The 56548-nt window shown below is 74.0% G+C and carries 51 protein-coding genes and 1 pseudogene (2 of these 52 running past the window's edge); 34 read left to right on the top strand and 18 right to left on the bottom strand.

Translation table 11 applies throughout. From position 1 onward, the window contains the following. From ABZW17_RS18530 to ABZW17_RS18510, 5 genes are all read left to right on the top strand, one after another. A protein-coding gene (locus ABZW17_RS18530) for an alpha/beta hydrolase (RefSeq protein ID WP_354814967.1) crosses the window boundary here: on the top strand, window positions 1-623 show its 3' portion. It extends 268 nt beyond the left edge of the window; only the last 623 of its 891 coding nucleotides appear in the window; its start codon lies off the left edge, out of view; its stop codon occupies window positions 621-623. Next, window positions 607-1452: an SDR family oxidoreductase gene (locus tag ABZW17_RS18525; protein ID WP_354814964.1), complete on the top strand. Its 846-nt coding sequence runs from the start codon at window positions 607-609 to the stop codon at window positions 1450-1452. The genes ABZW17_RS18530 and ABZW17_RS18525 overlap by 17 nt, the downstream gene beginning before the upstream one ends. Then, window positions 1449-2927 (top strand): NAD(P)/FAD-dependent oxidoreductase, encoded by a 1479-nt coding sequence (locus ABZW17_RS18520; protein ID WP_354814961.1) that lies wholly within the window; start codon window positions 1449-1451, stop codon window positions 2925-2927. Before ABZW17_RS18525 ends, ABZW17_RS18520 begins: the two co-directional genes overlap by 4 nt. 30 nt (window positions 2928-2957) lie before the next feature. Continuing rightward, a complete protein-coding gene (locus ABZW17_RS18515; protein ID WP_354814958.1) occupies window positions 2958-3824 on the top strand; it encodes an NAD(+)/NADH kinase in 867 nt (288 codons plus the stop codon). 98 nt (window positions 3825-3922) lie between these two features. After that, a complete protein-coding gene (locus tag ABZW17_RS18510) occupies window positions 3923-4633 on the top strand; it encodes a DUF998 domain-containing protein (RefSeq protein WP_354814955.1) in 711 nt (236 codons plus the stop codon). On the opposite strand, the gene ABZW17_RS18505 is transcribed toward ABZW17_RS18510, so the two are convergent. Continuing rightward, window positions 4606-5364, bottom strand: coding sequence for a hypothetical protein (locus ABZW17_RS18505; RefSeq protein WP_354814952.1), 759 nt, complete (start codon window positions 5362-5364; stop codon window positions 4606-4608). The two genes, ABZW17_RS18510 and ABZW17_RS18505, sit on opposite strands and share 28 nt — an antisense overlap. A gap of 130 nt (window positions 5365-5494) precedes the next feature. Then, window positions 5495-5851 carry a DNA polymerase ligase N-terminal domain-containing protein gene (locus ABZW17_RS18500; RefSeq protein ID WP_354814949.1) on the bottom strand — a complete coding sequence of 119 codons (357 nt, stop codon included), beginning with the start codon at window positions 5849-5851 and terminating at the stop codon, window positions 5495-5497. Between the two features lie 57 nt (window positions 5852-5908). On the opposite strand from ABZW17_RS18500, the gene ABZW17_RS18495 reads away from it, so the two are divergent. Continuing rightward, window positions 5909-6898, top strand: a complete 990-nt coding sequence (locus tag ABZW17_RS18495; protein WP_354814946.1) for a YdcF family protein — start codon at window positions 5909-5911, stop codon at window positions 6896-6898. Here the strand turns inward: ABZW17_RS18495 and ABZW17_RS18490 are convergent. From ABZW17_RS18490 to ABZW17_RS18480, 3 genes are read right to left on the bottom strand one after another with little or no spacing between them, the layout of a single operon-like run. Continuing rightward, entirely contained in the window at window positions 6895-8100 is a 1206-nt protein-coding gene (locus ABZW17_RS18490; RefSeq protein WP_354814943.1) for a glycosyltransferase, read from the bottom strand. The genes ABZW17_RS18495 and ABZW17_RS18490 overlap by 4 nt on opposite strands. A gap of 14 nt (window positions 8101-8114) precedes the next feature. Beyond that, on the bottom strand, window positions 8115-8945 hold the full coding sequence (locus ABZW17_RS18485; protein ID WP_354814940.1) for an SDR family NAD(P)-dependent oxidoreductase: 831 nt from the start codon (window positions 8943-8945) through the stop codon (window positions 8115-8117). Then, window positions 8942-9946 (bottom strand): alpha/beta hydrolase family protein, encoded by a 1005-nt coding sequence (locus tag ABZW17_RS18480; RefSeq protein ID WP_354814937.1) that lies wholly within the window; start codon window positions 9944-9946, stop codon window positions 8942-8944. Before ABZW17_RS18480 ends, ABZW17_RS18485 begins: the two co-directional genes overlap by 4 nt. Window positions 9947-10330: 384 nt before the next feature. Between ABZW17_RS18480 and ABZW17_RS18475 the strand changes: the two genes are divergently transcribed. The 4 genes from ABZW17_RS18475 to ABZW17_RS18460 are packed head-to-tail and all read left to right on the top strand — an operon-like array spanning window position 10331 to window position 18459. Then, entirely contained in the window at window positions 10331-10999 is a 669-nt protein-coding gene (locus tag ABZW17_RS18475; protein ID WP_354814934.1) for a hypothetical protein, read from the top strand. A gap of 13 nt (window positions 11000-11012) precedes the next feature. Beyond that, a complete protein-coding gene (locus tag ABZW17_RS18470) occupies window positions 11013-12701 on the top strand; it encodes a fatty acyl-AMP ligase (protein ID WP_354814931.1) in 1689 nt (562 codons plus the stop codon). After that, the gene (locus ABZW17_RS18465; RefSeq protein WP_354814928.1) at window positions 12698-16852 is read left to right on the top strand and encodes a beta-ketoacyl synthase N-terminal-like domain-containing protein; all 4155 of its coding nucleotides are present in this window, start codon (window positions 12698-12700) and stop codon (window positions 16850-16852) included. The genes ABZW17_RS18470 and ABZW17_RS18465 overlap by 4 nt, the downstream gene beginning before the upstream one ends. Then, window positions 16843-18459, top strand: coding sequence for an MFS transporter (locus ABZW17_RS18460; RefSeq protein ID WP_354814925.1), 1617 nt, complete (start codon window positions 16843-16845; stop codon window positions 18457-18459). The genes ABZW17_RS18465 and ABZW17_RS18460 overlap by 10 nt, the downstream gene beginning before the upstream one ends. Before the next feature lie 757 nt (window positions 18460-19216). Here ABZW17_RS18460 and ABZW17_RS18455 read toward each other — a convergent pair. Next, window positions 19217-19810 (bottom strand): annotated as a pseudogene (locus tag ABZW17_RS18455) (cryptochrome/photolyase family protein); the annotation flags it as partial. 10 nt (window positions 19811-19820) lie between these two features. After that, window positions 19821-20279 (bottom strand): MarR family winged helix-turn-helix transcriptional regulator, encoded by a 459-nt coding sequence (locus ABZW17_RS18450; protein WP_354814922.1) that lies wholly within the window; start codon window positions 20277-20279, stop codon window positions 19821-19823. 54 nt (window positions 20280-20333) lie between these two features. On the opposite strand from ABZW17_RS18450, the gene ABZW17_RS18445 reads away from it, so the two are divergent. Continuing rightward, a complete protein-coding gene (locus ABZW17_RS18445; RefSeq protein ID WP_354814919.1) occupies window positions 20334-20774 on the top strand; it encodes a nitroreductase family deazaflavin-dependent oxidoreductase in 441 nt (146 codons plus the stop codon). Then, a complete protein-coding gene (locus ABZW17_RS18440; RefSeq protein ID WP_354814916.1) occupies window positions 20771-21970 on the top strand; it encodes an FAD-dependent oxidoreductase in 1200 nt (399 codons plus the stop codon). Before ABZW17_RS18445 ends, ABZW17_RS18440 begins: the two co-directional genes overlap by 4 nt. On the opposite strand, the gene ABZW17_RS18435 is transcribed toward ABZW17_RS18440, so the two are convergent. Further along, the gene (locus ABZW17_RS18435) at window positions 21940-22401 is read right to left on the bottom strand and encodes an SRPBCC family protein (RefSeq protein ID WP_354814913.1); all 462 of its coding nucleotides are present in this window, start codon (window positions 22399-22401) and stop codon (window positions 21940-21942) included. The genes ABZW17_RS18440 and ABZW17_RS18435 overlap by 31 nt on opposite strands. An 89-nt stretch (window positions 22402-22490) precedes the next feature. Between ABZW17_RS18435 and ABZW17_RS18430 the strand changes: the two genes are divergently transcribed. After that, window positions 22491-22925, top strand: coding sequence for a DUF4383 domain-containing protein (locus ABZW17_RS18430; protein WP_354814910.1), 435 nt, complete (start codon window positions 22491-22493; stop codon window positions 22923-22925). Here ABZW17_RS18430 and ABZW17_RS18425 read toward each other — a convergent pair. Then, window positions 22876-24126: a glycosyltransferase 87 family protein gene (locus ABZW17_RS18425; RefSeq protein ID WP_354814907.1), complete on the bottom strand. Its 1251-nt coding sequence runs from the start codon at window positions 24124-24126 to the stop codon at window positions 22876-22878. The two genes, ABZW17_RS18430 and ABZW17_RS18425, sit on opposite strands and share 50 nt — an antisense overlap. A 96-nt stretch (window positions 24127-24222) precedes the next feature. Here ABZW17_RS18425 and ABZW17_RS18420 point away from each other — a divergent pair, with 96 nt between their 5' ends. From ABZW17_RS18420 to ABZW17_RS18410, 3 genes are read left to right on the top strand one after another with little or no spacing between them, the layout of a single operon-like run. Beyond that, a complete protein-coding gene (locus ABZW17_RS18420; RefSeq protein ID WP_354814904.1) occupies window positions 24223-24447 on the top strand; it encodes a hypothetical protein in 225 nt (74 codons plus the stop codon). 55 nt (window positions 24448-24502) lie between these two features. Beyond that, complete coding sequence (locus tag ABZW17_RS18415) at window positions 24503-25636, top strand: acyltransferase (RefSeq protein ID WP_354814901.1); 1134 nt, start codon at window positions 24503-24505, stop codon at window positions 25634-25636. Window positions 25637-25650: 14 nt separating this feature from the next. Then, window positions 25651-26832, top strand: coding sequence for a cysteine desulfurase-like protein (locus ABZW17_RS18410; protein WP_354814898.1), 1182 nt, complete (start codon window positions 25651-25653; stop codon window positions 26830-26832). 62 nt (window positions 26833-26894) lie between these two features. On the opposite strand, the gene fusA is transcribed toward ABZW17_RS18410, so the two are convergent. The 3 genes from fusA to ABZW17_RS18395 all read right to left on the bottom strand — a co-directional run bounded on the left by fusA (window position 26895) and on the right by ABZW17_RS18395 (window position 34487). Next, window positions 26895-28838 (bottom strand): elongation factor G, encoded by a 1944-nt coding sequence (gene fusA, locus ABZW17_RS18405; RefSeq protein WP_354814895.1) that lies wholly within the window; start codon window positions 28836-28838, stop codon window positions 26895-26897. Between the two features lie 302 nt (window positions 28839-29140). Then, the gene (locus tag ABZW17_RS18400; RefSeq protein ID WP_354814892.1) at window positions 29141-30781 is read right to left on the bottom strand and encodes a helix-turn-helix domain-containing protein; all 1641 of its coding nucleotides are present in this window, start codon (window positions 30779-30781) and stop codon (window positions 29141-29143) included. A gap of 121 nt (window positions 30782-30902) precedes the next feature. Beyond that, the gene (locus ABZW17_RS18395; protein ID WP_354814887.1) at window positions 30903-34487 is read right to left on the bottom strand and encodes a discoidin domain-containing protein; all 3585 of its coding nucleotides are present in this window, start codon (window positions 34485-34487) and stop codon (window positions 30903-30905) included. 241 nt (window positions 34488-34728) lie between these two features. Between ABZW17_RS18395 and ABZW17_RS18390 the strand changes: the two genes are divergently transcribed. Then, entirely contained in the window at window positions 34729-35163 is a 435-nt protein-coding gene (locus tag ABZW17_RS18390; RefSeq protein WP_354814884.1) for an SRPBCC family protein, read from the top strand. Between the two features lie 130 nt (window positions 35164-35293). Here the strand turns inward: ABZW17_RS18390 and ABZW17_RS18385 are convergent, their stop codons facing one another. Beyond that, entirely contained in the window at window positions 35294-36175 is an 882-nt protein-coding gene (locus ABZW17_RS18385) for a MerR family transcriptional regulator (protein ID WP_354814881.1), read from the bottom strand. 644 nt (window positions 36176-36819) lie between these two features. On the opposite strand from ABZW17_RS18385, the gene ABZW17_RS18380 reads away from it, so the two are divergent. From ABZW17_RS18380 to glgC, 4 genes are all read left to right on the top strand, one after another. Further along, window positions 36820-37212: an STAS domain-containing protein gene (locus ABZW17_RS18380; protein ID WP_354814878.1), complete on the top strand. Its 393-nt coding sequence runs from the start codon at window positions 36820-36822 to the stop codon at window positions 37210-37212. Window positions 37213-37398: 186 nt separating this feature from the next. Beyond that, window positions 37399-38826 (top strand): hypothetical protein, encoded by a 1428-nt coding sequence (locus ABZW17_RS18375; RefSeq protein ID WP_354814875.1) that lies wholly within the window; start codon window positions 37399-37401, stop codon window positions 38824-38826. Window positions 38827-38895: 69 nt separating this feature from the next. Continuing rightward, window positions 38896-40050: a glycogen synthase gene (gene glgA / locus ABZW17_RS18370; protein ID WP_354814872.1), complete on the top strand. Its 1155-nt coding sequence runs from the start codon at window positions 38896-38898 to the stop codon at window positions 40048-40050. Next, window positions 40047-41264, top strand: coding sequence for a glucose-1-phosphate adenylyltransferase (glgC, locus tag ABZW17_RS18365; RefSeq protein ID WP_354814869.1), 1218 nt, complete (start codon window positions 40047-40049; stop codon window positions 41262-41264). Before glgA ends, glgC begins: the two co-directional genes overlap by 4 nt. Before the next feature lie 9 nt (window positions 41265-41273). Here glgC and ABZW17_RS18360 read toward each other — a convergent pair whose 3' ends face one another. Further along, window positions 41274-41405: a hypothetical protein gene (locus ABZW17_RS18360; RefSeq protein ID WP_020647431.1), complete on the bottom strand. Its 132-nt coding sequence runs from the start codon at window positions 41403-41405 to the stop codon at window positions 41274-41276. A 99-nt stretch (window positions 41406-41504) separates the two neighbouring features. Further along, window positions 41505-41654 (bottom strand): hypothetical protein, encoded by a 150-nt coding sequence (locus ABZW17_RS18355; protein WP_354814866.1) that lies wholly within the window; start codon window positions 41652-41654, stop codon window positions 41505-41507. Between the two features lie 180 nt (window positions 41655-41834). Between ABZW17_RS18355 and ABZW17_RS18350 the strand changes: the two genes are divergently transcribed. Further along, window positions 41835-42872, top strand: coding sequence for an NADPH:quinone reductase (locus ABZW17_RS18350; RefSeq protein ID WP_354814863.1), 1038 nt, complete (start codon window positions 41835-41837; stop codon window positions 42870-42872). Between the two features lie 57 nt (window positions 42873-42929). Here ABZW17_RS18350 and ABZW17_RS18345 read toward each other — a convergent pair whose 3' ends face one another. Then, window positions 42930-43889 carry an alpha/beta hydrolase gene (locus tag ABZW17_RS18345; RefSeq protein WP_354814860.1) on the bottom strand — a complete coding sequence of 320 codons (960 nt, stop codon included), beginning with the start codon at window positions 43887-43889 and terminating at the stop codon, window positions 42930-42932. A 104-nt stretch (window positions 43890-43993) separates the two neighbouring features. On the opposite strand from ABZW17_RS18345, the gene ABZW17_RS18340 reads away from it, so the two are divergent. Beyond that, entirely contained in the window at window positions 43994-45016 is a 1023-nt protein-coding gene (locus ABZW17_RS18340; protein ID WP_354814857.1) for a helix-turn-helix domain-containing protein, read from the top strand. Window positions 45017-45321: 305 nt separating this feature from the next. Here the strand turns inward: ABZW17_RS18340 and ABZW17_RS18335 are convergent, their stop codons facing one another. Further along, the gene (locus tag ABZW17_RS18335; RefSeq protein ID WP_354814854.1) at window positions 45322-46290 is read right to left on the bottom strand and encodes a TIGR01777 family oxidoreductase; all 969 of its coding nucleotides are present in this window, start codon (window positions 46288-46290) and stop codon (window positions 45322-45324) included. 438 nt (window positions 46291-46728) lie between these two features. Between ABZW17_RS18335 and ABZW17_RS18330 the strand changes: the two genes are divergently transcribed. Genes ABZW17_RS18330 through ABZW17_RS18280 form a run of 11 tightly spaced genes read left to right on the top strand, consistent with a single transcriptional unit; the run spans window position 46729 to window position 55871 of the window. Then, on the top strand, window positions 46729-47175 hold the full coding sequence (locus tag ABZW17_RS18330) for a hypothetical protein (protein WP_354814851.1): 447 nt from the start codon (window positions 46729-46731) through the stop codon (window positions 47173-47175). Between the two features lie 21 nt (window positions 47176-47196). Beyond that, entirely contained in the window at window positions 47197-47646 is a 450-nt protein-coding gene (locus ABZW17_RS18325) for a hypothetical protein (protein ID WP_354814848.1), read from the top strand. Then, window positions 47643-48125 (top strand): hypothetical protein, encoded by a 483-nt coding sequence (locus ABZW17_RS18320; RefSeq protein WP_354814845.1) that lies wholly within the window; start codon window positions 47643-47645, stop codon window positions 48123-48125. The genes ABZW17_RS18325 and ABZW17_RS18320 overlap by 4 nt, the downstream gene beginning before the upstream one ends. Next, window positions 48122-48550, top strand: a complete 429-nt coding sequence (locus ABZW17_RS18315; RefSeq protein WP_354814842.1) for a hypothetical protein — start codon at window positions 48122-48124, stop codon at window positions 48548-48550. The genes ABZW17_RS18320 and ABZW17_RS18315 overlap by 4 nt, the downstream gene beginning before the upstream one ends. Before the next feature lie 44 nt (window positions 48551-48594). Beyond that, entirely contained in the window at window positions 48595-48930 is a 336-nt protein-coding gene (locus tag ABZW17_RS18310) for a prepilin-type N-terminal cleavage/methylation domain-containing protein (protein ID WP_003097675.1), read from the top strand. 58 nt (window positions 48931-48988) lie between these two features. After that, window positions 48989-50077 (top strand): type IV pilus twitching motility protein PilT, encoded by a 1089-nt coding sequence (locus ABZW17_RS18305; RefSeq protein WP_354814839.1) that lies wholly within the window; start codon window positions 48989-48991, stop codon window positions 50075-50077. After that, window positions 50074-51603 carry a GspE/PulE family protein gene (locus ABZW17_RS18300; RefSeq protein WP_354814836.1) on the top strand — a complete coding sequence of 510 codons (1530 nt, stop codon included), beginning with the start codon at window positions 50074-50076 and terminating at the stop codon, window positions 51601-51603. The genes ABZW17_RS18305 and ABZW17_RS18300 overlap by 4 nt, the downstream gene beginning before the upstream one ends. Further along, window positions 51600-52805, top strand: coding sequence for a type II secretion system F family protein (locus tag ABZW17_RS18295; protein WP_354814833.1), 1206 nt, complete (start codon window positions 51600-51602; stop codon window positions 52803-52805). The genes ABZW17_RS18300 and ABZW17_RS18295 overlap by 4 nt, the downstream gene beginning before the upstream one ends. After that, complete coding sequence (locus ABZW17_RS18290) at window positions 52805-53245, top strand: prepilin-type N-terminal cleavage/methylation domain-containing protein (protein WP_354814830.1); 441 nt, start codon at window positions 52805-52807, stop codon at window positions 53243-53245. Before ABZW17_RS18295 ends, ABZW17_RS18290 begins: the two co-directional genes overlap by 1 nt. Then, a complete protein-coding gene (locus tag ABZW17_RS18285) occupies window positions 53239-53862 on the top strand; it encodes a prepilin-type N-terminal cleavage/methylation domain-containing protein (protein WP_354814827.1) in 624 nt (207 codons plus the stop codon). The genes ABZW17_RS18290 and ABZW17_RS18285 overlap by 7 nt, the downstream gene beginning before the upstream one ends. After that, complete coding sequence (locus ABZW17_RS18280; RefSeq protein ID WP_354814824.1) at window positions 53859-55871, top strand: hypothetical protein; 2013 nt, start codon at window positions 53859-53861, stop codon at window positions 55869-55871. The genes ABZW17_RS18285 and ABZW17_RS18280 overlap by 4 nt, the downstream gene beginning before the upstream one ends. Window positions 55872-55875: 4 nt before the next feature. Here the strand turns inward: ABZW17_RS18280 and ABZW17_RS18275 are convergent, their stop codons facing one another. After that, window positions 55876-56548, bottom strand: partial view of a prepilin peptidase gene (locus ABZW17_RS18275; RefSeq protein WP_354814821.1) — the 3' portion only. It continues 107 nt past the right edge of the window; the window shows 673 of its 780 coding nt (coding positions 108-780); its start codon lies off the right edge, out of view; its stop codon occupies window positions 55876-55878.

Raw genomic sequence — 56548 nt, 5'->3', positions numbered from 1 at the left:
ACCTGCGGGACATGGCCGCCGACACCATCGGTCTGTTCGACGCCCTCGACCTGGAGACCGCGCACATCGCGGGCGTGTCGATGGGCGGCATGATCTCCCAGACCGTCGCCGCGCTGTACCCGGACCGGATCCGCACGCTGACGTCGATCATGTCGACGACCGGCTCGCGCCTGCTCGGCCGCCCCGCGCTCTCGACGTTGCGGATGATGGGCGCGAAGCCGCCGAAGTCCCGCGAAGAGGCGGTCGAAAGTGCGGTCCGGATGTTCCGGCACATCGGCTCGCACGGTTTCCCGTTCGACGAGGCCTTCGTGCGCGAGCTGGCCGGCACGGGCTGGGACCGCGACCCGACGTCCGGCGGTGTCGGGCGCCAGCTGGCCGCGATCATGAAGTCCGGCAACCGGACGCCGCTGCTGCGCAGGATCACCGCGCCGACGCTGGTGATCCACGGCGACCGCGACCGGATGGTCCACCCGACCGGCGGGGCCGCGACCGCGCGCGCCATCCGCGGCGCCCGGCTGGAGACCGTCCGCGGCATGGGGCACGACCTGCCCGAAGGCGCCTGGCCCACGGTGCTCGAACTGATCGACAAGCACGCGAGGAGCAGCGATGTCACGGCCCCGTAGCATGATCGGCCGCCCGGTCGTGATCACCGGCGCGGCGTCGGGCATCGGCCGCGCGCTGGCCACCCGGCTGTCGCGGCTCGGTTCGCCGGTCGCCCTCGCCGACGTCGACGAAGACGGCCTCAAGGCGACGGCGGCCGCGCTGCACGGGCGCGTGCTGACCCGCGTGCTCGACGTCCGCGACGCCGAGGACCAGCTGCGGTTCGCCGCCGAGGTCCGCGACTGGCTCCCGGCCCCGCTGGCCGCGGTGTTCAACAACGCCGGGGTCGCGGTGACGTCGTCCGTGCTCGACGCCGTGCCCGAGGACGACGACTGGCTGCACGACATCAACTTCCGCGGAGTGGTGCACGGGACGCGGGCGTTCCTGCCGATCCTCGTCGAGCAGGGCGAAGGCGCGATCGTCAACACCTCCAGCGTGTACGGCCTGCTCGGCGTGCCGTACCAGAGCGCGTACTGCGCGGCGAAGTTCGCCGTCCGCGGATTCACCGAGGCGCTGCGGCAGGAGCTGCGCGGCACCGACGTCCGGGCGGTCACCGTCCACCCGGGCGGCATCACGACGAACATCGCCCGCAACGCCCGGGTGCGCCGCGACCCGGAGGGCCGGGGCCGCACCCACGAGCAGATGGCCGCCCAGTTCGAGGCCATGACGATGACGTCGCCGGACAAGGCGGCGGCGATCATCCACACCGGCGTCGACCGCGGGAAGGCCCGCATCCTGGTCGGCCCGGACGCCTACCTGTTCGACGCGCTCGCCCGCATCACCCCCACCCACTACAACGCCGTGCTCACGCGCGTGATGCAGCGCGCCCGGCGGACGGAGGCCGTCCGATGACCGACCACGTCGACGTGCTGATCGTCGGCGCCGGGCTGTCCGGCGTCGGCGCCGCCCACCACCTGCGGGCCGCGTTCCCGCGCCGGACCTTCGCGATCCTGGAGGCCCGGGACGCGATCGGCGGCACCTGGGACCTGTTCCGCTACCCCGGTGTCCGGTCCGACTCGGACATGCAGACCCTCGGCTACCGGTTCCGGCCGTGGACCGACGCGAAGGCCATCGCCGACGGCCCGTCGATCCTGCGGTACGTCCGCGACACCGCGGCCGACGCGGGGATCGACCGCCACATCCGGTTCGGGCACAAGGTGGTCCGCGCGGAATGGTCCACAGAGGACGCACAGTGGACGGTCACGGCCGAGCACGACGGGAACCCGGTCGAGCTCACCGCGAAGTTCCTGTACCTCTGCAGCGGCTACTACGACTACGCGGCCGGGCACACCCCGGAGTTCCCCGGTCTCGAGGACTTCGGCGGGACGGTCGTGCACCCGCAGCACTGGCCCGAGGACCTGGACTACACCGGCAAGAAGGTCGTCGTCATCGGCAGCGGCGCGACGGCGGTGACGCTCGTCCCGGCGATGACCGACCGCGCCGCGCACGTGACGATGCTGCAGCGCTCCCCCACCTACATCCTTTCGCTGCCCTCGGAGGACGCGCTGGCCAACCGCCTGCGCGGGCTGCTCGGGCCGCGGCTGGCGTACCCGATCGCGCGCTGGAAGAACGTCGCCGTGAGCACGCTGATCTACCAGCTCAGCCGGCGCCGCCCCGGCGTGGTCAAGGCGATGATCCGCAAGGCCGCGATGAAGCAGCTGCCGCCCGGGTACGCCGTCGACACCCACTTCAAGCCGCGCTACCAGCCCTGGGACCAGCGCCTGTGCCTGGTCCCGGACGGCGACCTGTTCCGGTCGATCAAGCGCGGCGACGCCTCGATCGTCACCGACCGGATCGCGTCCTTCACGAAGACCGGCATCCGGCTGGAATCGGGTGACGAGCTCGAAGCGGACGTCGTCGTCACCGCGACCGGGCTGCGGCTGCTCGCCTTCGGCGGGATCGACCTGGTCGTCGACGGCCACCCGGTCAAGCTGCCGGAAACCATGGCGTACAAGGGGATGATGCTCAGCGGCGTCCCGAACTTCGCCTTCACCATCGGCTACACGAACGCGTCCTGGACGCTCAAGGCCGACCTCGTCGCCGAGTACGTCGTCCGGCTGCTGCGCCACCTGGACCGGACCGGCCACGACCAGTGCGTGCCGGTCAACGACGACCCGGCGGTCACCGAGCGGCCGCTGCTGGACTTCGACGCCGGGTACGTGCTGCGGTCCATCGAGGAGTTCCCGAAGGCCGGGTCGCGAGCCCCGTGGCAGCTGGGCATGAGCTACGCGCACGACGTCGTCAAGCTGCGGCACGGCAGGATCGACGACGGGGCCCTGCGGTTCTCGCGGCGCGGACGGGCGGGAGCGGGCAGACTGAGCGCATGACGCCCTTCTCCCCGGCGCGGGACCGCTGACATGCACTCCGCCGGACTCGTGCTGCACCCCCGCCGCGACTCCGCGGCCGCCGTCGAAGCCGTGCTCGGCTGGGCCGGGAACCGGGGCATCGAGGTGCTCGGTATCGCGGACGAGATCGTCCGGCTGAACTGCGCCGCGGTGGGGGTGACGCCCGAGGAGCTCGGGCGCCGCTCCGACCTGGTGGTCAGCCTCGGCGGCGACGGCACGATGCTGCGGGCGATGCGGCTGGCCGACGGGCAGCGCGCGCCGGTGCTCGGGGTGAACCTCGGCAAGCTCGGCTTCCTGGCCGAGGTCGACGTCCCCGACCTGCCCGGCGCGCTGTCGGCGATCGACGACCACGAGTTCACCGTGGAGCCGCGGCTGGCCGTGGACGCGGTGCTGCAGGGTCGCAAGATCACCGCGTTCAACGACATCGCCGTGGTGCGCGTACCCGGCGACGGCAGCGCGGTGGTCGCCGTCCGGGTCGGCGGCCAGCCGTTCGTGAGCTACTCGGCCGACGCGGTGGTGGTGGCGACCCCGACCGGCTCGACGGCCTACAGCTTCTCGGCGGGCGGCCCGATCACCAGCCCGGCGGTGGAGGCGCTGCTGGTGACGCCGGCGGCGCCGCATTCGGCGTACAGCCGGGGCGTGGTGCTCTCGGTGCACGACGAGGTGACGCTGGAGCTGCTGCCGACCAGCGGCCGGCTGGCGGTGGAGGTCGACGGCCAGGTCGAGGGGTACGTCTCCCCCGGCGAACGGCTCGACCTGCGCGGCCGGCCGAGCGCGGCGCGGGTGGTCCGGCTCGGCATGACGACGTTCTACCAGCGGGCGCGGCGCAAGCTGCGGCTCACGGATTCGGCCGAGATCCCCCAGGACGGCGACCACTGACGGTGTCCTGCGTCACAGCGCGGGCGCGTCAGCCATGGTCACGGAATGGTCACGGGTAGCGTGCGCGGCTGCGCCTGAACCAGCCGAACCGTCCCGGAGTGTCTCCCTACATGCTGTGTCCCGCACCCGTCCGTCCCCGCCTGCGTGCCCGCCTCCTCGTGCCCGGGGCGCTCGCCGCCTTCGCCGGCGCCGTCGTCCTGCTCGCCGTGCTGCACGTCGACCGGCGCCTGGCCCCGCTCGACCCGGTGAGCACGATGCTCAGCGACTACGCGCTCAGCCCCGGCCGCGTGCTGTGGGAGGGCGCGCTGCTGCTGACCAGTTCGGGATCGGCGTTGCTGCTGGTGGCGCTGTACCGCCGCGGTCTGCTGGCGAACCCGGTGCTGGTGGCGGCGAAGGTGCTGTGGTGCGTGAGCCTGCTGGCGGTCGCGGTGTTCGCGAAGGACCCGCAGGGCGGCGCGATCACGGCGACCGGCAAGATCCACCTCTACGCCTCGGCGGTGACGTGCCTGAGCCTGCCGGTGGTCGGCTGGGCGCTCGGCCGCCGCCACCGCGACGACCCGCGCTGGCGCCGGTTCGCGACCTGGTCCCGGCGCCTGGCGCTGGCGGCGATCCCGTTCTACCTGCCGTTCATCGTCCCGTTCGCGGTGAACGTCGTGCTGGGCGGCCACCTGCCGACGGTGGCGACCGGCCTGGTGGAGCGGCTGATGATGGTGCTGGAGATCGCGCTGCTGGGCGTCCTTGGTCACTGGGCACACCGGGCGATGCACCCGGCACGGCGGGCCTACGCGGGCGTCTCCCCGGCGGTCTGATCGAGGTTCCCCAGGAACCGGGACGGCACGACCTCCGCGACGACCGCCTGCACGATGATGTCCCGCGACCGGATCGCGCACCGGACGCCCTGCCGGAAGAACAGCACTCCGGCGCCCCCGGCCGCGGCGGTGCCGCCGGCGACGAGCCAGGGGCCGGCCCCGGATCCCCAGGCCAGCACCACGGCGAGCACGACCAGCGGCGGCGTCACGTTGATGCGGAAGGTGGCCTCGGCGAGCGCGCGGTCGTAGCGGTTGTAGAGCTCGACGTTGGCTGCCTGCAACTTGGTCGCCAGCTGCCGCTCCTCCCGCATGATGCCGGAGGCGAGGAACATCAGCGGGTGGTCGGCCGCGTACCCCTCGGCGGTGAAGTCGTGCAGGTCGCGCTGGGTCTGGCCGGACAGCGGGAAGATCCCGGCGCGGTGGAACCGGCCCCGCCGCGCGATGTCCCGCAGGTGGTTGATCCACGCCGGCCGGCCCCCGTGCTCCCACAGGTGCAGGGGGTCGACCTCCAGGAAGGCACCGAGCAGGTAGGCGGCGAAGGACACCGCGACCAGCAGCCCGCCCTTCCCGACGTACGAGCCGAGGTCCCACAGGGTGGCGAAGACGTGCTGCGCGGGCCGGCCCCGCGGCAGGTGGTCGGCCAGCACGAGCCACCCGACGAGCAGCCAGGCGAACCCGCTGGCCACCGGGGTGCGCACCTCGCGGACGCCGGGCAGGAGTGAAGTCAGCACGCGGGGAAGTCGCGCGGGCCGGGCCGTTCGCTACGCCGGCGGTGCTGTGCCTCGGTCCCTTCGCCCGGCTGTCGCGGGTGCGGTGGCCGGTCGCGCGACCGGCCGGTTGCCGGAGCGGGACGAGACCCGATCACTCGCCCGGCTGGTCGCGGGTGCGGCGCAGGAGCCAGTCGCTCGCCGTGCGGATCAGCGCGTACCGGACCGAGCCCGCTCGCCCGTGCAGGGTGAACAGGATCCGCTTGGCCGTCCGGTCGTGTTCCTCCCACCAGCCCGTGTCGGCGACCTTCTTCGTCTCGTCCTCGTAGGCGAGGTGGTCGAGGGTATGGTCGGGCACCGCGACCGCGAGCCGGTTGGTGGTGGGGTCCGGGGGGAGGCCGCGCGGGACCGCCCAGGACCGGAGGACGCCGTCCTCCTCCAGGCGCAGGTCGAAGTGGTGCCGCGGGCGCCAGTGCTCGTGCAGCACGAACGCCGGTCGCCGTTCGGTCACGTTCGTCACCCTGCCAGACTGCCGGGTGCACGCGAACGGGAAACGAGGGAGGCCGGGGTGAACGTCGCCGGTGGGGTGCTGCCGGCCGCCGCCGGGGTGGCGCTCGTCGTGTTCGCCGTGCGGCTGGCGCGCGAACCGCGGCGGCTGGGCAACGCCGTCTGGCTCGGGGTGGCGCTGCTGCTGACCGCGCTGTGGCTGCTGCGCGCGGCGCTGCACCTGCAGTGGCTGACCCCGGTGCTGGTGGGCCTGCTCGGCGGGGCCGCGGTGCTCGTCGCCTTGGTGCTGCCGGCCGCGCTGATCGCGAACGGCGTGCGGATGTGGCGGCGGGAAGGGCGCAGCGCCGGGAACCTGCTCTCGCTCGGCCTCGGCGCCGGGCTCGTCGCGCTCGAGGCGTTGTTCTTCGTCCCGCTGGGCCGGTGGGGGTCGGCCCTGGTGGCCATCGCGGCCGTGCTGGCCTGCTACTTCGGATTCCTGTTCCTGTCGCTGCTGATCTACTCCGTGGTGTACGGCCGGCTCGGCCGCCGCAGCGGGTTCGACGCGATCATCGTGCTCGGCTGCGGCCTCGACGGCGAGCGCGTGCCACCGCTGCTCGCCGGCCGCCTCGACCGCGCGATCCGGCTCGCCGCACGGGAGCAGACGCCGCCGCTGCTGGTCGTTTCCGGCGGCCGCGGACCCGGCGAGGCGGTGAGCGAAGCCGAAGCGATGGACGCCTACCTGCGGGACCGCGGCGTACCGGCGGACCGGATCCGCCGTGAGGACCAGGCCGCGACGACCGAGGAGAACCTCCGCTTCTCGGCCGGCCTGCTGCCCGCCGAGGCGCGCCGGGTGGTGGCGGTGACCAGCAACTACCACGTGTTCCGCACGGCGGTGGAGTGCCGGCGGCTGGGCCTGCCGTTCCACGCGACGGGAGCACCGACGGCCCGGTACTTCCTGCCGAGCGCGCTGCTGCGCGAGTTCGCGGCGCTGATCCTGTACTACCGCCGGACGACGATCGCCGCCTGCGTGGTGATCATCGGGGCCGGTGTGGCGCTGACGATCTTCGCCTAGCGCAGCACCGAGCACGCGCGGGCCACGCCGTCCTCGGCGCGCAACCGCGCGCCGACATACTGCGCGCCCCGCCGGAACAGCGGGTTTCCGGTCAGGTCCCGCAGCCGGGCCGTCAGCACGTCTACGTCGAGTTCCTTCAGCGGCACCGGTTTCGGGCCGGCGCTCAGCCGTGACACCCGTTCGCCCCAGTAGGGCTGGTCGGCGAAGACCGGGCAGACGAGCGTGGGCACGCCAGCCCGCAGGCCGGCCGCGGTGGTTCCGGCGCCGCCGTGGTGGACGACCGCGGCGGTGCGCGGGAACAGCCAGTCGTGCGGGACGTCCCCGGCGACCAGGAGGTCGTCGGCGTCGAGCCCGGCGCTGACGACACCGCGCAAACCGACCCGGCGCAACGCGGTCCGGACGATGCCGAAGGTGCGTTCGGCGTCCGCGGGCTGCATGCTGCCGAAGCCGACGTACACCGGTGGCGGCCCGGCGGCGAGGAAGTCGCGCAGCCGCGGGTCCGGCCGCGGGCGGGTATCGAGGAACCAGTAGCCGGTGACGTGCACGCGGTCCGGCCAGTCGGGCGGCCGCGGTACGACGGCGTCGGAAAACGCGCACAGCACGGTCGATTGCCGTTGCGGCCCCCGTGCGCCGGCCTTCGGGAGGCCGAGGGTGCCGACGCGCCAGCGGTCGATCTCGGGGCGGAGGACCTGCCAGGTGAGGGCGTCGACGGCGGGAAAGCTGAGGTGCCGGGCCCAGGGCCCGAGCCGGCCGGCCTGCGGGAGGAGCGGGTGGGGGAAGGCGCGGGTCGGAACGCTCGGCTGGTGGTGCAGTTCGGCGTGGGGGACGCCGAGGTGGGCGCTCAGGTGCGCGCCGAGGAAGCCGAGGGTGGGGGCGAGCACGAGATCGGCCCCGGCGGCCCCGGCGTGGACGTCGGCGAGGAGCCGGTCGAGCAGGGGGCGCAGGACCTCGCGAAGCCGGGAGAGGAAGGTCAGGCGGTTCCCGGCGGTCCACGCGCGCCCGGCGGCGGAGCCGAGCACGGCGGCGGGATCGGCGGACAGCGGCGCGAAACCGAGGTGCTGCGCTTCGACGAGGCCCCGGAAGGAGGCCGCGGCGAGGATGCGGACCCGATCGCCGGCGGCGGCGAGGCCACGGCCGAGGGCGACGCAGGGTTGCACGTCGCCGCGCGAGCCGGGCGCGACGATGACCACGAGACGGCTCACGGGTTCGCCCCCGGTCATCGCTTCGCCGCCGTCAACCGGTAGCGCAGCCGGAACGGGAGGTTCGCCACCACCGCGGCCAGCCGCGCGTCCGTGCCCACCAGGTACCGCGGGGCCGGGCGCCGGGACACCAGCGCGCGGACCACCACCTCGGCCGCCCTCCGGGGCGGCACTCCCGTTCGCTCCGAACGCGCCGCGCTTCGCTCCGCCGCCGCCAGCTGGGCTCCGTACCGCTCCAACGCCGCCGGGGACAGTGCTCCCCGGACCTCCTCCGCCGCCGCTCGGGCGCGGGGCCAGATCGCCGTGGTCACCGCTCCCGGCTCGACCAGCACCACGTGGATGCCCTCCGGGGCCAGCTCCGCGCGCAGGCTGTCGGTCAAGCCGACCAGGGCGAACTTCGCCGTGTGGTACGGGCCGACCATCGGGCCCGCGATGCGGCCGCCGATCGACCCCAGCGTCACCACGCGGGCCGACTCCGCGCGCCGCAGGGCCGGGAGCATGGCGCGCGTCACCGCCAGCTGGCCCGTCACGTTCACCTCCAGCTGCTCCCGGAACGCCGACAGCGGCACGTGCTCCAGGGGGCCCGGCCGGGCCAGGCCCGCGTTGTTCACCAAGCCCCGCAACGGTCCCGCCGCCGCCACCCGCTCGCCGCACTCCCCGATCGACTCCGCGTCGCGCAGGTCCATGCGCAGCACGGTGACCGCTTCGCCGTACGCGCGACCGAGTTCCGCTTCGTCGGCGTCGGTGCGCACGGTCGCCCACACGTGCGCGCCCCGCCGGACCAGCTCCGCCACGCACGCGCGGCCGATCCCGCCGGCCGCTCCCGTGACCACGTAGGACGGGTTCACGACGCCAGCACCGCCAGCATCCGCGGCCACGTCTTGTGCAACTGGTCCTGCCAGTACGCCCACTGGTGGGTGCCCGGTCCGTAGAGATCCACCGTCGCCGGGACGCCGAGGTCGCGCAGCCGCGCGGCCAGCGCCGTGGTCTGGGCGCCGCACAGGAACTCCAGGAGCATCGCGCCCGGCAGCACGTCGATCGGCAGCTTCGCGTCGAGCGGGCCCGGCAGCCCGTTGCCCGCCGAGAGGTACAGCTCGGTGCCGCGCAGGCGCTCCGCGTTCACCAGCGGGTCGTGGGCCGCCCAGCGCGCGGCCTCGCGCCGCCGGTCGCCCCACAGCGCCTCGGGGTCGAGGTGGGCCGAGGTGATGATCGCGCTGGTCAGCAGCTCGCCGGTGGGCCCGGTCGGGTTGACGTTGCCGCTGAAGGACGCGGCGTAGCGGAACACGCCCGGCCGCCGCGCGGCGAGCTCGATCGCGCCGTACCCGCCGAGGGACAGCCCGGCCGCGGCGCGGCGCCCGTCGCCGCGGTAGCCGCGGTCGATCAGCTGCGGCAGCTCGACGGCGGTGAACGTCTCCCAGTGGTTGAGCGCGATGTCCTTGCCGTAGTTCCACCAGTCGCCGAAGAAGCCGGCCGGCCCCGACCCCGGCATGACGACCAGGACGCCGGCGTCGTCGGCGAGCCGCCGGATGTCGGTGTTCGCGCTCCAGCCGCGGTAGTCCTGCAGGCGCGTCTCGCCGGCGAGCAGGTAGACCGCCGGCCACCGCCGGTCCGGCTCGGCCGCCCAGGTTCGCGGCAGGATCAGCCGGACCATCGCGTACGCCCCGACGCCCGTCGAGCGCACGGTCAGGTCGAGCACCCGGCCGTCACCGTCCACAGTGGTCTGGGCGACGACGTGCGAGCCGTCGTCGGCCCGCGCGTCCGGCACCGCCGTCGCGGCCACGGCGGGCACCCCGGGCAGGATGCCCGCCACGGCCGCCAGCACCGTGCACCACCTCGCAACCAGGCGCATGCGTTTCCTTTCCCGTTCACGAAATTCCGAAGAAGTGCGGTCAAGCTAGCCGAACACCGTTTGCCGGCGCAATTGTCCGGTCCACGATGCGGGCGGACAATGTGAATGGCAGGAAAACAAACTCCCCCACTCGGGTGAGCCATCGGTCGCGGACCGTAGTCAATCTCGGACGCCCGTGCCACACCAGCCGGTCGAACTCGTCAGTAACCTGCGATTCGGCAGCTCACCGCCCGTACACGGAGATGTTTACGCCGTCTTGAGGTGGTTCCGGTAACCGATTACCTGCCGTAGCCTGGCTCGTGCCGCCGGGCTGGCACGTCCCCGGCGAAGGGTTCCAGCGCCGGGACCGCACCTCCCCCGAGAATGCTCCCGGAAGGGTTCCCCATGCCTGCCCGAATTCGTTTGTCCCCGGTCCGGGCGGCCGCGCTGCTGATCGCCGTGGCCGCCGTGACGACCATTTCACCCGCCCACCCGGCCACCGGCGCGGCACCGGCCCCCGGGCCACCCGCGGTGCCGCCCACCGCCCTCCTGCCCCCCGACGCGATCCCCGGCCGACCCGCGGCCCGTGACGTGTTCGACGCCGGCACCGCATTCTCCGCACTGTCCACTTCGGACCGGGAAGACGGGTGCGCCGACGTCGTCCACGGACGGCTCCTGAGCGCCGGCGCCGGCCAGGGCTTCCAGACGGCGGTGCCCGGCGGCCAGCTGTCCGAGCTGGTCGCCCGCACCCCGCACCCGCCCGACCTGGCCGCCTGGACCGCGCAGGCGCGCCGCTGCGGCCGCGTCACCGTAGACGACCAGGACCTGCCGACGGTCTCGACGACCACCGTCGCGGCCGCGCCCGTCGTCCCCGGTGCACAAACCCTGTCCTACCAGCAGGTCCTGACCCTGCCCGGCCAGCCGGCCGAGGTGCCGGGCCTGCGCCTGCGCACCGTCGCCGTCGCCGCCGGCGACGTGCTAGTCCTGCTCCGCGACGCCGGGACGACCGGCCTCGACCTCGACACCCTGGCCGTCGCCGCGTGGCAGCACGCGGGCCCGCGGCTCGGCCGCTAGCAAGGAGAACCCCATGTCCTTCCCCCGCACCCTGATCGCGTGCCTGCGCCACTGGGCGGCGGCCACCCCCGACGCCCCGGCCCTGACCTTCGCCGACTTCGCCACCGACCCCGCCGGGCGGCGGCGCACCCTCACCTGGCGGCAGCTGGCCGAGCGCGTCGACGCCACCGCGGCCGCGTTGCCGGTTTCGCCGGGCGACCGCGTCGCCGTGCTTTCCCCGCAGGGCCCGGACTACGTCGTCGGCTTCCTGGCCGCGATCGCGGCGGGCGCCGTCGCGGTGCCGCTGTTCGACCCGGGCCTGCCCGGCCACGCGGGACGCCTCGCCGCGGTCCTCGCCGACTGCGAGCCCGCCGCCGTCGTCACGGACACCGCCGCGCAGCCGTCGGTCCAGCGGTTCCTCGGCGGCGAGGTCCCGGTCGTCGCGGCGGACCGCCCGGGCCCGGCCCGGTCGTGGCCCGCACCGCAGGCCACCCCGGACGACGTCGCCTACCTGCAGTACACGTCCGGTTCGACCCGCAGCCCGGCCGGGGTGGTGCTGACCCACGCGAACGTGCTCGCCAACGTCACCCAGGTGGTGCAGGGTCTCGGCCTCGACCCGGCGGCGGCCACCACGGTGTCGTGGCTGCCGCTGTTCCACGACATGGGTCTCGTCCTCGGCCTGCTCACGCCGCTCGCGCTGGGCCTGCGGTCGGTGCTGATGGACCCGCTGGCCTTCATCGAACGGCCGGTCCGCTGGCTGGAGCTGCTCGGCGACCACGCCGGCAGCTGGAGCGCGGCCCCGAACTTCGCCTTCCACTACTGCGCGAGCCGCATCCGCGAACCCGACCGCGCCCGGTTGCGGCTCGGCCGCGTCGCCGCGATCGTCAACGGCGCCGAGCCGATCAACCCCGACGTCCTCGACCGGTTCCACACGGCGTTCGCCGCGGCCGGCTACCGGCCGGAAATGACCCGCCCGGCCTACGGACTGGCCGAAGCGACGGTCTTCGTCACCACCGGCCCGGCCGCGGTCCCGCGCGTGACGACGTTCGACCGCGACGCCCTCGCCACCGGAACCGCGCGGCCCGCCGCCGACGGCGTCCGGCTGGTCGCCTGCGGCGCCCCGGCCGGCCAGTCCGTCGCGTTGGCCGACCCGGAGACCGCCGTCGCGCTGCCGGACGGCAGGGTCGGCGAAATCTGGGTGCACGGCCCCAACGTCGGCGCGGGGTACTGGCGGAAACCCCTGGAGAGCACGGAAACCTTCGGCGCGCGGCTGTCCGGCGGGTCGCCCGAGGGGCCGTGGCTGCGGACCGGCGACCTGGGTGTCCGGTACGGCGGCGAGCTCTACATCGCAGGCCGGATCAAGGACCTGATCATCGTCGACGGGCGCAACCACTACCCGCAGGACGTCGAAGCGACCGCCGCGTCGGCCGACCGCGGCATCCGCCCCGGCAGCGTCGCCGCCTTCGCCGTCGAGGGCGCCGACACCGAGGCCGTCGTCGTGGTCGCCGAACTCCGCGGCCACGCGGACCTGGCCGAACCGGCGGAGCGGGCGCTCGCCGCGGCGATCCGGCGGCTCGTCTCCGACGCGCACGGCCTCGCGCTGCGGGACGTGCTGCTCGTCCCGCCCGGGCGGGTCCCGCGCACCTCCAGCGGCAAGATCGCGCGCGGCGCCTGCCGCGACCGCTACCTCGCCGGCGACTACGGAAAGGCACTGGCGCGATGAGCGACCCGACGACCGACACCCTGCGCCGCTGGCTGCTGGACACCGTCGCCGAGCACACCGGCGTCCGGGCCGAGCCGCACCACCCGCTCGGCGACTACGGCCTGTCCTCCCGCCAGGCCGTCGGCATCGCCGCCGACCTCGAAGAGCGGCTCGGCCGCCGGCTGCCCGCGACGCTGCTGTGGGAGAGCCCGACGATCGACGACCTCGTCCGCAGCCTGACCGGCACCGAGGAGCCGGACGTCCCGCGCGGCACCGACCGCCGCCGGACCGATCCGGTCGCCGTGGTCGGCGTCGGCTGCCGGTTCCCGGGCGCGGACGGGCCGGACGAGTTCTGGGACCTGCTCAGCGGCGGGCGGGACGCCGTCCGGACCGCGCCGCCCGGCCGCTGGGACGCCGGTGCGGCCCCGGTGGCCGGCGGGTTCCTCGACGACGTCGCCGGGTTCGACGCCGGGCACTTCGGCGTCACGCCACGCGAAGCGGCGACGATGGACCCGCAGCAGCGGATGCTCCTGGAGGTCACCTGGGCGGCGCTGGAGGACGCCGGGATCGCGCCGGCGTCGCTGCGCGGCAGCCGGACCGGGGTGTTCACCGGGATCGCCACCCACGACTACGGCCACCTGACGATGACCGGCGGCGAGCCGGACCTGTGGACGGCGACCGGCGCGGCGGGCAGCATCGCGGCGAACCGGCTGTCGTACGTCTACGACCTGCGCGGGCCGAGCATGGCGGTGGACACCGCGTGCTCGTCATCGCTGGTGGCGGTGCACCACGCGGTGCGCGCGCTGCGTGACGGCGACGCGGACCTGGCGCTGGCGGCCGGGGTCAACCTGATGCTGCTCCCCGGCCCGACAGCGGCCTTCGCGGCGGCCGGGCTGCTGGCGGGCGACGGCCGCTGCAAGACGTTCTCGGCGGCGGCGGACGGCATCGCGCGCGCCGAGGGCTGCGGCGTGGTGATCCTGAAGCGCCTGGCGGACGCCGAATACGACGGCGACCGGGTGCTCGCGGTGATCCGCACGTCGGCGGTCAACTCCGACGGCCGCTCGAACGGCCTGGCGGCGCCGAACCCGCAGGCGCAGCGGGCGATGCTGCGCGAGGCGTACCGCGGGTCCAATCCGTCCACAGTGGACTACGTGGAGGCGCACGGTACCGGCACCCTGCTGGGCGACCCGATCGAGGCCCGCGCGCTCGGCGCGGTGCTGGGCGCGGGCCGCGGGGCGGGCGGGCCGCTGCTGATCGGCTCGGTGAAGACGAACATCGCCCACGCGGAGGCCGCGGCGGGGATCGCCGGGCTGATCAAGGTGGTGCTGGCGATGAAGCACGGGGTGCTGCCGCCGCAGCTGCACTTCGCGGCGCCGAACCCGCACATCGCGTTCGACGAGCTGCGGTTGAAGGTGGTCACGGAGGCGACGCCGTGGCCGCGGCACGGAGGGCGCGCGGTCGCGGGCGTGTCGGCCTTCGGGTTCGGCGGGACGAACGCGCACGTGGTGCTCGAGGAACCGGCGAGAGGGAAGGCAGCAGACCGCGGCGAGCCGCCCCGTGCCGGGGTGCGGATCACCGTCCTCTCCGCGCGTTCGGGCGACCGGCTCACCGAGCGGGCCGCGCAGCTGGCCGCCTGGCTCGGCTCCCCCGCCGGCCGCCGCAGCCCCTTCGCCGACGTCGCCCACACCCTCCACCGGCGCGACAACGGCGACCCGCACCGAGCCGCCTTCGTCGCCGCCGACCACGGCGAACTCGCCACCCTGCTGCACGCCGTCGCCGCCGGAACCGATCCCCTGCCCGCCGGCGCCGTCACGGGTACCGCCGTCCCCGGGGAAGGGCCCGTGTTCGTCTTCTCCGGGCACGGTTCCCAGTGGCCCGGGATGGGCCGCCGGCTCCTCGCCGCCGAACCCGCGTTCGCCGCGCAGGTCGACAAGCTCGGCGACCCCTTCACCGAACACACCGGGCGGTCGCTGCGCGCGCTGCTCACCGGCGGCCCGCTCCACGACCTCGCCGAGACCCAGCTGGCCATCTTCGGGATGCAGGTCGCGCTCGCCGCGCGGTGGGAGGCGCTCGGTGTCCGGCCCGCCGCCGTCGTCGGGCACTCGCTCGGGTCCGCGGCCGCCGCCGTCGTGAGCGGGGCGCTGACCGCCGACGAGGCCGTCCACCTCGTCGCCACGCGGGCCCGGCTGCTCGGCACCCTCGGCGACAGCGGTGCCATGGCCGCCGTCGAGCTGAGCCCCGGCGACCTCGGCCGCCACCCCGGGGTCGAGCTCGCCGTCGACTCCGCGCCGGGGCAGCTGACCGTCGCCGGGGACGCGGCCGTGCTGGACGGGCTCGTCGCGGAACTCACCGCCGCCGGGCGGTCCTCGCGGCGGCTGCCGGTCGGCGTCGCCGGGCATTCGGCCGAGGTCGAGCCCGTCCTCGGCGCCCTGCGCGACGCGCTCGCCGAGCTCGGCGGGCGGCGTCCCCTGGTGCCCTGGTACGACACCGTCCTGGCCGACCCGCGTGAGCTGCCGGACTTCGACGCCGGGTACTGGGCCGCCCACCTGCGCCGTCCGGTGCGGTTCCGCCAAGCCGTCACCGCCGCGGCCGCGGACGGGTACCGCGTGTTCGCCGAGGTGTCCCCGCACCCGATCCTGCGCGGCTCGCTCACCCGGACGCTCGAGGCCGCCGGGATCGCCGGCGCCGTCGTGACCGGCACCGTGCGCCGCGGCCAGGACGAGGTCCGCGCGTTCGGCGCGGCCGCGGCCACGCTGTACTGCGCCGGCACGCGGCTCACCCTCACCACCCCGGACGACGGCGCGCGGCTCACCGACGTCCCGCCGATGCCCTGGCGCCACGAGCGGCACTGGTACACGGAACCGGCCCCGGGTACCGGAAAACCCCGGCCCGTCGCGACACCGGCACCCGCCACCGGGAGCGACCGGCTCACCGAGATCGTCGCCGCGATCATGGGCCTCTCCGCCGACCGCCTCGACCCGGGCACGCCGCTCGTCGACCTCGGGCTGGACTCCCTGATGGCGAACCGGATCCGCGAAGCCGTCCGCCGCGAGCTGGGCACCGAGCCCGACACCGCCGCCGTCCTGCGCGGCGCCACCCTCGCCGACCTCAACCGCGACCTCGCGCCCCGCGGCCGGGCCTGGGACGCCGCCGACCGGCTCGTCCTGCGCCTCTGGCGCGAGCACACCGGCGCCGACGCGGGCGGGACGCACGTCCGGCTGGCCGGTTCGGAGCACCTGGCCCGGTTGCTCGCCGACGGGCTCGCCGCCGAACTCGACACGCCCGTCGACCCGGCCGAGCTGCTGGCGCACGACTCCCTCGCCGCCATCGCCGACGTCGCGCGGGCCGTCCTCGACACGCGCGAAGAACGCGGGCCCGTGCACGTCCTCAAGGCGGGCGACGCCGGAACCGCGCCCCTGCTGCTGTTCCACCCCGGCGGCAGCACCTGCACGGTCTACCGGCCGCTGTTGGACCGGCTGCCCACCGGCGTGCCCTGCGTCGGCTTCGAACGCGTGCCGGGTGCGAGCATCGAAGAGCGCGTCGACCGGCTGCTGCCGCTGGTCCGGGCGCGCCGGCCGCACGGGCCCTACCGGCTCGCCGGCTGGTCGTTCGGCGGCGCCCTCGCCTACGGCGTCGCCGCGCGGCTCGCCGACGAGGGCGAGCCGGTCGAACTCGTCGCGCTGATCGACACGATGCTGCCGCTGCCGGAACCGGACCTAGACCCGCGCGCGTCGTCGACCCGCCGGTTCCTGCGCTTCACCGGCTACGTCGAAGGCACCTACGGCCGGACCGTCCGGCTCGGCCACGACGAACTCGCCGCGCTGCCCGAGGAGGAGCAGATCGAGCTCACCATGCACCGGGTCGCCGAGGCCGGGCTGCTGAGCCCGGGCGTGCTCCGCCACCAGCACCAGTCCTTTTCGGACACCCTGGCCGCGGAACGCGGGACTCCGCGGCCCTACACCGGCCGCGTGGTGCTCTACCGGGCGACCGAGCCGTACGCCGCCGGCCTCGCGATGGAACCGCGCTACTCCCGCACCGACCTCGCTGCCGGCTGGGCGGAGCTGTGCCCGCGGCTGGAGATCGTGCCGGTGCCCGCCCACCACCTGTCCGTGGTCGACCCGCCGCACGTCGACGTCGTCGCGCGGCACCTGGCAGGCCTGCTGTGGCCGTGACCCCGGCCGGCGTCCGGGCGTGGCCGCTGCTGGCTGTGCTCGGCGCCGGCCTGTTCCTGGTCGCGGTGGACGCCACCGTGCTGCACGTCGCACTGCCCGACGTCGTCCGGCAGCTGCGCCCCGGCGCCGCCGCGCAGGTGTGGATCGTGGCGATCTACCCGCTGACCGCGGCGCCGCTGCTCCTGCCGTCCGGCACGCTCGGCGACCGCTTCGGGCGGCGCCGGGTCCTGGTCACCGGCTACGCGGTGTTCGGGCTGGCGTCGCTGGCCTGCGCGCTCGCGCCGAACGTCGCGGCGCTGCTCGCCGCCCGCGCGGTCCTCGGCGTCGGCGGCGCGCTGATCATGCCGGTGACGATGTCGCTGCTGCGCGAGCTGTTCCCCGACCGGCAGCGGCGGCGCACGGCCATCGCGGTGTGCAGCGGCATCGCCGGCGCCGGTTCGGTGTTCGGGCCGGTGCTCGGCGGGCTGCTCGTCGAGACGGCGGGCTGGCGGGCGACCTTCCTGGTCAACCCGCCGGTGATCCTGGCCGCGGTCGCGGCGGCGCTGCGGTGGCTGCCGCGGACCCCACCCGGGCGCGCGCCGTGGGACGCGCTCAGCGCGATGCTCGCCGCGGGCGGCGTGCTCGGGATCGCCTTCGCCGCCGGACCGTCGGGGGGCGGCCCGGCGGCGGGGGCGGCCGGCGGCGTGCTCCTCGCGCTGTTCGTGCGCCGCCAGCGGCGATCGGCCGCGCCGTTGCTGGACCTGGCGCTGTTCCGGCGCCCGGGCGTGCCGGGCGCGGTCGGCGGCGTGCTGCTGGTGATGAGCACGCTGGTCGGGCTCGGCCTGCTCCTGGCCCAGTACCTGCAGGTGGTGCTCGGCCTTTCCCCGACGGCCGCGGCGGCACGGCTGCTGCTCGTGCTCGGCGCGTCGGCCGTGGGCAGCGTCATCGCCCCGGTACTGCTGGGGCGGTTCGGCAACGCGCCCGTCCGGACGGCGGGATTCGCGCTCGCCGCGGTCGCCCTCGCGCTTCCCGCGGCAGGCGCGTTGCCTTCACCGTGGTGGCTGGCCGTCGGACTGGTGGGTTCGGGGTTCGGCATGGCGCTCGCGCTGACGTCGAGCACCGACACGCTGCTGTCGGCCGCGCCCGCCGACCGGGCGGGCGGCGCGGCCGCCGTCGAGAAGACCGGCTACGAGCTGGGCGCGGGCCTGGGCACGACGGCGTTCGGCTCGCTGGCCGCCGCCGTCTACGCGGCCCACCTGGTGGTGCCGCCCGGCGTGCCGGACGCGGCGAAGCAGCTGGCGTCGGCCGGCCCGGCCCAGGCGGAAGCGGCGTCGCACGGTTTGGCGCAGGCCGCCGAGCTCCTGGCCGCGGCCCGGACGGCCTGCACGGTGAGCGTGCAGGCGTCCGCGGCCGTCGCTGCCGGGCTTTTTCTGTTCGCGGCGGTGATTTCGATCATCCGCGGCCGTATAGGCCGTTATACGATCAGAACTGCTCGCGGTCCGCTTCCCGGGCGACGACCTCGGCGCGGTCGGCGAGCCGCTCCAGGCCGTGCAGCGGTTGACGCATCCGGTGGTTGCCCCGCAGCCGTTCGGCGTTCCGGTCCAGGAACGCCCAGTAGCCCGCGGTGAACGGGCAGGCGTCCGGCCCGGTCCGTTTCTTCGGGTCGAACACGCAGCCGGGGCAGTGGTCGCTCATCCGGTTGATGTAGGCGCCTCCGGCCGCGTACGGCTTGGTGGCCACGACTCCCCCGTCGGCGAACTGGCTCATGCCGATCACGTTCGCCGGCATCACCCAGGGAAACCCGTCAACGAAGGCGGTGGCGAACCAGCGGGTCAGCGCGGCCGGGTCGTAGCCGCGCTGGAGGCCGTGGTTGCCGAGCACCATCAGGCGTTCGATGTGGTGGGCGTAGCCGCGGTCGCGGACGCCGGCCAGCGCCGTGCGCAGGCACGCCGCTTCGACCGCGTCGGCGTCGAGCGTGCGCCACCACTCCGGCAGCTCGCGGCGGGCCTGCAGGGCGTTGCGGCGCAGGTACTCCGGCCCGGCGTGCCAGTACCAGTGCCACACCCACTCCCGCCAGCCCAGCACCTGCCGGACGAACCCCTCGACACTGCTCAGCGGTGCGTCGCCGGCCCGGTACCGCGCCTCGGCCTGCCGGACGACCTCGCGGGGATCGAGCAGCCCCAGGTTGAGCGGCACCGAAAGCAACGCGTGCGCCATCGCCCAGTCGTGGGTCAGCATCGCGTCCTGGTGCGGGCCGAAGGAGGGCAGGCGGTGGTCGAGGAACCGGCGCAGGGCCCGCTTCGCTTCGTCGTGGCCGACGGCGAACTGCCGCGGGCCATCCACGCCGACCGGGTGAATCTCCCCGGCGCGCTCGGCCGCGTCGAGCTCGGCGCGCACCCGCTCGTCGATCTCGTTCTCGCGCGGGTGCCACGGCGCCGGCACGTCGAGCCGGACGGCTTTCGGCGGTGGCTGCCGGTTGTCGTGGTCGAAGTTCCAGTGCCCGCCTTCGGGAGCGCCGTCGGCCTCCAGCAGCACGCCGAACTTCCGGCGCTGGTCGCGGTAGAAGTCCTCCATCACGAACCGCGCGCGCCCCTCGGCCCAGATCGCGAAGTCCTCTTTGGACAGCACGAACCCCGGCGTGGGCAGGATGCCGGTGACGACGCCTTCCTCGCGCAGCCGCCGGACGAAGGCGTCGGCCGCGTGCGACGTCGGCTCGTGCACCACCACCGGACGGCCGAAGCGGCGCAGGCCGGTGCGGTAGTCCGGGGCGTCGATCAGCGTGACGCGGTCGCCGAGGTCGGCCGCGAGCCGGTACAGCGCGGCCTGGACCAGGTGCAGCTTCTGCCGGTGGAAGGGTTTCGCGGCGAAGGCCGCCGCCGACCGGATCAGCAGCACCTCGCGGCCGCGGTGTTCGGGCGTGCTGTGGAAGTGCGGCCCGAGCTGGTCGGCGAACAGCCACAGCGCGGGCTCGTCTCGCATGCGCGGAACGCTAACCCGCTTCCGGCGGCTCCGCAGCGTACGCCCGGAGGATTTCCGTGGTGTCGCCGAGGAACTGCGCCACCACCTCCGCCTGCCCCGGCGGCAGGCCGTCCGTCAACCGGGTGATGGCGTCGACGAGCGGGGCCAGCGCGGCGCGGACCTCGGTGCGCGCCGCTTCGCTGACGACGAGGGTCACCCGCCGGCCGTCGCGGGGGTGCGGGTCGCGGCGGACGTGGCCGGCGGCCTCCAGGCGGTCGACCAGGACGGTGGCCGACGCGGACCGGATCTTCAGCGCGTGCGCGAGGTCGACGGTGCCCATCGGCGTGCCGGTGGCCAGGTGCTGCAGCGCCTGCACGTCGGTGGCGCCGAGGCCGAGGCGCCGGGCCAGGGCGATCTGGACGTCGTGCGCGAGCGCGAGCAGCTCCCGCAGGGCGAGGTTCACCCGGAGCGCGACGGGACGGTCTTCCACCGGGCCATTCTAAGTTAGCTAGACAATCTAGCTAGTTTTGCTACCGTGGAGCCCGTGGACGTCCGAGCGATGAACGCCGAAATGACCGCCAAACTGATCGACGCGCCCGCCGAGGCACCACCCGAAGGGGGGTACGCGCTGCGGGTCGTCGAGACCCGCGGCCGCCGCACCGGCGAGCCGCGGCGCGTGCCGCTGGCCGTCGTCGCCCGCGACGGCGGGCAGTACCTCGTCTCCCCGGTCCGCGACCGCGACTGGGTGGAGAACCTGCTGGCCACGCCGGAGTGCGCGCTGCTGTCCGGCGGCCGCCGCGAGGACCGCCGGGCCGAGCCCACCGGCGGCGAGGAGGCGGCCGCGGTGGTCGCCTCCTACCTGGCCTCGATGTCGGTGCCGTGGGCGATCCGGGCGTTCCCGGTCCCCCAGGACGCCACGCCCGGGCAGATCCTGGAGCACCTGCCGGGGATGGCCGTGTTCCGCCTGTCCACAGTGGACTCGTGAGCGTCGCGATCGCCGGGGGCGGGCCCGGCGGGCTGCTGCTCGGCTACCTGCTCGCCCGGGCCGGGATCGAGGTCACCGTGCTGGAGTCGCGGGCGGACTTCGACCGCGACTTCCGCGGCGACTCCCTGCACCCCTACACCCTCGAACTGCTCGAACGGCTCGGCCTGGCCGCCGACCTGCTGGAACTCGACCACTTCAAGGCGCGCTCGTTCCGGTTCCACACCCCGGACGGCGTCTACCGCGCCGCCGACTACGGCCGCCTCCGCACGCCGTTCGCCTACATCGCCCTGATGCCCCAGGTGCGGTTCCTCGACTTCCTCGCCGAGCGGGCGAGCGCCCTGCCGTCCTTCACCCTGCGCACCGGCGCCAAGGTCACCGGGCTGCTCGAAGCCGGCGACGGCACCGTCACCGGCGTCCGCCACCGCGGCGGCGAGCTCACCGCGTCCGTCGTCGTCGGCGCCGACGGCCGGTTCTCCACGGTCCGGCGCCTGGCCGGGCTCGAAGCGCGGTCGCTCGGCGCCACCACCGACCTGCTCTGGTTCCGGCTGCCCCGCTCCCCCGGCGACCCGCCCGACGCGGACCTCGACCTCTACTTCGGTCGCGACGCCTACGTCGGCGTCCTCGGCGGCGTCCGCGACTGGCAGGTGGGCTACAGCCTCGAGAAGGGCTCGTACCCGGCGTTGCGCGAGCGCGGTGTCGAGCCGGTCCGCGCGTTCGTGCGCGAGCGCGTGCCGTGGCTGGCCGACCGCGCGCACCTGCTCACCGACTTCTCGCAGACGACGCTGCTGTCGGTGGACATCTCGCGCGTGGACCGCTGGCACCGGCCCGGCCTGCTGCTGCTCGGCGACGCCGCGCACGTCATCTCCCCGGTCGGCGGCAACGGCATCCTGATGGCGATCCAGGACGCCGTCGCCGCGGCGAACCGGCTGATCCCGGCCTTCCGCCGCGGCGGCGTCACCCCGGACGACCTCGCCGGGATCCAGGCCGACCGCAGCCGGGCGATCGAGCGGGTGCAGGCCGACCAGGTCCGGGTCGAGCGGCGGTCGGCCGCCGCCCGGGCGCGCGGCCGCGGCGCCGCACCCCCGAAGGTGCTCAAGTACGTGTTCGCCATCCCGGGGGTGCGCGCCCGCGGCGCGCGCGGCAACGCCTACGGGCCGTACCCGCCTCAGCTCGACGTGTCCCTCTTGTCGTCGTAGGAGGTCCAGCCGCCCTGGCCTTCGGCCGCTTCGACGTCGGCGTCGGCGGATGCGGCGTGGGTCATCGCGGCGATCGTCCGTTCCAGGCCCTGCTGGACCTCGTCGCCGTCGGCCTCGCGGACGCTGTGCAGCGTGACGGTGATTTCCGAGGTGGCCGGGCCGTCTTCGCGGATGCGCAGTTCGCCGTGGTAGTCGTCGGGACCCTCGGCGCCCCACTTCAGCGACTTCGTACCCGGATCGGTGTGCAGCCACGCTTCGCTCGCGACGCGGTTGCCGTGCACCTCGGCCTCGACGTGGACGGTGTCCCCGCCCTGCGGCTCGGCCACCTTCATCTCCGGGAAGTAGCGCGGCAGGTTCTCGGGATGGCTCAGGAACGCGAACAGCTCGTCGGCGGGGATGTCGGCGGTCGCGGTGTGGCGGTACTCGGTCATCGGCTCACTCCTGCTCGGCGGTCGGCGTTTCGTGCCGGATACCCGTGAAGTGGTGCATTAAAAGGAGCCGCGCGGGGAACCCCGCAACCATGACGGCCACCGAACCCGACGCACGGGCGCCGCGGCGGGGCCCCGCCCCCGTCCAGGGCATGGGCATGCTGATCGGCCTGCTGTTCCTCGTGCTGGCCGCGCTGGAGCTGATGACGGGAGCGGCGGCCGGCGGTGGTCCCCGCATGCTGTTCGGCGGCCTGGCCGTCTCCGGCGTGTGGACGCTCGTGCACCTGCTGACCGGCGCCGCCGCGGTGTTCTGCAGCCGCTCGCCGCGCTGGGCGGCGCGGTTCCTGGTGGTCGCCGGGGCCTGCTACGCCGTGGCCGGGCTCGCCGGGCTGCTGCCGCTGCCGGACGCGGTCACCGACGCACTCCCGCTGAACAACGCGGGGATCTGCCTCGACCTGGCGCTCGGGACCGCGATGCTCATCCTCGGCGCAGGCTGGCTCCGGCGCGGACCGGCACGGCCCCGCTGAGGAGGTCGTCGCGCGGCGCGAACCGCACGAGCAGCGCCGTGACCAGCACCGCGAGTCCGAAAAGGACATAGCCGTTGCCGGTGAGCTGCTGGGCGAAGGTCCAGTGCCGTTCCACCTCGCCCCCGCGCGGCCACCACCACTGCGGGCCCGCGACGAACAGCACCGCGCCGATCCCCGCCACGACCGCGAAAGCGCGCCGCCGCGTCCGGCGGGCCAGCTCCGCCCAGCCGAGCAGGACGACCACGGCCCACACCCAGTGGTGCGTCCAGGAGATCGGGGAGACCAGCAGCCCGCCGACGGCGTTCAGGCCGAGCGCGACGGTGGTCTCCCCCGCGGCCAGCGCGCCCCGCACCCCCCACGCCGTCAGCAGGAGCACCACCGCCACCAGCGGCAGCCACCACGCGGTGCGGGCCTCCGGCGGCACCCCGGCCCGGGCGAGCAGGCCGAGCAGCGACTGGTCGCCGGCGTAGGTCGGCTCGCCGACGCGGCCGGTGTCCCAGAGCGCGCCCGTCCAGTACCGCACCGAATCCGCGCCGGCCAGCAGGAAACCCAGCGCCGTCGCGGCCAGGAACGTCACCAGGGCGGTCACCGCCGCGCGCGTGTCGCGGCGGAGCAGGAAGTACAGCAGGAACACCGCCGGGGTCAGCTTCACCGCGGCGGCGAGGCCGATCAGCAGGCCGCGCGGCCACCGCGGGGTGTCGACCAGGACGTCCAGCACGACGAGGGCCAGCAGCAGCAGGTCGATCTGGCCGGCGTAGAGCGTGCGCAGCACCGGCTCCAGGACTTCGGCCGCCAGCAGCAGCACGCCGACGCGCCGCCAGTCGCACCGCGTCCCGAACGCCCGCAGCACCGTCACCAGGACCAGGGCCAGCAGCCCGAGCGTGAGCAGGGTGAGCGCGAGGCAGGCGGCCCAGTACGGCAGCAGCGCCAGCGGGGCCAGCACGATCGCCGCGAACGGCGGGTAGGTGAACAGCAGCGACTGGCCGTCGCCGGTGGGCGGCAGCGTCCCGTACAGCGCCTGGCCGTGCAGCAGCGCCGCCGAACCGAGCCGGTAGACGTCCAGGTCGACGCGGTAGGCCGGGAACCGCCACCGGCCGCCGTTGTACGACACGAGCACCGCCACCAGCACGATCAGCTGCGCCCCGAGCAGCACGTACCCGTTCCCCCGCTTGCCCCGCACCCCTGCTCCCCCTCCGGTCATCTCCCGCATTCTGTCGGGTCCCGGCCCGGGCGCCATCCGGGAAACCCCCGAACCGCCCCCGGAAAACCCCCTTGCCGCCCGTGCCACAGTGGACGCATGGGGACCCCGGACGGTTTCGCCTACCGCGACGAACGCGGCACGGTGACGATCACCCACCACGGCCGGCCCGCCGGGACGCTGCGCGGGGCCGCGGCCGCCCGGTTCCTGGCCGCGGTGGCGCGCGGCGACGACCAGCAGCTGCTCATGGCCCGCGTGACCGGCAACTACAAGCACGGCAACGAACGCCGGGCACGGGAGCACCCGCGCAACCGCGGAGGCTGAGCTTTTCGACCGTTCGGGGCAAGCGGCACAACCGGATGGGCTAGCATCCCGTCCCGTGCCGACCTCGTCAAAAATTCACGCCAACCCCAACACCGGCTTCGCGTGGCTGAGGATGATCGGCGCGATCACCGTGATCGTCGACCACAGCATGCCGCTGCTGCACCCGCAGCGGCTGACGATCTTCCCCGCGTCCTGGCACATGTCGCCGGGCTACATCGCGCTGATGGGCTTCTTCGCGATGAGCGGCTACCAGATCCAGGACAGCTGGGCGCGCGACCCGTCGTGGTGGCGGTTCGCCGCGCGGCGGCTGCTGCGGATCATGCCGCCGCTGGTCGTCGTGCTGCTGGTGACGGTGTTCGTGATCGGGCCGCTGGTGACGACGTGGCCGGCGCACGCCTACTGGACGCACATCCAGACCTGGCGCTACCTGGTCGGCACGACCGTGCTGTTCTACATGCAGCACGACCTGCCCGGGGTGTTCGCGGCGAACCCGTACCCGTTTTCGGTCAACGGCGCGCTCTGGACGCTGCCGATGGAGCTGCTCGGCTACGGGCTGGTCCTGGTGGCCGGGGTGATCGTGCTGATCGGCGTGCCGCGCTGGTTCCTGGTGCTCGTCCTCGGCGGCATGGTCTACACCGACAGCGTGCTGCGGGCGACGTTCGAGTACCACGGCGCGGGCGGTTCGCTGCTGGTCGTGCCGCTCGGGTCGACGGTGTCGTTCCTGGTGCCGTTCGTGATCGGGGTGGTGCTGCACGCCTACCGCGACCGGATCCCGCTGAAACCGTGGGTGGCGCTGGTGCTGTTCGGGGCCTACCTCGGGCTGAGCCAGACGCCGGCGAGCCGGTACGCGCTGGCGCTGAGCGCGGCCTACGGCGCGATCACGCTGGCGACGCACTGGCCGCGGAAGCTGGAGGCCGCGGCGCCGTACGTCTACGGCAGCTACGGCACCTACATCTGGGGGTTCCCGATCCAGCAGCTGCTCATCCTCGCCGGCGTGCGGCAGGTGTGGCTGCTGATCCTGCTCGCGGTGCCGGCCGCCTACGTCGTCGGGCAGCTGTCCTGGACCTACGTCGAAAAGCCGACGCAGCGGCTGCGCCGGCACCTGCGCCCGCCCGCGCCGGTCCGGCGGCCGGTGGCGGCCCCGCCGCAGCTGCCCGTCACCGCGGCCGCCCCGCTGCGCCGATCCTGAGGCATGCTGGCGCGGTGACCTACGACGTGTGGAAGATCCGCGAGCACTTCCCCGCCCTCACCGCCGCGCACTTCGACGGCCCCGGCGGCTCCCAGGTCCCCGACGTGGTCGGGGCGGCGGTGGCCGGGACGCTGACCGCGGCGATCGCCAACCGCGGCGTCGTCACCGCGGCCGAGCGCCGGGCGGCCGCGGTGGTCGCCGAGGCCCGCCAGGCGGTCGCCGACCTGCTCGCCGCCGACCCGGCGGGTGTCGTGTTCGGCCGCAGCATGACCCAGCTGACGTACGACTTCTCCCGCACCCTGGCCCGCAACTGGGGCCCGGACGACGAAGTCGTGGTCACCCGCCTCGACCACGACGCGAACATCCGGCCGTGGGTCCAGACGGGCGCGAAGGTGCGCTGGGCGGACTTCGACCCGGCGACCGGCGAACTCGCGCCGATCGGCCCGCTGCTGTCGGAACGGACGCGCCTGGTCGCAGTGACGGCGGCGGCCAACCTGCTGGGCACCCGCCCGGACATCCCGGCGATCGCGGCGGAGGTCCACGCGGCGGGCGCGCTGCTGTACGTGGACGGCGTGCACCTGACGCCGCACGCGTCGGTCGCCATCGGGGACCTCGGGGCGGACTTCTACGTGTGCTCGCCGTACAAGTTCCTCGGCCCGCACCTGGGCGTGCTGGCGGCGGCGCCGGCGTTGCTGGAAACGCTGCACCCGGACAAGCTGCTGCCGTCGACCGACGTGGTGCCGGAACGGTTCGAGCTGGGCACGTTGCCGTACGAGCTGCTCGCCGGAACGACGGCGGCGATCGGCTTCCTCGCCGGGCTGGTGCCGGGAACGGGGTCGCGGCGGGAACGGCTGGTGGCGTCGATGGCGGGGCTGGAGGCGCACGAGGAGGTTCTGCTGGCCCGGCTGGACGGTGGGCTGGCTTCGCTGCCGGGGGTGACGCGGTACGGGGCGCCGGAGCGACGGCGGACGCCGACGGTGTTGTTTTCGGTGGAGGGTGTCGCTTCTCAGGCGGTGTACGAGCACCTGGGGGCGCTCGGAGTGAACGCGCCCGCGGGAAGTTTCTACGCGATCGAGTGTTCGCGGCACCTGGGGCTGGGTGACACGGGAGCGGTACGGGCGGGAATCGCCCCGTACACGACGGAGGAAGACGTGGACCGCCTGCTGGCCGGAGTGGCGTCGCTCCCCCGCGGCTGAGCACGTCCAGGGTTCTCGTGAGTGGTAAGGCGGGTTAGAACCCGCCTTACCACTCACGACGCTCACGGCGCCGGCGCGAACCCTGCCGGGTGGGCGGTGAACGTGCCGCGGCCCTGGGTCCGGCTGCGCAGGCGGTTCGCGTAGCCGAACAGTTCCGCCACCGGGACCGTGGCCGTGACCACCGCCGTTCCGGAGCGCACCGCCGACCCCGCCACCCGGCCGCGGCGGGCCGCGAGGTCGCCGAGCACCGAGCCGACCGCGTCGGCCGGGACCGTCACCACGACCTCGGCCACCGGCTCGAGCAGCCGCAGGACCGACGCGCGCAGCGCTTCCCGCAGGCCCAGGCGGCCCGCGGTGCGGAACGCCAGGTCCGACGAGTCCTTCGAGTGCGTCGCCCCGTCGGTCAGCGTCACGCGCAGGCCCGTCACCGGGTGGCCGCCCAGCGGGCCCTCCGCCAGGGCGTCCCGGCAGCCGGCCTCGACCGCGCGGACGTACTCCCGCGGCACCCGGCCCCCGACGATCGCCGAGGCGAACTCGAAGCCCTCGGCCGCCGGTGCGACGTCCAGGACCACGTGCGCGAACTGGCCCGCGCCGCCGTCCTGCTTGACGTGGCGGTAGACCAGCCCCGACACGCCGCTGACCACCGTCTCGCGGTGCGCCACCGACGGACGGCCGACCGCGACGTCCAGGCCGCGGTCCCGCCGCAGCCGCTCCACCGCCACCTCCAGGTGCAGCTCGCCCAGCCCGGACAGCACCGTCTGCCCGGTCTCCGGATCGACCCGCACGACCAGCGACGGATCCTCCTCGGCCAGCCGCGCCAGCGCCACCGTCAGCCGCTCGCCGTCGCCCGCGCGCCGCGGTTCGACGGCCACCGAGACCACCGGGTCCGCCGTCACCGGCGGCTCCAGCAGCACCGGGTCGCCCGGCGCGCAGAGCGTGGCGCCGACGCGCGCCGCCTTGGGCCCGGCCACCGCGACGATGTCGCCCGCCACCGCACTGTCCACTTCGGACTGCCGGTCGGCCTGCACGCGCAGGACGCGCGCGACGCGTTCGGTGCGTCCCGCGTCCGTCACCTGGTTCCCCTTCCGCAGCGTTCCCGAGTACACCCGCAGGTACGTCAGCCGTCCGGTGGCCGCCGAGACGACCTTGAACACGAGCGCGGCCAGCGGCGCGGCCGGGTCGGCGGGCCGGTCCGGCCGCACCGGCGGGACGTCCGCCGGCGAGGGCAGGTACGCCACGACGGCGTCGAGCAGCGGCTCGATGCCCCGGTCGCGGTAGGCCGCGCCGCACAGCACGACGAGCCCGGCGCCGCTGAGCGTCAGCTCGCGCAGCGCCTTCTCCAGCGTCTCCGCCGAAACCGTGCCGGTGGCGCAGAACTCGTCCAGCGCCACCGGGTGCAGCTCGGCGACGGCCTCCTCCAGCACCCGGCGCCGCCGCCGGGCCTCGGCGAGGAGGCCGTCCGGCACGTCGGCCAGGCGCAGCAGGTCGACGACGCCGGTGAAGCCGTCCTCGCGTCCGACCGGCAGCTGCACGACCAGCGGCGCCGGGTGCAGCCGCGCCCGGATCGAGGCGACGGCGGCGTCGAGGTCGGCACCCGCGCGGTCGAGCTTGTTGACGAACGCGATCCGCGGGACGCCGTGCCGGTCGGCCTGCCGCCACACGGTTTCGCTCTGCGGCTCGACACCCGCCACGGCGTCGAACACCGCGACGGCGCCGTCGAGCACCCGCAGCGCCCGCTCGACCTCGTCGGTGAAGTCGACGTGGCCGGGCGTGTCGATGAGGGTGAGCCGGTGGCCGGCCCAGGTGCAGCTGACGGCCGCGGCGAAGATGGTGATGCCGCGGTCGCGTTCCTGCGGGTCGAAGTCGGTGACGGTGGTGCCGTCGTGGACCTCGCCGGTCTTGTGGGTGACGCCGGTGTGGCGCAGGATCCGTTCGGTGACGGTGGTCTTGCCCGCGTCGACGTGGGCGAGGATGCCGAGGTTGCGGACGGTGTTCGGGGTACGCACAGCCTTGTCCTTTGTGGACGAAGTGATCAGGGCGGCGCGATTGCCCGCGACTGTCAGGCGCGCGTCACGGGGTCCGGTGCAGGCCGCGCGGCAGGCACCGAAGACGCGGAGACACCAGGATCACCTCGGACCGCGACCGGGGAGCGACGACGATGCGAACACGCACGGCCGGCTCCCTTCGTTCGACGCGGCGGACAGGTTCCGGCGCAGCCTAGCCGCACACAACCCAGCAGCCAACACATTTTCCGCGCATCTCACGTGTCTGAAGGGGCATCACGCGTGATGCCTCTTTACGCACGGGGTCAGGGGGCGGGTGGGGCGACCACGCGGAGCTGGAGCATGGCTGCGAACCTGGCCTCCGGGTCGGCCATGTCGAAGCCGCCGACTTCGGCGAGGCGGCGCAGGCGGTAGCGGAACGTGTTCGGGTGCACGTGGACCGCGGCGGCGGCCGCGATGACGTCGCCGAAGGCGTCCAGCCAGGCCCGCAGCGTCTCGACGAGGTGGGCGTGGTGCTGCTGGTCGTAGTCGAGCAGGCGGGCCACCGGTCCCGTCGGGCGGTCGCCGCGCGCGGCCACCAGGTCCTGCAGTTCCAGCAGCAGCGCCTCGACGTGGACGTCGGCCAGCAGGGCGACCCGGCGGCCGGCGCCGCTGCCCGACCGCAGCACCCGCAACGCCCGGTCCGCGCTGCCGCGGGCCTCGGGCAGCTCGGCCGCGCTGCGCGCCACCGGGCCGATGCCGACCACGGCCCGGACCCGGTCGCCCACCCGGTCCAGGAAGTCCTTGGCGATCCGCAGCGCGCGCCGCTCGCCGTCGGCGTCGCGGGTCACCGGGACCAGCCCGTACGCCGTGTCGCCGACGAGCGCGGCGGCGCAGCGCGGGTGCACCGCGCTCAGGTGCATCGCCAGGCCGTCGCTGAGCCGCTCGCGGTCGGCGGCGAGCTCGGCGTCGGCGGCGCCGGACCCCAGCACCGCCAGCGCCAGCACGACGACGGGCTGGTCGGCGAGGCCGAGCCGGCTCAGCGCTTCGCGCGCGGCGGCCCCGCCTTCGAGGGCCGTGCTGAGCAGGTCCGCGCGCAACCGGCGTTCGACGTCGGCGCCCGCCCGGACGCGCAGCAGGTGCAGCGCCACCAGCCGCGCCGCGTCGCAGAGGGCCTGCGTCCGGTCGGGGGTCAGCGGTTCGCGCACCGCCGCCCAGATCGAGCCGAGGATCTCGTCGCCCGCGCGGACCGCAACAGCTGCCCGAAGCAGCTTCAGCCCGTCGAGGCCGGCGTCGAGCAGGTCGACGTACACCGGCTGGTCGGTGCGGTAGAGCTCGCGGAACACGCCGCGGTCGGCCAGCGCGCGGGCGTACCGCTCGGGCACCTGCCGCCCGAGGATCGTCTCGACGCGCGAAGCGTCGGCTTCGTCCTGCCGGCCGGAGAACGCCAGCACGCGGGACCGCCGGTCCTCGATGGTGACCGGCGCGTCGATGAGCGCGGCGATCGCGTTGGCCACCGCGAACAGGTCGCCCGACGGCAGCCCGGCGAGGGTTTCCGGCTGGGCGTCGCCGACGTCGCCCTCGGCCAGCAGCGACCGCAGCATGGCGGCGAGCTGGGCCCAGGACGCCCCGCGGGTCAGGCTCAGCAGGGCGACGCCGGTTTCCTCGACGGCGGCGGTGATCGCCGCGGTCACCGTGACCGGGGCGCGCAGGACGAGCCCGGCGGCGTCGTGGCGGGCCAGGGTCCGCAGCTGCCGCACGACCTCGTCCGGGTCGGCGAGGCCGACGCCCAGCACCAGGGCGTGCTGCGGCAGCGCGGGTTCGTCGAGCGGGTCGTGGATGGCGACGCCGCCGATGCCGCCCGGGCGGTCGCCGTCGCCGAGCACCAGGTCCAGGAGGGTGCCGCCCAGGTCGTCGAGGACGCGGCCGAGGCTGGCGTGCGGGCGCAGGTTCACCGAAACGAGCACCTCCCGAAGCTAGGCGCGATCCCGCGAGCCTAGTTCGTCGCGGCGGACGAAATCAGCCTTGTCCTTCGTCGTGGCCGACGAACTCCTCCCATCGGGGGTGCTCGACGAGCACCCACCGTGCTCAGCTCAGCTTCGCGGCGACGTTGTACGCCTCCACCAGCAGTTTTGCGTTGGGCACCCGCCGCCGCGGCTCGACGTGGATCGTGCGGGTCTCGCCCGGCAGCAGCCAGAAGTAGTTGTCGTCGTAGCGGGTCGGCAGCACGCGGTCGGTGCCGTTGCGCTCCCTCAGCGACAGCCGGATCATCGCCGCCACCGTCCGGCCGTCGTTGCGGATCGTGGCGGTGTACGCGTCGCCGTCGGGGCGCAGGGACGTCGTCAGGCGGGCGCCCGGCAGCTGGTTCAGCGCGCGCATCGCCGAGTCCGTCCGGTACCGCCAGTACGTGTTCTCCGACAGCACCGCGCCGCGGCCGTCGGTCAGGGTCAGCCGCAGCAGGTGCAGGTCCGGCAGGCCGTCGGCGAACGGCACGGTGAACGCGGCCGCGGCCGAAACCGGCGCGACGTCGAGCTTCTGCTGCTGCGCCGGGCCGAGGGCCGCGCCGTCGAGGCCGTACAGCCGCGCGGTGGCGGTGACGCCGGTCAGGGCCGACGGCGTGTGGTTGACCACCCGGATCTGCCACGTCGTCAGGTCGGCCTGCACGTGGTGGTGCTCGCAGCCCTTGCGCGCGCCGTAGTAGCTGCCGTTGACGTCGAGGTCGTAGTCGTAGGTCTGCCAGACCGTGCTGTGCCAGGCCGGGTGCGACATCCACAGCAGCACGCCGGTGGCGTCGTTCCACAGCTTCGCGTTCCACGCCTCGAAGATCGCGCGCATGCTCTCGTAGTTGACGAACTGGGCCTTGCGGCAGAACTCGGCCAGGCTCGTCGACGGCGCCAGCCGCGCGTCGATCGCCGCCAGGTAGCTCTGCGGCGACTGGTTGCCGTTGGTGGACCAGTCGTGCAGGAACCACGGCGCGCCGATCGGCCAGCCGGGGTCGCCGGCGCCGACCAGGTTGCGCATGCTCTCGACCACCGACACCGTCGGCAGCCCGATCTCGCTCCAGAACCCGTACTTGCCGCCGGTCGCCTCGCCGGTGAAGTACCGCTTCGGGTCCTGCCAGTAGTACGGCCCGTCGCCGGTGATCACGCCGCCGGCCGAGTTGCCCTGGTAGAGCAGGTCGGTGTTCGCGTGGACGATGTCGCGCAACGCGTTGTCGATGACCGGCGGCGGGGTGCCTTCGTTGCAGCCGAACCAGACGGTCGCGCAGGCGTGGTGGCGGTAGCGCAGCACGGTGTCCTCGGCCTGGGCCAGGAAGACGTCGTGGTTGGCCGGGTCGGTCGACCAGCCGTCCCAGAACTCGTTCCACAGCAGGATGCCGTACTTGTCGCAGGCGTCGAACAGCTCGGACCGGTACGACGAGCCGACCCAGTTGCGGATCAGCGTGAAGTTCATGTCGCGGTGCATCGCGACGACGGCGTCGGCCCGCTCGGCCGGCATCCGGCGCAGCAGCTCGTCCCAGCCCCAGCTGCCGCCGCGGGCGAAGATCTTGACGCCGTTGACGAGGAAGGTCAGCGGCTTCGGGCTGTTGTCGACCGAAGCCGCGTCGGTCCAGGTGTCGCCGTCCTGCGACACCTGGATCTTGAACGTCGCCGCGTAGGCGGTTTCCCAGGTGAGCACGACCCGGTCGAACGCCGTCGCGGCGCCGAGGTCGACCTGCAGCCACTGGTTGTCGCTGTATTCGGACGTCCAGCGCGTGTTCGGGTCGCCGTCGAAGGCGCGTTCGGGCGGGTTGCCGTCGGCCACCGACTGCGACGCCGACGGTTTGCCCTGGGCCAGGTCGGGGCCCGAACCGTTCAGCACGGACATCGTCCAGAGGGAGAAGCCCCAGCTGGTGGCACGCCGGAGGCCCTGCATGCGGACGAACCGGGCGTTCTGCGGCGCGAGGCCGACGGTCTGGGTGGCCCGGCCGCCGTCGATCACGATCGGCAGGTCGTACTGGTAGCCGATCTCGCGCAGGCCGATCCGGACGGTCCGGCGGTCGCTGGTGGTGGCGCCGATGGCCGCGGTCAGAGTCAGGTCGTGGAGGTCCGGGTCGCCGTAGCCGTTGGGCCACCACAGCTTCGCGTTGTCGATCCGCTGCTTCGGGAAGACGACGTCGGCGGTCTGCCCGGCCGGGACGGTGACCGTGCTCGTCACGCTCACCGGGCCGAAGGCGGCGGTGACCCTGACGCGCTGGGCGGTCGCGGCGGCGTTGCGGACCGGGACGGTCAGCGTCACCTCGGCGGTCTTCGCGTCGGGCACCTTCGTGTCGACGCGGACGTCGCCGAGCACGGCGGCGCCGGTGGAGCGCAGGCGCACGTGGTCCCAGAGGCCGGCCGCGCGGTCCCGCACCGCGGGCATCCAGTCCCAGCCGGAGACGGCGAGGTAGGTCGGCGAGTTCTCGAACATCGTGCCGCCGGCGTCGACCCAGGAGCTGCCGTTCGATCCCTTGTCGCCGGGGCTGCCGGGCTTCGGCATCGGCGCGATCTTCACGGCGAGGACCTGCTCGCCGGTGCGGCGCAGCGCCGCGGTGACGTCGTGGACGCCGCGGCCGAACGGGTGGCTCTGCGTGGCGATTTCGGCGCCGTTGAGCCAGATCTGCGCTTCGTGGTTGACGCCGTCGAACTCGAGCCAGACGTGCCGGCCGGGCGAGGTGTCGAGGCCGCGCGGGAGGGCGAAACGGCGACGGTACCACCACGCGTGACGGGAAAGCGCTTCCGGGACGTGCAGCTGGTTCATCCCGGCCACCGGGTCGGGCAGCTGCCCCTGGTCGACGAGCGAGGCCAGCACGGTGCCGGGAACGGTCGCCGGGAGCCAGCCGCGGGTGTCCACCGTGGACGCCGACAGGGCCTGGCCGCCGCCCGCGGGCGCCCAGTCGTCCATCGTGAGCACCCAGCCGGACTCGAGCGGCACGGTGCCGTCGGCCGCGACGGCGAGCGCGGGCGGGTGGTCGTCCGGGCGCACCGGGAAGCTCGTCCAGCCGCGGACCGCCGGCCGGGCGCCGCGGCTGGTGCCGAACACCTGGAAGCCGTTGAGCCCCAGGGGGTTGCTCGTCGCACGGCGGCTCGCGGTGAACCGGACCCAGCGCGCGGTGACGGCGACGGGGATCGTGACGACGCCGCCGGTGCCCGCGTCGGTGTGGTGGACGGTGCGCCAGGCCTTGCCGTCGCCGGAGACGTCGAGGTCGAACGCCGTCGCGTAGCTGGACTGGACCTCGAAGCCGCTGGTGTGGCTGCGGGACGCCCCGGCGTCGAAAGCGGGGTCGCCGGGCTGGGCCTCGAAGGTGAGGACGACGGACTCGATCGCGCACGGGGCCTGGAGGTCGACGACGATCCACTGGCCGTCGCCCGGGGCGGCGCGCCAGCCGGAGCCGCGGACGCCGACCTGGGCGAGCCCGTCGACGGCGAACTCGGCCGGGGTGGCGGCGTAGTCGGTCGAGGACACCTGCACCGGCCGGAACAGGGCGAGGTCGGTCCTGCCGTTCTGCGCAGCCTCCGTGGCGGGTGCGCCCGCCGCAGCCACCGCGGCCGCCGCGGTTCCGGGCAGGACGGCGGCGAGGCCGAACCCGGCCAGCAGCCCCGACCCGGCGGTCAGGACGTGCCGCCGCGACACCCGCTCGTGCTTTTCCGCCATGCGAACTCCGTTCTCGAAGCGGCAGCCCGGGTCCCGGCGCGCGACCTGGCGGGGTGCCGCGCCGCGGGCTGACAACGTTGCCAGGAAGCTTCCGCCGCGCCCGTCGGGAGCGTCAAGACGACAAGGAGGACAAGAATTCGGATTAATGACATCGATGTCGGTGTTCGTGGTCCGTGCTGCCCCGCTGAGCGGATCAGGGTAGCGTTGCAACGCATTTGCAACGGATTCTCGGGAGGTTGGCGTGGTGCAGGTCGAACGCACGGTCACGGTGGGCGCGCCGATCGGCCCGGTGGCGGAGTACCTGGCGGACTTCGCGCACACGGAGGAGTGGGACCCGGGGACGATCTCGTGCTCCCGCACGTCGCCGGGCCCGATCGAGGTGGGCACGCAGTGGCACAACGTCTCGGAGTTCCGCGGGCGGCGGACGGAGCTCGAGTACCGGCTGACGCGCCGTTCGGCCGGCCGGGTGACGTTCGTCGGGAAGAACAAGACGGCGACGTCGACGGACGACTTCACGCTGACGGCGGGCCCGGACGGGACGACAGTCCGCTACCAGGCGACGATCGAGTTCAACGGCTGGGCGAAGCTGGCGGGGCCGTTGCTGAAGCGGGAGTTCGAGCGGCTGGGTGACGAGGTGGCGCCGGCGCTGAGCCGGGTGCTGGGCGCGCTGGGCTGAGCGACGGCCGGCGGGTCTCGGTTGTCCGGCGCCGAGCCAAGCGCCGGGCGCCCAGAGGCACGGTGGGTCTCCCCCGCCGGACGATCGGCCCGCGCGCGGCCGACCGCGGCGCCCAGGTCACCCACCCGGGCTACACCTGCGCGTGTTCCGCCGCGAGTTCCATCGCCGAAGCCAGGTCGTTCACCCGCGCGAACCCGCGGTCCCCCAGGTGGCCCCACCCGGGACCCGCCGTTCCCACCGGGCACCCGAGGTCGCGGATGCGGGCCGCCAGGAGGTCGTCGGCGGTCGGGGGTGTCTGGGACCAGAGCAGGACCAGGACCGGGTCGAGGCGGGCCGCCAGGTCCGCCACCGTCTCCGCCGGGACCAGCTGGCCCAGGTACACCACCGGGATCCCGGCGTCCGCCAGCGTCGCCCGCAACGCCTCGATCGGGAGGGAGTGGCGCTCGGCCGGGCAGCACGCCAGCAGCACCGGACGGCCCGGCACCGCCGCCGGGAACCGGCGGCTGAACCGCTCGAAGGCCAGCGAGATCTCGGTCGTCAGCGCCCACTCCGACGCGAAGCACGCGTTGCCGCGCTGCCAGCGGTCGCCCAGGGCGCGCAGGACCGGGGCCAGGACGTCCGTCCACGCCGCCGCCGGGCCCATCGTGCCCAGCGTTTCGTCCAGCAGGCCGGCCACCGAGGCGTACCGGAGCTCGTCCGCCGCGTCCGCCAGCTCGTCCGCGCGGCGGGACGCCGGCACCTGCGGCCCGCCGGCACCCGGCCCGGCGCCGAACGCGGCCGCCGCGGCCTCCCGCACCGGCATCCCGCGCGCGACCAGCCGCTGCATCTGCTGGAGGCGGCGGACGTCGGCGTCGGAGTACCGGCGGTGCCGTCCGGCGCCGGCCGGCGGGCCGATCCCGTACCGCGCGCTCCAGCTGCGCAGCGTCACCGGTGACACGCCCAGCAGCCCGGCCACCTTGCCGGGCGCCCAGGCTCCTGCCACGGACGGCACGTCGACGTTCTCGGGTTCCACCGCATCCTTCCGCTCGCGGACGGCGAACGTTCCGAGCTTAGCGACGCGAACGGCACCGCACCGATGACACGGCGAAGAGGCGCAGGGTTACAGGGGGTTGCGGCACCCGGTGAGCGAGGTTGCCGAAGCGCCCGGCGGACGGCGTGGCCCGGCGCCGACCAGCCGCGATGCGGCAGGAAGCAGCGACAGCCCGCGGCGGGCGGCCAGCAGGTCGCAGCGGCGGCAGTCGCAGGCCGGCAGCGGACGGCCGACAGGTCACAGCGGCGGCATTCACAGGCCGGTAGCGGGCCGCCGGCAGGGATCCGGCAGATCCCAGGGCGGGCAAGCCCCGGGCCCCGGAAAGCGCATTCGCCGAAACCGGCGGGCGGGGACGCGGCGGGCGGGGCGAAGGCCGGCCGCGTCCCCTTCGGCGCCGCCCGGCGCCGGTGATCCGGCTCGCGTCAGCCGGATCCGCTCCGGCCGCCCGGTGTGGCATCCGGGGCGGCCGGCTACGTCTTCCCCGTTTCTCATGACAAGCTATACCCAAGCTGCAACGGTTGTGCATCGTCTTCCCTCGGATGTCGCAGCGTGCCCGGCGGCCGCGGGGAGTGATCTCACGCCGTCGTGGGTACCACCCGCTAGGCGCCCGAGTGAGGAGGGACCCGATGACCGACCACCGCACCGCGCCCCGATTCGACACCACGACCGAAGCCGGGATCGTCACCGTCCACTGCACCGGCGAGGTCGACCTCGGCAGCGCGTGCCGCTTCCGAGACGTCCTGCTGGCACCGATCCACGCCGGCGCGCTCGGGGTCGTCGCCGATCTCACCGGGACGACCTTCTGCGACTCGACCGTCTTCAGCGCGCTGGCCGAGGCCTTCCGCGCCGCGGCCGCGCGCGATGTCCCCTACGCCATCGCCGCCGGGGAGGTCGCCGTCGTCCGGCCGTTGCACATCCTCGGCCTGGACCGGGTGCTGCCGCTGCACGCCGGGCTCGACGCGGCCCACGCGGCCGTGCGCTCGGCCGGCGTGCGGACGGCGGCCCCCGCCGGGCCCTGAACGCGCGGGAGCGCTCACTCGCCGTACTGCGAACCCACGCGGGACATGCCACGCTCGGGTGAAGTCCCGCATGACAAGGTAGGCAGGTTGCTGGCGGTAACGAACGCGGAACGGACGACGAGCACGCGGGGCCGGTGGCTCCCCGCCGTCTTCGGAGCGGTGCTGGGCACCGCCGTTTTCCTCCTGGTGCGAACGAGTCTCACCGACGACGGCTACATCACCCTGGCGTACGCGCGGAACCTCGCCGTGCACGGCGAATGGGGCATCGTCCCCGGTTCGCCCGCCAACTCGGCGACGTCGCCCCTGAACGTCCTGCTCCTGGCCGCCCTGACCCTGGTGACGCGGGTGGCCGGCGACCCGCACCCGGTCGTGGCGCTCGGCGTCCTCACCATCCTGTCCGGCGCCGCGCTCGGCTGGGCGTGGCAGCGCATCGGCCGCGTGCTCGCGCTGCCGCCCGCCGCCGGGGTGATCGGCGTGGCGCTGGTGCTGGTCAACCCGTTCGTGCTGTCCGCGATCGGGCTCGAGGTGCTGCTGATCCCGGTCGTGCTGCTGGCGCTCACGGTCTGCGCGCTCGAAGGCAGGACGGCCTGGTTCGGCGTCGCGGGCGGCCTCGCCGTCCTGACCCGGCTCGACCTCGTCGTGTTCGTCGTGGTGATCGGGGTGAGCACGCCCGCGATCCGGCGCCGGTGGCGGCCCGCGGCGGGGCTGACCGCGCTCACGGCCGCGCCGTGGTTCCTGGTGAGCTGGCTCGCCTTCGGCTCGTTCGTGCCCGACACGCTCGTCATCAAGCAGCTCCAGGCCGGGGTGTTCGCGCCGTGGAGCTACAGCACCGGGCCGATGATGTACTACCTCGGCTGGCCGGTCACCGTGCTGGTGTCGTTCCTCCCCGCCCTGGCCGGGGTCGTCGCGCTCGTCGCCTGGGCCGCGGCGCGGTTCGCCGTGCGCTGGCCGGAGTTCCCCGCGCTCGGCCCGGTCGCCGCCCTGGCCGGCGGCGGCGTCCTGTACTACCTCGCCTACTCGTTCCTCGGTGTCGGCCCGTTCCACTGGTACTACGTGGCCCCGGTGACGGCGGCGAGCACGTTCGCCGTGGCCGCCTCCGGTACCTGGTACGCCCAGGCGCGCGAGCGGACGGCGTGGCGCACCGGGCCGCCGGTGCTCGCGCTCGGGCTCACCGCCGTGCTCGCCTTCGGCGGTGCCGCGGTCGACGCCGCGCAGGGCCTGCCGTGGCCGTCGCCGGTGGTGTTCGGGAACTGGGCGAGCGCCCGGGACTACGCGCGGGTCGGGACGGAACTCGGCGCCCGGCTGCGCGGCGCGAGCGTCGCCAGCCCCGGCGAGATCGGCACCCTCGCCTACTACTGCGAGTGCACGATCATCGACGAGTTCTCCGACCGCGGCCACGCCGTGGAGCTGATCCGGAAGCGGATCGAGCTGGCGAACCCGGTGATGAGCCTCGCCTTGCGGATCAACTACCACTGGCTGGACACCTCGCTCGCGCCGCGGCGGCCGGACTACCGGCTGCAGTACGGCTCGGGTCCGGCGACCGGACCGGACAGCTGGCCGGTCCGGTCCGCGGCGAAGGGCGACGGCCACTTCACCCTGACACCGGGGCCGTGACGGAAAACTCGCCGGATTCCCCTGGACGCCAGACTGCGCCGCGGCCGGGAAAGGCCATAGGGTTCCACCATGAAGGTCGGCCTGCTCACCCGCGAATACCCGCCGGAGGTCTACGGCGGCGCCGGGGTCCACGTTGAGTTCCTCGCCCGGGAGTTGCGGCCGCTGGTCGATCTCGACGTCCACTGCTGGGGCGCGGACCGCCCCGACGCCACCGGGCACACCGACCCGCACGGCTACCGGCAGCCCGCGTTCACGACCATGGACATCGCGGTGTCCATGGCGAACGCCCTCGAAGGCCACGACCTCGCGCACAGCCACACCTGGTACGCGAACCTCGCGGGGCACCTGGCGAAGCTGACGCACGGCATCCCGCACGTCGTCACCGCGCACTCGCTGGAGCCCCTGCGGCCGTGGAAGGCCGAGCAGCTCGGCGGCGGCTACCGCGTCTCGTCCTGGATCGAGCGCGAGGCCTACGAGTCCGCGGACGCGATCGTCGCGGTCAGCGGCGGGATGCGCCGGGACGTCCTCGCCGCCTACCCCGCGGTGCCGCCCGAGCGCGTGCACGTGATCCACAACGGCATCGACACCGCGCTCTACCGCCCCGACCCGGGCACCGACGCGCTCGTCGGGCACGGCATCGACCCGGACCGGCCGTACGTGCTGTTCGTCGGCCGGATCACCCGGCAGAAGGGCGTCCCGCACCTCGTCCGCGCCGGCGCGAAGCTCGACCCGGGCGTCCAGCTGGTGCTGTGCGCCGGCGGCGCCGACACGCCCGAGCTGGACGCCGAGTTCCGCGGCCTGGTCGCCGACCTCGAGAAGACGCGCACCGGCGTCCGCTGGATCCCCGAGATGCTGCCCCGGAACGAGGTCGTGCAGCTGCTCACGCACGCCGCGGTGTTCGCCTGCCCGTCGGTCTACGAGCCGCTCGGCATCGTGAACCTGGAGGCGATGGCGTGCGGCACCCCGGTGGTGGCCAGCGACGTCGGCGGCATCCCGGAGGTCGTCGACGACGGCCGGACCGGGCTGCTGGTGCACTACGACGAACAGGACGCGGGAGCGTTCGAGGCGGGCCTGGCCGCCGCGCTGAACGAGGTGGTGGGCTCCCCGGACCGGGCCGCCGCGATGGGTACCGCCGGCCGCGAGCGCGCGGTCGGCGAGTTCGGCTGGGAGGCGATCGCCGAGCGGACGGTCGCCCTCTACGAGGCGTGCGGGAGGTCGCTGTGAACAGCGAATGCCATGTCCTGGGCATCGTGCTCGCGGGCGGGGAGGGCAAGCGCCTGATGCCGCTGACGGCGGACCGGGCGAAACCGGCGGTGCCCTTCGGCGGCACGCACCGGCTGATCGACTTCGTGCTCTCCAACCTGGTGCACGGCGGGATCCGGCGGCTGTGCGTGCTGACGCAGTACAAGTCGCACTCGCTCGACCGGCACATCTCGACGACCTGGCGGCTGTCGTCGCTGACCGGCGAGTACGTCACGCCGGTGCCCGCGCAGCAGCGGCTGGGCCCGCGCTGGTACCAGGGCAGCGCCGACGCCATCCACCAGAGCCTCAACCTGGTCCACGACGAGAACCCCGAGTACATCGCGGTGTTCGGCGCGGACAACATCTACCGGATGGACCCGCGGCAGATGCTCGAGGCGCACGTGTCCTCCGGCGCCGGCGTCACGGTCGCCGGCATCCGGGTGCCGCGGGCGGAGGCGAGCTCGTTCGGCGTCATCCGGACCACCGACGGGCTGATGATCGACGCGTTCATGGAGAAGCCGGCGGACCCGCCGGGCCTGCCGGACTCCCCCGACGAGGCGTACGTGTCGATGGGGAACTACATCTTCACCACGAAGGTGATGCTGGAAGCGCTCTACGCCGACGCGGAAAACGCCGCCTCGCACCACGACATGGGCCGCGACATCATCCCGGCGCTGGTCAAGTCGGGCGAGGCCGCCGTCTACGACTTCAACACCAACGTCGTGCCCGGCGAAACCGAACGCGACCACGGCTACTGGCGCGACGTCGGGACCATCGACAGCTACTACGAGGCGCACGTCGACCTGATCTCGACGCACCCGATCTTCAACCTCTACAACCGGCGGTGGCCGATCCTCGCCCACCCCGGCCAGCGGGCGGCGGCGAAGTTCGTCGAAGGCGGCTCGGCGAACCAGTCGATCGTCAGCAACGGCTGCATCATCTCCGGCGCGCAGGTCGTCGACTCGGTGCTCTCCCCCGACGTCATCGTCGAACAGGGCGCGGTGGTGCAGGGCTCGGTGCTGCTCGACGGCGCCCGCGTCGGCCGCGGCGCGGTGGTGCGGCGGGCGATCCTGGACAAGAACGTCGTGGTGCCCGCGGGTGCGCACATCGGCGTCGACCTGGCCCGCGACCGCGGGCACTACCACGTCAGCGAGGGCGGCATCGTCGTGCTGGGCAAGGGGGAACGGGCGATCTGAGCCGGGCGCTCAGGAGCGGGCGGCCGCCGAGATCCGCTCGACGACCTGCCGGGGGTCGATCCCCCAGCGCTCGGCGAGCTCGGAGATGGAGGCGCCCGCCGCGTACTCGGCGGCGATCATGCTGTTCACGACGCCTGCCAAAGGCCGACTCCTCGAGCGCGGGTGCACGGGCACCCGGGATGCTACATGTTCACCGCGGACGTCGAACGAAGTGCTGTACGTCATGGTCCGGCGGTCCGCTCACCGCCCGGTTTTGTCCGGCTCGCCGGCCGGTTTCGGCGTATTCGCCTTCGCGCGCGTCGCACTGAACACCGCGTCGAAGATCGGCGTCGGCTCACCCTCGTCGCGCTTGGGCCGATCGTCCCCCGGCGTGCGCTTTTCCTCTCCCACGCGCCCAGTTTCCGGGGCGGCCGGCGATTCCGCTGGGGCCGGCCCGGAAAATCGCCCGGCCGGGGGATCACCCGCGCGGCGCCGATTTCCCTTTTCCGCGGCGGTGAAAAAGCCCTTTTCCGAGGCCGAATTCCCGGCGGGTGCGGGAATAACCCGGGGACGCGCCGGATTGCACCGGGCATGAAAGCAGTCGTCTACCGCCGCCACGGCGGTCCCGAGGTCCTGTCGCTGACCGAGCGGCCCGCCGCGGACCCGGGGCCCGGCGAAGTCCGCGTCCGGATCGTGGTGTCCGCGGTCAACCCCACCGACTGGAAGGCCCGCGGCGGCCTCCGCGCCGAACCCGGGGCCGAGGTGCCGGAAACCGTGCCCAACCAGGACGGCGCGGGCGTGGTCGACACGGTCGGCCCGGACGTCACCGGCTTCGCCCCGGGCGACCGCGTGTGGACGGTCATCGCCGGCGCGTACGGGCCGCTGTCCGGCACCGCGCAGGAGTACACCGTGCTGCCCGCGGAAAAGCTCGTCAAGCTGCCCGAGGGCGCCGGCTTCGACGAGGGCGCCGGCTTCGGCGTCCCGGCGCTGACCGCGCACCGGGCGCTCACCGTCGCCGAAGACGGGCCGTCGCGGCTGTCCCCCGGCGCGCTCGACGGCCGTACGGTGCTGGTCAGCGGCGGTGCGGGCGCGGTCGGCAACGCGACCATCCAGCTCGCGCGGTGGGCCGGGGCGACGGTGGTCGCGACGGTCAGCAGCGACGCCAAGGCCGCCCTCGCGCGCGCGGCGGGCGCCCAGTACGTGCTGCGCTACCCCGACCCGGAACTCGGCGCCCGCATCCGCGAGGTCGCGCCCGAGGGCGTCGACGTGGTGGTGGAGGTCGCCGCGGGGGTCAACGCGAAGCTGCACACCGAGGTGCTGCGGCCCCGCGGCACGGTCGCGGCCTACGGCGACGACCGCGGCACCGGAACCGTCGCCCTGGATTTCGGGCCGGCGCTGTGGCTGAACCTGCGGTACCAGTTCCTGGTGCTCTACACGGTCGGCGAGGACAAGCTGCGCGCGGGCGCCGAAGACATCACCGCGGCGTTCGCCGACGGCGCGCTGCGGCTCGGCGAGGACCACGGCGTTCCGGTCCACCGGTTTCCCCTTTCCGAAACGGCGAAGGCGCACGCCGCGTCCGAAGCCGGGGTCACCGGAAAGGTGCTGATCGACGTCGGCCCGGATTCCTGACGAGCCGGGGAATCGGGCGTGGTGGGGCGGCCCGGTGGGGGCCGGGCCGCTCTCCGGTCAGGGGGCGGTGATGTGGAGGCCGCGCCGCAGGGCGTCGAGCTCGTCGGCGAACATGCGGCGGGAGACCGCCGCCGTCTCGACCAGCCCGGAGCCGTGGAAGGTGCCCGGGTAGTGGCGCAGCTCGGCCTGCACGCCCGCGTGGGCCAGCCGGCGCGCGTAGTCGATGCCTTCGTCCCGCAGCGGGTCGAACTGGCAGGTCGTCACGAAGGCCGGCGGCAGCCCGGCGAGGTCGGTGGCCCGCGACGGCGCGGCGTAGGGCGAGACGCCGTCGCTGCCCGGCTCCGCGCCGAGGTAGGCCGTCCAGCTGTAGACCGCGTTCGGGCGGTTCCAGATCGGCGTGTCGGTGTACGCGCGCATCGACGGCGTGTCGAGGCGGTCGTCCAGCTCCGGGATGCCGAGGTACTGGAAGCACAGGGCCGGGCCGCCGCGGTCGCGGGCCAGCAGGGCGACCGCCGCGGCGAGCCCGCCGCCGGCGCTCTCGCCGGCCACGCCGAGCCGGTCCGGGTCGATGCCCAGTTCGCCGGCCTTCGCGGCGACCCAGTTCAGGGCCGCGTAGCAGTCCTCGACCGGCGCGGGGAACGGGTGCTCGGGGGCCAGCCGGTAGTCCACCGACACGATCACGATCCCCAGCTCGTCGACCAGGCGCAGCAGGTGCGCGTCGAAGGTGTCGAGGTCACCCATGACGAACCCGCCGCCGTGCACGTACAGCAGGCCGGGCGCGGGCGCGGTGCGGTTCCCGGGGGTGTAGACGCGCACGGGGACGTCCGGGGCGTCGGACGGGCCGGGCACGGCGGTGTCGCGGACGTCGACGGGGTGCGCCGGTTCGTAGGCCGGCAGGACTTCGGCGAGCTGCGCCATCGAGGAACGCGCGGCCAGCAGGGATTCGTGGTCGGTGAGGGTCACGGCCGGGAGCATGTCCAGCCAGGGCAGCAGCTCGGGATCGATCGCGTAGGTCATGGTCCGATCATCGGCCGCCCGGCGTGACCCCGGCCACCGCCACGCGGCGGGCGTTGCTGGGCCGATCCTCGCCATCCGGCGGCGGGCGCGCCTATCGTGACGGCATGAAAGGGCTGCTGCTGAGGCTGTCCGGGCTCGACGCCGACGCCGAGAACGCGGTGCGCGTGATCGGGTTCTTCGACCGCCTGATCGCCGGGCGGGCCGGGCTGGACGCCCTGGTCCGCAGCACGGCGAGCCTCGCCGGCTGCCCGGTCGGCGTGCACGCGCCCGGCCAGGGGCTGTCGCTGCGCGCGTCACCCGGAGCCGACGTCGTCACGCCGGGCACGGCGCCCGCGGGGGCGGCGGTACGGCCCCTCGAAGGCGGCGTGGTCGTGTGGGTGGCCCGGGCGGGCGAGCCGGTCCCGCTCGACGACATGCTCCTGGAGCGGTTCGCGATCGCGGCGGCGATCCTGCTGGAGCACTCCGGCGTGCCGCGGCCCGAGCTCGGGGACCCGGCGCTGGTCGAGCTGGCGCTGTCCGCGGACGCCGGCACCGCGGAGCGGTCACGGGCCCTGCACCTGCTGGGTTTCGGCCCGGCGACCCGGTTGTGCGTGCTGGCGGGGACGGGCGTCGACGCGCTCTCGGGGCGTTCGGCGCGGCTGGGCGGGGTGCGGGTGGTGTTGCTTTCCGGCGAGGTGCCGGAGCTGCCGGACGGCGCCCGCGCGGGCATCGGCCCGGAGGGGCCCGCGATCGAGGCACCCCGGTCCTGGGCGGCGGCCCGGACGGCCCTGCGGTTCACGTCAGCGGCGGAGCCGGTGGTGTGGTGGGAGCGGCTGGGCGGCCTGGCGGCGGTGGCGGGCAAGCTGAGCCCGCCGGAACTGGCGGACCTGCCGGACGTCCGCGGGCTCGACAGCCTGGCGGCGGAGTCCCACGGCCCGGACACGCTGGCGGCCCTGGACGCGCTGTGCGCAACGGGCTCGGCCCGCAAGGCGGCGGCGGTCCTGCACCGGCACCACAGCACGATGCCGGCCCGGCTGGCCCGCGCGGAGGCGGTGCTGGGGTTCGAGGTGGATTCGCCGTCCGGCCGCTTCCGCCTGCACCTGGCCCTGATGCTGCGACGGCTGCGGGACAACGCCGAGCTGGGCTGACGGTCCTGTGTGGACTTGCCCGGACGGCCGGCTCGCGTGCCTGGGCGGTCGGCCCGCGTACCCAGGCAGTCGGCTTGCGTACCCAGGCAGTCGGCCCGCGTACCTGAGCAGTCGGCCCGCGTACCCAGGCAGTCGGCTCGCGTGCCTGGGCGGTCGGCCCCCGTACCCAGGCAGTCGGCTCGCGTGCCTGGGCGGTCGGCCCCCGTACCCAGGCAGTCGGCCCGCGTACCCAGGCAGTCGGCCCGCGTACCCAGGCAGTCGGCCCGCGTACTCAGGCAGTCGGCTTGCGTGTCTGGGCGGTCGGCTCAGGTGAGCGGGCTTGGTGCGTGTCGTGACTGGTGCACCAAGTCCTCGGCCGCGGCCGGCCACTCCGGGAAGCGGAACTCGAAGCCGGCCGTCAGCAGCTTGCCCGGGACCACCCGGCGGCTCTTCAGCAGCAGTTCCGTGTCGCTGCGGAGCACGAACGCGCCGATCTCCGCCATCCACTTCGTCGCGGGCAGGCCCACCGGCACCCCGGCCGCCGTGCGGAGGATCCGGAGGAAGCCGGCGTAGGGCAACGGTTCCGGAGCCGCCAGGTTCACCGGCCCGCTCAGCTCGTCGTGCCCGATCAGGAACTCGATCGCGCGGACCAGGTCGCCGTCGTGGATCCAGGACAGGTACTGCGCGCCGCCCGCCACCGGGCCGCCCAGGCCCAGTCTCGCCAGGTGCAGCAGCATCGCGAACGCGCCTCCCGGCTCCGGGCTCATCACCATCGCCGTGCGCAGCGCCACCTTGCGCGTGTGCGGCGTCTCCGCCAGGCGCTGCTCGTCCTCCCATGCCTTCGCGATGTCGACGCTGTACGCCCAGTACGCGGGGACGTCCGGCTCGCCGCCGCCGAGTACGCCGGTCGTTTCGTCGTTCGGCGGGCCGGACGTGTGCGCGTAGATCGTCGCGGTGCTCATCTGCAGCCAGACCCGCGGCGGGCGCACCGCGCGGGCGATCGCGCTGCCGACCACCCGCGCCGAGTCGACGCGCGAGTTCCGCATCTCGCGCAGGTTGGCCGGGGTGTAGCGGCAGTTCACCGACCGGCCGGCCAGGTTCAGCACGACGTCGCTGCCGTCGAGCTCCACCGTCCACGGCCCGGCGGCCCGCCCGTCCCACCGGACGTGCCGCACCCCCGGCTCCGGCCGCACCTCCCGCCGGGTCAGCACGACGACCTCGTGCCCCTGCCCGGCCAGCGCCCGGCCGAGCACGCGGCCCAGGTGCCCGGTGCCCCCCGGAATCACGATCTTCATGCCACCCCTCCGAATCCCGTCGTGGCCTCACCATAGCCGAAGAGTTGAACACGTTCAAATACTACTCGCTGTAACTCATCAGCCGAAGAATTGTCACTCGCCGAAGTGCCGCAACCGAGCCGCCCAGGACCCGTCGAGCACCGCCGGGAAGATCACGGGACGGTCTCCGCCATTCGGCCGAACGGGTCGGAAAAGCCGCAGGTCACGGTCGCGCATCGGAACCCGTTCCCGGTGACACGACGACGCCGCCGCCCGACCCCCGCGCGCGTAACACGCCGGGCTGCCGAGGACAAGAGACCTCGGACCTTCGCAGTCAGGCCGGTCGCCCGGGGAGAAGATCGCCGCCGGATTCGCACACTCTTCGTGACGGTCCACTCGGACCAGCCGGAGCGTCCCCGAGCCGGCCCTCCCGATGAAACAGCTTCCAGGAGTGAACTCATGCGCAAGATCAGCAAGCGGTCCGCGGTCGTCCTCGGTGCCGCCGGTGTGGTCGTCGTCGCCGGTGTCGCCTACGCGGCCTGGTCCAGCTCCGGCGCCGGTACCGGTTCGGTGTCCTCGACCACCTCGGTCAACTCGACGATCACGCCCGCGGGTTCGGGCAGTGCGCTCTACCCGGGCGGCGGCACCGACTTCACCGTCACCGTCGACAACCCGAACAACTACCCCGTCGTGGTCACGTCGATCAGCGCCGGCTCCTCGGACGCGGTCGGCGGCTGCGCCGCCGGCACGGTCACCAGCGCGGTGCCCTCGAGCACCATCGGCACCATCGCGGCCAAGGGCAGCGGCACCTACACCCTGCACGCGACGATGAGCAGCACGGCCACCGACGCCTGCAAGAGCCAGACCTTCGTGCTGCCGCTCACCGCCACCCTCGCGTCCGCCTGATCCGCACCGGGCGGCGCCCCGATGTCCAGGTGGCGGACGGCGGTTCCGGCCGGCGCGCTCGCGGCCGTCGTGGTGACGTGGTTCGCGCTCGGCCCCGCGCCGGCCGGGAGCAGCGCGAACGGCAACGGCATCAAGCAGTTCGGCATCGCCGACGTGCCCGGCCGGGCCACCGCGCTGTTCCCCGGCGCGACCGGGACGCGGTGGATCCGGCTGGCCAACGCCGAGAACTTCCCGATCCTCGTCCAGACCGTGACGGCCGAGGCCGGCAAGCCGGCCGACAGCCGCGGCCGTCCGGTCCCGGCCTGCCCGGCGGCGTCGGTGCGGATCGACGCCCTCCCCGGACCGGTGACGGTCCCCGGCAACGGCACGGCCGACGTCCCGCTCACGACCCACATGCTGCCCGGCGCACCCGACGCGTGCCGGTCGGTCACCTTTCCCCTGACGTACACAGGAACGGCGGTCAAGCCATGAAGAACCCGACCCTGCGCCGCGTGCTCGTGGTCACCACGGTGGTCGGCGCGACGCTGGGCGGCGGGATCGCCGTCGCGGCGTGGACGAGCTCGGGCTCCGGCACGGCGGGCGCGAAGGCCGGCACGGCAGCGGCGCCTACGGCCACGGCGCTGCTCGCGTCGGCCTTCACGAGCGGCTTGCTCTACCCGGGCGGGCCGGCGGGCGACGCGAAGATCGTGGTGAACAACCCGAACCCGTATCCGGTCAAGGTGACCTCCATCGTGGCGAACGGGACACCGACCGGATCCGGCGGAACGGGTACCTGCACGACGACCGGCGTGGCCTGGGTCGCGCAGTCGCCGGCGACCGGGAACTCCGTGCCCGCCAACGGGAACACGACCCTGACCCTGTCGGGCGCGGTCACCCTGAGCGCGGCCTCCGACGACGGCTGCCAGGGCGCGCTGTTCGCGATCCCGGTGACGGTCACGGTGAGCTCATGAGCGCGCCCCGGGTGGTTTTCGCGGCCGCGATGGTCGCAGCCGCGTGGACCACGGTGATCACCGGCTTGGTCGCGGTGGGCGCGGCCAAGGCCGAGGCGGCCTGGCTGAAGTCCGGCCCCGGCACGGGATACGCGGTGGCGGGCAAACTTCAGACGCCCGACCAGCCGATTCTTGACGATGCGAAGTGCAACAACGGCGGTTCCGGCCCGACGGCCACGGTGCACTGGAATTACCCGGCGCCACTTCCGTCCGGGTTCGAGCTGTTCACCGCGACCTCGAAGAACGGTCCCGTGACGAGCGCGGGAACCACCACAACCACCTCGGCCACCGTCGTCCTGCCCAGCAACAAGACCACGTACGTGAGCGTGCGCGCAACCACCGGTGCCTGGCGAGGATCCCGATCTCCGGAGGTGGCCGCCTGCTGACTCCGGAACACCCCTGAAACCCCTGCAAAGCAAAGGAAAACACCATGCTGGAAAGACTGCGTGCCGCCCGTGCCAACGAGGACGGCTTCACCCTCATCGAACTGCTCATCGTCGTCGTGATCCTGGGTGTTCTCGCCGGGGTCGTCGTGTTCGCCGTGCAGGCGTTCAACGGTGACGGCAAGGCCGCCGCCTGCAACGCCGACTGGAAGAGCGTCGAGACCGCCAACGAGGCCTACTACGCCAAGACCGGTGGCTACGCCGCCGACCCGGCGACGCTGAAGACCGCCGGCTACCTGAAGGATGAACCGTCGACCACCAACGGCTACACCATCACCATCGCTTCCGGCGTCGTCAAGGCCGCCGGCGCCTGCACCCACTGATCACCTCCGCGGGGTGGGGCGACCCACCCCGCGGACCACCTCGCCCCGGAGGGAACCCATGCCCACCCAGATCGGCAGCCGCGTCGACGGCCTGCTCGAGGCGTTGTGGCAGGCGCGTGGCACCGACCTGCTGCTCACCGCCGGACTGCCGCCCCAGCTGCGCGTGCGCGGCGACCTCTCCGCGGTCCCCGGCCACCCCGTCCTCACCGGCGACGACACCGCCGCCCTGCTCGCCGAGCTGCTCACCGACGACCAGGCCCGCTCCTGGCGCGCCGCCCGCGAGTTCGACTTCTCCTTCGGCTGGCGTGACGAAGCCCGCGTCCGCGGGAACGCCTTCACCCAGCGCGGCGAGACCGTCGTCGCGCTGCGGATGATCCCGCGCCGCATCCCCGGCATGGCCGACCTCGGCCTGCCGCCCGTGCTGGCCGACTTCGCGCGACGGCACCAGGGTCTCGTGCTCGTCACCGGGCCGACCGGGTCCGGGAAGTCGACCACGCTCGCCGCCGTCATCGACCGGATCAACTCCGAACGCGCCTGCCACATCCTCACCGTCGAAGACCCGATCGAGTACGTCCACGAACACCGGCGCTCCGCGGTCAACCAGCGCGAGGTCGGCACCGACACCGAATCCTTCCCCGCCGCCCTGCGCAGCGCCCTGCGCGAGGACCCCGACGTCCTGCTGGTCGGCGAGATGCGGGACCTCGAGTCGATCCGCTTCGCCCTCACCATCGCCGAGACCGGGCACCTCGTCTTCGCCACCCTGCACACCAACGACACCGCGCAGTCCCTCGCGCGGATGATCGACGTCTTCCCCGCCGGACAGCAGGAGCAGGTGCGGGTCCAGCTCGCCGCCGCGCTCACCGGCATCGTCTACCAGCGGCTGCTCCCTCGCGTCGGCGGCGGGATGGTCGCGGCCTTCGAGGTCCTGGTCGCGAACACCGCCGTCCGGAACCTCATCAAGGAGGGCAAGCCGCACCAGCTGCGCAACGCGCTGGTGACCGGCCGCCGCGAGGGCATGGTGACGCTGGAGCAGTCGCTGTCCGAACTGGTCGCCGCCGGGCTGGTCACCCCCGCCGACGCGGCCGCCCGCAGCCTCCACCCGCAGGACATCCACCCGCGGCCGCTGCCCCGGAGCGTGCCGGCATGAGACTCCGCACCCAGCCCCGCACCGTCGACCTGCGCACGGTGACGCCGGACCGCGCCGCCGCCGACCTGCTCGGCGAGGCGAAGGCCCGCGAGCTCTGCGCGATCCCCCTATCCGTCCGCGAGGACGCCGTGCTGGTCGCGGTGGCCGACGCCGCCACCGCCCCGGCGCTGCAGGCGGCGCTCGGGCGGCCGGTGACCGTCGCCGTCGCCGCCCGCGCGGACATCCTGGCCACCATCGGCCGCACCTACCGCGCGCTCACCGGCGTCGACCAGCAGGTCAAGGCGTTCGAAGCGCGGGACGCGGTGCGCCGCGACGCCGCCCGCGCCGAGGCGCCGGCCACCGCGAACGACGACGCGCCGGTCGTGCACGTCGTCGCCCTGATGATCAAGCAGGCGCTGCGCGACCGCGCCTCCGACATCCACGTCGAGCCGCAGGCCGAGCGGATCCGCGTCCGCTACCGCATCGACGGCGTCCTGCACGACGTGCTCGACCTGCCCGGCTCGATGGGGCCCGCGGTGACCAGCCGGATCAAGATCCTCGCCGGGATGAACATCGTCGAGCGCCGCCGCCCGCAGGACGGCCAGATCAGCATGGACGTCGAGGACCGGCCGGTGGACATCCGGGTGGCGAGCACGCCGGTCGTCGGCGGCGAGAAGGTCGTGCTGCGGCTGCTGGACAAGAGCCGTCCGCTGTTCCGGCTGCCGCAGCTCGGCATGCCCGCGGAGATGGCCACGCGGTACACGGCGGCGCTGCAGTCGCCCTACGGCATGGTGATCTGCGCCGGGCCGACCGGCAGCGGCAAGACCACCACGCTCTACGGCTCGCTGGGCGAGCTCGACAGCAGCGAGCGCAACATCATGACCATCGAGGACCCGGTGGAGTACACCATGTCCTCGATCAACCAGATCCAGATCAACGAGCAGACCGGCGTCACCTTCGCCGACGGCCTCAAGTCGATCCTGCGCCAGGACCCGGACGTCATCCTCGTCGGCGAGGTCCGGGACGTCGACACCGCGCGGATCGCCGTGCAGTCCGCGCTCACCGGGCACTTCGTGCTCTCGTCGCTGCACGCCACCGACGCCGCGTCGGCGCTGCACCGGCTGCTGGACATGGGGATCGAGCACTTCCTCGTCGCGTCCTCGGTCACCGCGGTGCTCGCCCAGCGGCTCGTGCGGCGGATCTGCGCGCGCTGCAGCGAGTACTACCGGCCGTCCGCCGAAGAGATGTCCTTTTTGGACGCCTTGGGCGCGGACGGGCCGGCGGGCGGGTTCGTCCGCGGGGCCGGCTGCAACTTCTGCGCCCAGACCGGGTTCCTGGACCGCACCGGCGTCTACGAGCTGATGCCGGTCAGCGACGGGATCCGCACCCTGGTGCTGGAGCACGCGCCGCACCGCGAGGTGCACGAACTGGCCCGCAAGGAGGGCATGCGGACGCTGCAGGACGAGGCCCTGCGGCTGGTCGCCGAGGGCGTCACCACCCCGGCCGAGGTGCTGCGGTCGATCTACCTCACCGGAGGGGCCCGATGAACCGGTACGCCTACGTCGCCACCGGCCCGGACGGGCTGCGCACCCGCGGGGTGCAGAAGGCCGCCGACGCCGACGCCGCCGTCCTCGCGCTGTACGAGCGCGAGCTGCGGGACATCGAGGTGACCGAGAAGAAGAGCGTGCTCAAGCTGGAGCTGACCGCGCCGCGGGTCAAGCGCGAGGTCGTCATGCACCTCTCGCGCCAGCTCGGCGCGTTCGTCCGGGCCGGGCTGCCGCTGATCGACGCGGTCCGCATCCTCGGCGACGAGGCCGCGAACTCGTCGGTGGCCCGGATGCTGCGGGACGTCGAACAGGGCCTGCGCGGCGGTGACCGGCTGTCGGACCGCATCGACCGGCACCCGAAGATCTTCCCCGAGTTCTACCGGGAAATCCTGCGTTCGGCGGAGCTGACCGGGCAGCTCGACAAGGTCCTCGACCAGCTGGCCGACTACCTCGAACGCGACCTCGAAGCCCGGCGCAAGATCAAGGCCGCGCTGATCTACCCGGCGATGATCGCGCTGATGTCGGTCGTCACCGTCGTCGTGCTCGCCACCTTCGTGCTGCCGCGGTTCAAGTCCTTCTTCGCCAGCCTGAACGCGAAGCTGCCGCTGCCGACGCGGATGCTGCTGGCCGTCACCGACTTCCTGGGCCAGTGGTGGTGGGCGCTGCTGGCCGGGCTGCTCACCGCCACCGTGGGGTACGTCCTCGCCGTGCGCACCCCCGGCGGCCGGTACGCCCGCGACCGCGCGCTGCTCGCCGTCCCGGCGATCGGCCCGACCGTGCGGCACGCGCTCGTCGAGCGGTTCTGCCGGATCCTGTCGTCGATGGTGAGCGCCGGGGTCCCGCTGCCCGAGGCGCTGCGGGTCGCGACGGATTCGCTGCGCAACCGGGTGTTCATGCGCGCGCTCACCTCGGTCGGGCACGCGGTGCTGGCCGGTGAGGGCCTGGCCCGGCCGCTCACCGGTTCCGGGCTGTTCCCGGTGACCGCCGCGCAGATGATCCGCGTCGGCGAGGACACCGGCACCCTGGACGCCCAGCTCGAGGTGACGGCCCAGTACTACGAAGGCGAGCTGGACTACCGGCTGAAGAAGCTGACCGCGCTGTTCGAACCGGCCGTGATCGTGGTGATGGGCCTGGTCGTCGGGTTCGTGGCGATCGCGCTCGTCTCGGCGATGTACGGCATCTTCGGCCAGGTGCACGTCTGATGACCGGCGACGACCGGGGCGAGAGCCTCCTCGAACTGCTGGTCGCGGTCGCGATCCTGGGCGTCGCGGTCATCGCGATCGTCGGCGGGATCGGCGTGAGCGTGTTCATGTCCGACGTCCACCGCAAGCAGGCGACGGCGGGCGCGGGCGTGCGCGACTTCGGCGAAGCGGTCGAGAACCAGGTGCTGGCGGGCGGGTACTTCGCCTGCGCGACGCCCGCGAAGTACGCCGCGCCGGCCGGGTTCACCGTGCCGGCCGGGTTCACCGGCTCGGTGGCGTCGGTGAAGTACTGGACGGGCTCGGCGTGGTCGGCGACCTGCGGCACCGACAGCGGGCTGCAGCAGGTGACGCTGCAGGTCGCCAGCGGCGACGGGCGGGCGAGCGAGCGCCTGGAGGTCGTGGTGCGCAAGCGGTGCGGACTCGGGGAGGCGCTGTGCTGAGCCGCCGGTCCGAAGCCGGGTTCACGCTCATCGAGCTGCTCGTCGCCATCGTCATCCTGGGCGTCGTCGCCGCCCCGATCGCCAACGCGGTCATCGTCTCGATCCGCACCACCGACGCGACGTCCGCGCGGCTGGCCGTCTCCCACGACGCCCAGCAGAGCTCGGCGTTCTTCGCCCAGGACGTCGCCGCGGTCGGCCTGCGCGACTACTCCGGCCAGGTCGCGAACGGCCAGGTGCCGTACTCGCCGTCGATCCAGCTCGGTGCCGCCTACGACAGCGGCGGGCAGGTCTGCGGCACGGCCGCCACGCCGGTTTCGGTGGTGCGGCTGCTGTCCGACGACTGGGACACCAGCGCGCCGGCCGCGACCCGGCGCACCGCGATCGTCGCCTACTACCTCGCCGGGACCGAGCTGCACCGCCTGCGCTGCCTGGATGCCGCGGCTGCGTCCGACTCGGTCGTCGCGCACAACGTCGACGCGGCCACGCCCGCGGTGACGTGCTCCAGCACGTGCACGGCGGCGGCCGTCCCGCTGTGGGTGAAGCTGACCTTCACCGCCGTCGCGCCCCATGCCGACCCCTACCCCATCACCCTGTTCGGGCAACGGAGGCAGACATGAACCGCCGGTGGAAGGGCGACGACGCCGGGGCCGCGCTGCCGATGGTGCTCCTGCTGGTCACGGTGATCGCGATGGTGCTCGGCGTGCTGCTGTCGTACGCCGACACCAGCGTCCGCACCACGGTGAACCTGCGCGACCAGGCCGCGTCCGCCTACACGGCCGACGGCGCGCTGCAGGCGGGGATCAACGCGATCCGCAACGGCACGTTCACCGGCGCGCCCGGCGAACACTGCTTCGGCGCGTCGGACACCCTCACCCTGCCGAACTTCGGCGGCACCGGCTCGGCCGCGGTTTCGTGCACCGCCGATCCGGCGAAGGTGCAGATCCAGTGCCCGTCCCTGAGCGTGTGCAACCGGCCGGGCAACGCGATCCTCACCCTGGGCACCGGCGGCGAGGACGGGCTCAACATCCAGCAGCCGACCGGCTCGTCGTTCAAGGTGCACGGGATCGTCTACTCGAACTCGAACATCCGCGTGGTCAACGGATCCCTCGAAACGAACACCGCGGTGTACGCCCGCGGTGCCTGCGCGGGCACGATCCGCAGCACGCCCGCGGCGTCGTGCGGCTACGGCGGGTCGAGCCTGGGCGCCGACCCCGGGTACGCCCCGGCGCTGACCGCGGTCCCGCCGCACCAGTCGCTGCCGGCGTGCACCAGGGCCGGTTCGCTGGTCACCTTCCAACCCGGGTACTACGACGACGCGGCCGGGCTGTCGGCGATGATGTCCAGCAGCAGCAAGTGCAAGGACAGCACGTTCTGGTTCACGCCCGGCGCGTACTACTTCGACTTCCACAACAGCTCCGCGGCCCGGCCGCCGTCGCTGCCCGGCGGCGACGACGTGTGGACGGTCGACAACGGCACCCTGGTCGCGGGCACGCCGGTGGACGACAGCGGGCGGATCATCGCCAAACCACCGGTCCCGGCGAAGATCCCGGCGGCCTGCGACAACCCGATCGACGACGCCAAGGCGGCCGGCGTCCAGTTCGTCTTCGGCGGCGACAGCCGGCTGGCGGTGAAGGCGGGCCAGGCGGAGATCTGCGGCACCTACAGCGCGGACCGGCCGCCGGTCGCCCTGTACGGGCTGACCTCGGGCGCGGAGACGCCGGTGACCGCCACCCTCACCCCGGGCGCCGCGTCCGGGGACTTCACCGGCGCGACCGCAGCCGGACTGTCCAAAGTAGACGGTTCGGGCGCCACCTGGGCCGCACCCGGCAAGAGCGGCGGCACCGCGACCCTGACCGCCACCGCCTTCTCCCCCGCCGTGGCGCCGCCCGCCGGGACGATTTTGACCTCGGCGAAGGTCCGGGTGACCCACAGCAACGACCACGGCGCGAGCAAGGATGCGCGCACGGCCCAGTTCACCCCGGCGGGGGGCTCGCCGATTCCGCTGACCGTGTCCAGCCCGAAGGACAACTCGGCCGCGACCGACGTCACCGACGTGACGAGCCAGCTGGCCCAGGCGGTGTACGACGGCACCTTCACCGGTGGCCAGCTGGGGTACTCCGTGAACGTCAATCACGAAGGCACCGAGCTGGTGGACGCGGTGCAGCTGGAGCTCGCCTTCACCCCACCGGCGCTGCGGGCCGAGAGCGGGTGCACGCAGCTGACGTACACCAGCTCTTCGGCGTGCGCGCTGGTGACGGCCCTGAACAACTCCGGCAACCGGTTCTACGTGCAGGGGACGACGTACGCGCCGAAGGCCGTCCTGGACGTCACGCTGAACAACGCGACCGAACCGATCTTCCGCTTCGGGGTCGTCGCGCGGTCGTTGTGGGTGAAGGAAACCGGCAGCGTGACGTTCACCGGCGCGGTGATCGAGGTGCCGGACGACTCGCCGGGGTTCGTGTTCGGCGTCTACCTGTCCGCCTACGTCTGCCCCGGCGCGGGGACGTGCGCGCCGGGCAGCACGCCGGTGGCCCGGGCGCGGGTGGCCTACGTGGACGGGGATCCGACGAACCCGGTGCCGGGGGCCCGGCAGGTGTCCGTGCTGAGCTGGTCGGGGAACCGGTGACCGGTCAGGCCAGGCCGGTCAGCCGCTGGTAGGCGTGGCTGATCGGCCCGGCCGCGAAGAGCGCGATGAGAGCGGCGGCGATCATGAAGGGGCCGAACGGCAACGCCGTCTTGCGCCCGCCCTTCCCGGTCGCGAGGACGACGACACCGGCGACCGCGCCGAGCAGGAACCCGCCGAACGCGCCGATCAGCAGGGCCGCCCAGGACACGTACCCGAGCACGCCGCCGAGGATGCCCGCGAGCCGGACGTCGCCGAAGCCCATGCCGGCCGGGTACGCCAGCGCGAGGACGAGGTAGAACGCGAACAGGGCGGCGCCGCCGATCCCGGCGCGGACCGGCGACCACCAGTCGCCGCGGTACCCGGCCGACGCGGTCAGCAGGACGGCGAGGACCGGGTAGGACGGCAGCACGATCGCGTTCGGCAGGCGGCGGCAGTCGAGGTCGATCAGGGCCAGCGCGATCCCGATCGCGCCGAAGTACAGGAAGGCGGGCAGGTCGGGCGGGCCGAACCGCAGCGCCAGCAGCGCGAACAGCACCGCGGTGCCCAGCTCGACCAGGGGGTACCGGACGCTGATCCGGCTCCCGCAGCCGGCGCACCGGCCCCGCAGGACGAGCCAGCCGACGACGGGCATGTTGTGCCGCGCGCGGATGCCCTGCCCGCAGTCCGGGCACCGCGAC

It is taken from the genome of Amycolatopsis sp. NPDC004625 (assembly GCF_040609695.1).
In the GTDB taxonomy this organism is placed as follows: Bacteria; Actinomycetota; Actinomycetes; order Mycobacteriales; family Pseudonocardiaceae; genus Amycolatopsis.
The sequence above is the reverse complement of the archived record's forward strand: the minus strand, read 5'-3'. Positions and strand labels throughout refer to the sequence as shown.

What these genes read in the sequence shown, in the direction of transcription:
- ABZW17_RS18340 (WP_354814857.1), top strand. Translation starts at nt 43,994, where the DNA reads ATGAAAGGGCTGCTGCTGAGGCTGTCCGGGCTCGACGCCGACGCCGAG.
- ABZW17_RS18300 (WP_354814836.1), top strand. Translation starts at nt 50,074, where the DNA reads ATGAGACTCCGCACCCAGCCCCGCACCGTCGACCTGCGCACGGTGACG.
- ABZW17_RS18435 (WP_354814913.1), bottom strand. Translation starts at nt 22,401, where the DNA reads ATGACCGAGTACCGCCACACCGCGACCGCCGACATCCCCGCCGACGAG.
- ABZW17_RS18515 (WP_354814958.1), top strand. Translation starts at nt 2,958, where the DNA reads ATGCACTCCGCCGGACTCGTGCTGCACCCCCGCCGCGACTCCGCGGCC.
- ABZW17_RS18330 (WP_354814851.1), top strand. Translation starts at nt 46,729, where the DNA reads ATGCGCAAGATCAGCAAGCGGTCCGCGGTCGTCCTCGGTGCCGCCGGT.
- ABZW17_RS18480 (WP_354814937.1), bottom strand. Translation starts at nt 9,946, where the DNA reads ATGCGCCTGGTTGCGAGGTGGTGCACGGTGCTGGCGGCCGTGGCGGGC.
- ABZW17_RS18295 (WP_354814833.1), top strand. Translation starts at nt 51,600, where the DNA reads ATGAACCGGTACGCCTACGTCGCCACCGGCCCGGACGGGCTGCGCACC.
- ABZW17_RS18290 (WP_354814830.1), top strand. Translation starts at nt 52,805, where the DNA reads ATGACCGGCGACGACCGGGGCGAGAGCCTCCTCGAACTGCTGGTCGCG.
- ABZW17_RS18465 (WP_354814928.1), top strand. Translation starts at nt 12,698, where the DNA reads ATGAGCGACCCGACGACCGACACCCTGCGCCGCTGGCTGCTGGACACC.
- ABZW17_RS18335 (WP_354814854.1), bottom strand. Translation starts at nt 46,290, where the DNA reads ATGAAGATCGTGATTCCGGGGGGCACCGGGCACCTGGGCCGCGTGCTC.
- ABZW17_RS18280 (WP_354814824.1), top strand. Translation starts at nt 53,859, where the DNA reads ATGAACCGCCGGTGGAAGGGCGACGACGCCGGGGCCGCGCTGCCGATG.
- ABZW17_RS18420 (WP_354814904.1), top strand. Translation starts at nt 24,223, where the DNA reads ATGGGGACCCCGGACGGTTTCGCCTACCGCGACGAACGCGGCACGGTG.
- ABZW17_RS18475 (WP_354814934.1), top strand. Translation starts at nt 10,331, where the DNA reads ATGCCTGCCCGAATTCGTTTGTCCCCGGTCCGGGCGGCCGCGCTGCTG.
- glgA (WP_354814872.1), top strand. Translation starts at nt 38,896, where the DNA reads ATGAAGGTCGGCCTGCTCACCCGCGAATACCCGCCGGAGGTCTACGGC.
- ABZW17_RS18325 (WP_354814848.1), top strand. Translation starts at nt 47,197, where the DNA reads ATGTCCAGGTGGCGGACGGCGGTTCCGGCCGGCGCGCTCGCGGCCGTC.
- ABZW17_RS18520 (WP_354814961.1), top strand. Translation starts at nt 1,449, where the DNA reads ATGACCGACCACGTCGACGTGCTGATCGTCGGCGCCGGGCTGTCCGGC.
- ABZW17_RS18315 (WP_354814842.1), top strand. Translation starts at nt 48,122, where the DNA reads ATGAGCGCGCCCCGGGTGGTTTTCGCGGCCGCGATGGTCGCAGCCGCG.
- ABZW17_RS18380 (WP_354814878.1), top strand. Translation starts at nt 36,820, where the DNA reads ATGACCGACCACCGCACCGCGCCCCGATTCGACACCACGACCGAAGCC.
- ABZW17_RS18430 (WP_354814910.1), top strand. Translation starts at nt 22,491, where the DNA reads ATGACGGCCACCGAACCCGACGCACGGGCGCCGCGGCGGGGCCCCGCC.
- ABZW17_RS18305 (WP_354814839.1), top strand. Translation starts at nt 48,989, where the DNA reads ATGCCCACCCAGATCGGCAGCCGCGTCGACGGCCTGCTCGAGGCGTTG.
- ABZW17_RS18320 (WP_354814845.1), top strand. Translation starts at nt 47,643, where the DNA reads ATGAAGAACCCGACCCTGCGCCGCGTGCTCGTGGTCACCACGGTGGTC.
- ABZW17_RS18350 (WP_354814863.1), top strand. Translation starts at nt 41,835, where the DNA reads ATGAAAGCAGTCGTCTACCGCCGCCACGGCGGTCCCGAGGTCCTGTCG.
- ABZW17_RS18425 (WP_354814907.1), bottom strand. Translation starts at nt 24,126, where the DNA reads ATGACCGGAGGGGGAGCAGGGGTGCGGGGCAAGCGGGGGAACGGGTAC.
- ABZW17_RS18345 (WP_354814860.1), bottom strand. Translation starts at nt 43,889, where the DNA reads ATGACCTACGCGATCGATCCCGAGCTGCTGCCCTGGCTGGACATGCTC.
- ABZW17_RS18395 (WP_354814887.1), bottom strand. Translation starts at nt 34,487, where the DNA reads ATGGCGGAAAAGCACGAGCGGGTGTCGCGGCGGCACGTCCTGACCGCC.
- ABZW17_RS18310 (WP_003097675.1), top strand. Translation starts at nt 48,595, where the DNA reads ATGCTGGAAAGACTGCGTGCCGCCCGTGCCAACGAGGACGGCTTCACC.
- ABZW17_RS18470 (WP_354814931.1), top strand. Translation starts at nt 11,013, where the DNA reads ATGTCCTTCCCCCGCACCCTGATCGCGTGCCTGCGCCACTGGGCGGCG.
- ABZW17_RS18525 (WP_354814964.1), top strand. Translation starts at nt 607, where the DNA reads ATGTCACGGCCCCGTAGCATGATCGGCCGCCCGGTCGTGATCACCGGC.